The organism is Chryseobacterium flavum, from assembly GCF_003385595.1.
Classification (GTDB): Bacteria; Bacteroidota; Bacteroidia; order Flavobacteriales; family Weeksellaceae; genus Chryseobacterium; species Chryseobacterium flavum.
In genome coordinates, this window is record NZ_QNUE01000013.1 from 57,672 (window position 1) to 115,342 (window position 57,671).

The 57,671-nt window shown below is 35.3% G+C and carries 53 protein-coding genes and 1 other RNA gene (2 of these 54 cut by a window edge); 21 read left to right on the top strand and 33 right to left on the bottom strand.

The features are described from left to right. The 14 genes from DRF59_RS15440 to DRF59_RS15505 all read right to left on the bottom strand — a co-directional run. Window positions 1–30 carry the 5' end (the start) of a nucleotide sugar dehydrogenase gene (locus DRF59_RS15440; protein WP_115962279.1) on the bottom strand. The gene continues 1,137 nt to the left of window position 1, outside the view, so only the first 30 of its 1,167 coding nucleotides appear in the window; the start codon lies at window positions 28–30; its stop codon lies beyond the left edge, outside the window. Window positions 31–46: 16 nt separating this feature from the next. Beyond that, window positions 47–1,342, bottom strand: a complete 1,296-nt coding sequence (locus DRF59_RS15445; protein ID WP_115962101.1) for a nucleotide sugar dehydrogenase — start codon at window positions 1,340–1,342, stop codon at window positions 47–49. A gap of 1 nt (window position 1,343) precedes the next feature. Further along, a complete protein-coding gene (locus DRF59_RS15450) occupies window positions 1,344–3,686 on the bottom strand; it encodes a GumC family protein (RefSeq protein WP_115962104.1) in 2,343 nt (780 codons plus the stop codon). 8 nt (window positions 3,687–3,694) lie between these two features. Continuing rightward, window positions 3,695–4,483, bottom strand: coding sequence for a polysaccharide biosynthesis/export family protein (locus DRF59_RS15455; RefSeq protein ID WP_115962107.1), 789 nt, complete (start codon window positions 4,481–4,483; stop codon window positions 3,695–3,697). Between the two features lie 138 nt (window positions 4,484–4,621). Continuing rightward, window positions 4,622–5,431, bottom strand: a complete 810-nt coding sequence (locus DRF59_RS15460) for a polysaccharide biosynthesis/export family protein (protein ID WP_115962110.1) — start codon at window positions 5,429–5,431, stop codon at window positions 4,622–4,624. Window positions 5,432–5,520: 89 nt separating this feature from the next. Next, the gene (locus DRF59_RS15465) at window positions 5,521–7,494 is read right to left on the bottom strand and encodes a polysaccharide biosynthesis protein (RefSeq protein ID WP_115962113.1); all 1,974 of its coding nucleotides are present in this window, start codon (window positions 7,492–7,494) and stop codon (window positions 5,521–5,523) included. 376 nt (window positions 7,495–7,870) lie between these two features. Continuing rightward, window positions 7,871–8,338, bottom strand: coding sequence for a regulatory protein RecX (locus tag DRF59_RS15470; RefSeq protein WP_185144925.1), 468 nt, complete (start codon window positions 8,336–8,338; stop codon window positions 7,871–7,873). 62 nt (window positions 8,339–8,400) lie between these two features. Then, a complete protein-coding gene (gene glyA, locus DRF59_RS15475; RefSeq protein ID WP_115962116.1) occupies window positions 8,401–9,666 on the bottom strand; it encodes a serine hydroxymethyltransferase in 1,266 nt (421 codons plus the stop codon). 354 nt (window positions 9,667–10,020) lie between these two features. After that, window positions 10,021–10,926, bottom strand: coding sequence for an NAD(P)/FAD-dependent oxidoreductase (locus DRF59_RS15480; protein WP_115962119.1), 906 nt, complete (start codon window positions 10,924–10,926; stop codon window positions 10,021–10,023). Between the two features lie 133 nt (window positions 10,927–11,059). Further along, window positions 11,060–12,586: a glycosyltransferase family 39 protein gene (locus DRF59_RS15485; RefSeq protein WP_115962122.1), complete on the bottom strand. Its 1,527-nt coding sequence runs from the start codon at window positions 12,584–12,586 to the stop codon at window positions 11,060–11,062. 126 nt (window positions 12,587–12,712) lie between these two features. Then, window positions 12,713–13,924, bottom strand: coding sequence for an efflux RND transporter periplasmic adaptor subunit (locus DRF59_RS15490; RefSeq protein WP_185144926.1), 1,212 nt, complete (start codon window positions 13,922–13,924; stop codon window positions 12,713–12,715). A gap of 63 nt (window positions 13,925–13,987) precedes the next feature. After that, entirely contained in the window at window positions 13,988–15,259 is a 1,272-nt protein-coding gene (locus DRF59_RS15495) for an ABC transporter permease (protein ID WP_115962128.1), read from the bottom strand. A gap of 65 nt (window positions 15,260–15,324) precedes the next feature. After that, window positions 15,325–16,554 (bottom strand): ABC transporter permease, encoded by a 1,230-nt coding sequence (locus tag DRF59_RS15500; RefSeq protein WP_115962131.1) that lies wholly within the window; start codon window positions 16,552–16,554, stop codon window positions 15,325–15,327. 103 nt (window positions 16,555–16,657) lie between these two features. Beyond that, entirely contained in the window at window positions 16,658–17,347 is a 690-nt protein-coding gene (locus DRF59_RS15505; protein WP_115962134.1) for an ABC transporter ATP-binding protein, read from the bottom strand. A gap of 424 nt (window positions 17,348–17,771) precedes the next feature. Here DRF59_RS15505 and DRF59_RS15510 point away from each other — a divergent pair, with 424 nt between their 5' ends. The 5 genes from DRF59_RS15510 (at window position 17,772) to DRF59_RS15530 (ending at window position 22,278) form a co-directional block, all read left to right on the top strand. Continuing rightward, window positions 17,772–18,746, top strand: a complete 975-nt coding sequence (locus tag DRF59_RS15510) for a ribonucleotide-diphosphate reductase subunit beta (protein WP_047095854.1) — start codon at window positions 17,772–17,774, stop codon at window positions 18,744–18,746. A gap of 95 nt (window positions 18,747–18,841) precedes the next feature. Beyond that, window positions 18,842–19,132 (top strand): hypothetical protein, encoded by a 291-nt coding sequence (locus DRF59_RS15515; protein WP_115962137.1) that lies wholly within the window; start codon window positions 18,842–18,844, stop codon window positions 19,130–19,132. A 54-nt stretch (window positions 19,133–19,186) separates the two neighbouring features. Beyond that, window positions 19,187–20,845, top strand: coding sequence for a ribonucleoside-diphosphate reductase subunit alpha (locus tag DRF59_RS15520; RefSeq protein WP_115962140.1), 1,659 nt, complete (start codon window positions 19,187–19,189; stop codon window positions 20,843–20,845). A gap of 159 nt (window positions 20,846–21,004) precedes the next feature. Next, window positions 21,005–21,895: a DUF72 domain-containing protein gene (locus tag DRF59_RS15525; protein ID WP_115962143.1), complete on the top strand. Its 891-nt coding sequence runs from the start codon at window positions 21,005–21,007 to the stop codon at window positions 21,893–21,895. 152 nt (window positions 21,896–22,047) lie between these two features. Further along, on the top strand, window positions 22,048–22,278 hold the full coding sequence (locus DRF59_RS15530) for a hypothetical protein (RefSeq protein WP_115962146.1): 231 nt from the start codon (window positions 22,048–22,050) through the stop codon (window positions 22,276–22,278). Between the two features lie 43 nt (window positions 22,279–22,321). Here DRF59_RS15530 and DRF59_RS15535 read toward each other — a convergent pair whose 3' ends face one another. The 6 genes from DRF59_RS15535 to DRF59_RS15560 all read right to left on the bottom strand — a co-directional run bounded on the left by DRF59_RS15535 (window position 22,322) and on the right by DRF59_RS15560 (window position 28,829). Next, complete coding sequence (locus DRF59_RS15535) at window positions 22,322–22,843, bottom strand: hypothetical protein (protein ID WP_167456686.1); 522 nt, start codon at window positions 22,841–22,843, stop codon at window positions 22,322–22,324. A gap of 113 nt (window positions 22,844–22,956) precedes the next feature. Further along, window positions 22,957–23,601, bottom strand: coding sequence for an HD domain-containing protein (locus tag DRF59_RS15540; protein WP_115962152.1), 645 nt, complete (start codon window positions 23,599–23,601; stop codon window positions 22,957–22,959). After that, complete coding sequence (locus tag DRF59_RS15545) at window positions 23,598–24,443, bottom strand: alpha/beta hydrolase family protein (protein ID WP_115962155.1); 846 nt, start codon at window positions 24,441–24,443, stop codon at window positions 23,598–23,600. The genes DRF59_RS15540 and DRF59_RS15545 overlap by 4 nt, the downstream gene beginning before the upstream one ends. 87 nt (window positions 24,444–24,530) lie before the next feature. Beyond that, on the bottom strand, window positions 24,531–25,421 hold the full coding sequence (locus DRF59_RS15550) for a ribokinase (RefSeq protein WP_115962158.1): 891 nt from the start codon (window positions 25,419–25,421) through the stop codon (window positions 24,531–24,533). A 66-nt stretch (window positions 25,422–25,487) separates the two neighbouring features. Beyond that, on the bottom strand, window positions 25,488–26,123 hold the full coding sequence (locus DRF59_RS15555; protein WP_115962161.1) for a DUF4241 domain-containing protein: 636 nt from the start codon (window positions 26,121–26,123) through the stop codon (window positions 25,488–25,490). A gap of 90 nt (window positions 26,124–26,213) precedes the next feature. Beyond that, complete coding sequence (locus tag DRF59_RS15560; RefSeq protein ID WP_115962164.1) at window positions 26,214–28,829, bottom strand: valine--tRNA ligase; 2,616 nt, start codon at window positions 28,827–28,829, stop codon at window positions 26,214–26,216. 128 nt (window positions 28,830–28,957) lie between these two features. Here DRF59_RS15560 and DRF59_RS15565 point away from each other — a divergent pair, with 128 nt between their 5' ends. Both DRF59_RS15565 and DRF59_RS15570 read left to right on the top strand, forming a co-directional pair. Then, window positions 28,958–29,422, top strand: coding sequence for a DUF1573 domain-containing protein (locus DRF59_RS15565; RefSeq protein ID WP_115962167.1), 465 nt, complete (start codon window positions 28,958–28,960; stop codon window positions 29,420–29,422). Between the two features lie 130 nt (window positions 29,423–29,552). Continuing rightward, complete coding sequence (locus DRF59_RS15570; RefSeq protein WP_115962170.1) at window positions 29,553–30,422, top strand: polyphosphate kinase 2 family protein; 870 nt, start codon at window positions 29,553–29,555, stop codon at window positions 30,420–30,422. A 58-nt stretch (window positions 30,423–30,480) separates the two neighbouring features. On the opposite strand, the gene rnpB is transcribed toward DRF59_RS15570, so the two are convergent. Beyond that, window positions 30,481–30,804, bottom strand: an RNA gene (gene rnpB, locus DRF59_RS15575) — RNase P RNA component class A. Window positions 30,805–30,970: 166 nt separating this feature from the next. Here rnpB and DRF59_RS15580 point away from each other — a divergent pair. Genes DRF59_RS15580 through DRF59_RS15590 form a run of 3 tightly spaced genes read left to right on the top strand, consistent with a single transcriptional unit; the run spans window position 30,971 to window position 33,814 of the window. Continuing rightward, entirely contained in the window at window positions 30,971–31,462 is a 492-nt protein-coding gene (locus DRF59_RS15580; protein WP_027374652.1) for an RNA polymerase sigma factor, read from the top strand. Continuing rightward, complete coding sequence (locus tag DRF59_RS15585; RefSeq protein WP_115962173.1) at window positions 31,455–32,129, top strand: beta-carotene 15,15'-monooxygenase; 675 nt, start codon at window positions 31,455–31,457, stop codon at window positions 32,127–32,129. Before DRF59_RS15580 ends, DRF59_RS15585 begins: the two co-directional genes overlap by 8 nt. 59 nt (window positions 32,130–32,188) lie before the next feature. Beyond that, on the top strand, window positions 32,189–33,814 hold the full coding sequence (locus DRF59_RS15590; RefSeq protein ID WP_115962176.1) for an AMP-binding protein: 1,626 nt from the start codon (window positions 32,189–32,191) through the stop codon (window positions 33,812–33,814). A gap of 58 nt (window positions 33,815–33,872) precedes the next feature. Here DRF59_RS15590 and rpoN read toward each other — a convergent pair whose 3' ends face one another. The 3 genes from rpoN to DRF59_RS15605 all read right to left on the bottom strand — a co-directional run bounded on the left by rpoN (window position 33,873) and on the right by DRF59_RS15605 (window position 39,357). Further along, window positions 33,873–35,336 carry an RNA polymerase factor sigma-54 gene (rpoN, locus tag DRF59_RS15595; RefSeq protein WP_115962179.1) on the bottom strand — a complete coding sequence of 488 codons (1,464 nt, stop codon included), beginning with the start codon at window positions 35,334–35,336 and terminating at the stop codon, window positions 33,873–33,875. A gap of 159 nt (window positions 35,337–35,495) precedes the next feature. Then, window positions 35,496–36,944: an asparagine--tRNA ligase gene (asnS, locus tag DRF59_RS15600; RefSeq protein ID WP_115962182.1), complete on the bottom strand. Its 1,449-nt coding sequence runs from the start codon at window positions 36,942–36,944 to the stop codon at window positions 35,496–35,498. Between the two features lie 694 nt (window positions 36,945–37,638). Next, window positions 37,639–39,357 (bottom strand): AraC family transcriptional regulator, encoded by a 1,719-nt coding sequence (locus DRF59_RS15605; protein WP_157967462.1) that lies wholly within the window; start codon window positions 39,355–39,357, stop codon window positions 37,639–37,641. A gap of 546 nt (window positions 39,358–39,903) precedes the next feature. Between DRF59_RS15605 and DRF59_RS15615 the strand changes: the two genes are divergently transcribed. The 4 genes from DRF59_RS15615 (at window position 39,904) to DRF59_RS15630 (ending at window position 44,433) form a co-directional block, all read left to right on the top strand. Next, the gene (locus tag DRF59_RS15615; protein ID WP_115962188.1) at window positions 39,904–40,710 is read left to right on the top strand and encodes a helix-turn-helix transcriptional regulator; all 807 of its coding nucleotides are present in this window, start codon (window positions 39,904–39,906) and stop codon (window positions 40,708–40,710) included. Between the two features lie 118 nt (window positions 40,711–40,828). Continuing rightward, window positions 40,829–41,668, top strand: coding sequence for an SDR family NAD(P)-dependent oxidoreductase (locus DRF59_RS15620; protein ID WP_115962191.1), 840 nt, complete (start codon window positions 40,829–40,831; stop codon window positions 41,666–41,668). A gap of 101 nt (window positions 41,669–41,769) precedes the next feature. Continuing rightward, the gene (locus tag DRF59_RS15625) at window positions 41,770–42,684 is read left to right on the top strand and encodes a helix-turn-helix domain-containing protein (RefSeq protein ID WP_115962194.1); all 915 of its coding nucleotides are present in this window, start codon (window positions 41,770–41,772) and stop codon (window positions 42,682–42,684) included. A 96-nt stretch (window positions 42,685–42,780) separates the two neighbouring features. Continuing rightward, complete coding sequence (locus tag DRF59_RS15630; RefSeq protein WP_115962198.1) at window positions 42,781–44,433, top strand: serine hydrolase domain-containing protein; 1,653 nt, start codon at window positions 42,781–42,783, stop codon at window positions 44,431–44,433. Between the two features lie 40 nt (window positions 44,434–44,473). Here the strand turns inward: DRF59_RS15630 and rimM are convergent, their stop codons facing one another. The 5 genes from rimM to DRF59_RS15655 all read right to left on the bottom strand — a co-directional run bounded on the left by rimM (window position 44,474) and on the right by DRF59_RS15655 (window position 47,733). Continuing rightward, window positions 44,474–45,016, bottom strand: a complete 543-nt coding sequence (gene rimM / locus DRF59_RS15635; RefSeq protein ID WP_115962201.1) for a ribosome maturation factor RimM — start codon at window positions 45,014–45,016, stop codon at window positions 44,474–44,476. Window positions 45,017–45,030: 14 nt separating this feature from the next. Beyond that, on the bottom strand, window positions 45,031–45,594 hold the full coding sequence (locus DRF59_RS15640; protein ID WP_115962204.1) for a 30S ribosomal protein S16: 564 nt from the start codon (window positions 45,592–45,594) through the stop codon (window positions 45,031–45,033). 355 nt (window positions 45,595–45,949) lie between these two features. Next, a complete protein-coding gene (locus tag DRF59_RS15645; RefSeq protein WP_115962207.1) occupies window positions 45,950–46,462 on the bottom strand; it encodes a nitroreductase family protein in 513 nt (170 codons plus the stop codon). A 96-nt stretch (window positions 46,463–46,558) separates the two neighbouring features. Continuing rightward, on the bottom strand, window positions 46,559–47,008 hold the full coding sequence (locus DRF59_RS15650; protein ID WP_115962210.1) for a hypothetical protein: 450 nt from the start codon (window positions 47,006–47,008) through the stop codon (window positions 46,559–46,561). A 194-nt stretch (window positions 47,009–47,202) separates the two neighbouring features. Next, window positions 47,203–47,733 (bottom strand): SRPBCC family protein, encoded by a 531-nt coding sequence (locus DRF59_RS15655; RefSeq protein ID WP_115962213.1) that lies wholly within the window; start codon window positions 47,731–47,733, stop codon window positions 47,203–47,205. A gap of 208 nt (window positions 47,734–47,941) precedes the next feature. Here DRF59_RS15655 and DRF59_RS15660 point away from each other — a divergent pair, with 208 nt between their 5' ends. The 6 genes from DRF59_RS15660 (at window position 47,942) to DRF59_RS15685 (ending at window position 54,954) form a co-directional block, all read left to right on the top strand. Further along, window positions 47,942–49,960 (top strand): M3 family metallopeptidase, encoded by a 2,019-nt coding sequence (locus tag DRF59_RS15660; RefSeq protein WP_115962216.1) that lies wholly within the window; start codon window positions 47,942–47,944, stop codon window positions 49,958–49,960. Window positions 49,961–49,975: 15 nt separating this feature from the next. Further along, on the top strand, window positions 49,976–50,389 hold the full coding sequence (locus DRF59_RS15665) for a hypothetical protein (RefSeq protein ID WP_115962219.1): 414 nt from the start codon (window positions 49,976–49,978) through the stop codon (window positions 50,387–50,389). Window positions 50,390–50,686: 297 nt separating this feature from the next. Then, a complete protein-coding gene (locus DRF59_RS15670) occupies window positions 50,687–51,418 on the top strand; it encodes a class I SAM-dependent methyltransferase (protein ID WP_115962285.1) in 732 nt (243 codons plus the stop codon). Between the two features lie 81 nt (window positions 51,419–51,499). Next, a complete protein-coding gene (locus DRF59_RS15675; protein ID WP_115962222.1) occupies window positions 51,500–52,780 on the top strand; it encodes a serine hydrolase domain-containing protein in 1,281 nt (426 codons plus the stop codon). A 159-nt stretch (window positions 52,781–52,939) separates the two neighbouring features. Beyond that, window positions 52,940–53,977 carry a serine hydrolase domain-containing protein gene (locus tag DRF59_RS15680; protein WP_185144927.1) on the top strand — a complete coding sequence of 346 codons (1,038 nt, stop codon included), beginning with the start codon at window positions 52,940–52,942 and terminating at the stop codon, window positions 53,975–53,977. A gap of 365 nt (window positions 53,978–54,342) precedes the next feature. Next, window positions 54,343–54,954, top strand: coding sequence for a hypothetical protein (locus tag DRF59_RS15685; RefSeq protein WP_115962225.1), 612 nt, complete (start codon window positions 54,343–54,345; stop codon window positions 54,952–54,954). 15 nt (window positions 54,955–54,969) lie between these two features. Here DRF59_RS15685 and DRF59_RS15690 read toward each other — a convergent pair whose 3' ends face one another. The 4 genes from DRF59_RS15690 to DRF59_RS21200 all read right to left on the bottom strand — a co-directional run bounded on the left by DRF59_RS15690 (window position 54,970) and on the right by DRF59_RS21200 (window position 57,223). Further along, window positions 54,970–55,983, bottom strand: coding sequence for an NAD-dependent epimerase/dehydratase family protein (locus DRF59_RS15690; protein WP_115962228.1), 1,014 nt, complete (start codon window positions 55,981–55,983; stop codon window positions 54,970–54,972). Window positions 55,984–56,042: 59 nt separating this feature from the next. Beyond that, complete coding sequence (locus DRF59_RS15695) at window positions 56,043–56,618, bottom strand: Crp/Fnr family transcriptional regulator (protein WP_115962231.1); 576 nt, start codon at window positions 56,616–56,618, stop codon at window positions 56,043–56,045. A gap of 81 nt (window positions 56,619–56,699) precedes the next feature. Beyond that, window positions 56,700–57,077, bottom strand: coding sequence for a hypothetical protein (locus DRF59_RS15700; RefSeq protein WP_123873701.1), 378 nt, complete (start codon window positions 57,075–57,077; stop codon window positions 56,700–56,702). 11 nt (window positions 57,078–57,088) lie between these two features. Then, a complete protein-coding gene (locus tag DRF59_RS21200) occupies window positions 57,089–57,223 on the bottom strand; it encodes a hypothetical protein (protein ID WP_262510638.1) in 135 nt (44 codons plus the stop codon). A gap of 99 nt (window positions 57,224–57,322) precedes the next feature. On the opposite strand from DRF59_RS21200, the gene DRF59_RS15705 reads away from it, so the two are divergent. Continuing rightward, window positions 57,323–57,671 carry the 5' portion of a TetR/AcrR family transcriptional regulator gene (locus DRF59_RS15705; protein ID WP_115962237.1) on the top strand. Its footprint extends 281 nt past the window's final position, so 349 of the gene's 630 nt are visible here — the first part of the coding sequence; its start codon is at window positions 57,323–57,325; its stop codon lies beyond the right edge, outside the window.

The window sequence follows — 57,671 nt, forward strand, 5'->3', positions numbered from 1 at the left end:
ATAACCTGTTCCTACTACAGTTATTTTCATTTGTTTGTTCATCAGTTTATAATCGATTATCATACTGCTTTAATATTCCTTTTACGTCATACACTACGCCCTTATCTTTTAAGTATTGAGATAAATCCAAATCCGTAAATTCCTGATGGGCTACAGTCAAAATTACAGCATCAAACTTTTCCTTGATTTCATGTAATGAATTTATAGAATGAATTCCATACTCATGCTCTACTTCCGTTGGATTTGCCCATGGATCATAAATTGTGACATCTAAAGAATATTCCTCTAGCCCGGCAATAACATCTGCAGCTTTTGTATTCCTCACGTCCGGACAGTTTTCTTTAAAAGTTATACCAAGATTTAATACTTTAGCTCCGTTGATATTTATACCTTTTTTTATCATTGTTTTCACAACCTGTGAAGCAACAAATGATCCCATGGAGTCGTTCAGTCTTCTGGCCGTAAGTATTAATTCCGAATAGTAACCTACATCTTGTGCTTTCTGAGCCAGATAGAATGGATCTACTCCTATGCAATGTCCACCTACTAATCCTGGTTTAAACTTTAAAAAATTCCATTTTGTCCCTGCTGCTTCAAGAACAGCATGGGTATCGATATCCAATAAGTTAAATATTTTAGCTAATTCATTAACGAAAGCAATATTAATATCTCTTTGAGAATTCTCAATTACCTTTGAAGCTTCCGCTACCTTAATGGTGGGAGCTAAATGTGTTCCTGCTGTTATTACAGATTTATATAGATCATCTACTTTTTTTCCTATTTCAAATGTAGAACCCGAAGTTACTTTTAAGATCTTTTCTACAGTTCGTTCTCTATCTCCAGGATTGATTCGTTCAGGTGAATAACCGGCAAAAAAATCTTCATTAAACTTCAGTCCGGAAATTTTTTCCAGTACAGGAATACATTCCTCCTCTGTAACTCCCGGATATACTGTTGATTCATAAATAACAATATCACCCTTTTTCAATACTTTCCCAGCTGTTTCCGAAGCTTTATATAAAGGTGTTAAATCCGGGCGATTATGTTTGTCCACAGGAGTAGGAACTGTAACAATATAAATATTTGCTTGTCTAATATCATCCAAATTTGAAGAACAGTACAAACCATTTGATAAGTTTAAAAACGGGTTTTCTTTTACCAAAACAGATTGAAGTATACTGTTTTCAACTTCAAGTGTTGAATCTTGTCCTTTATTCAGTTCTTCAATTCTATTTTGATTAATATCAAAACCAACTACAGGATATTTTGTGGCAAATAAACGAGCCAAAGGCAGCCCTACATACCCCAATCCAATTACTCCAATTTTATTTCGTATATCCATATTATTTTCTCAAAAGCTTTTGCCACCAGTTTTTATTTTTTTCACTAGTATATCCATAGCCATAACCATAATTATAGCCATAACCATAGCCTCCGACATTTTTAGAAACATCATTGATAACAAAGGAAACATTTGATAATTTTGATTCTTTAACCAGTTTGTTTGCAAAATCTATCAACACATTCCTTGATACTCCGGATCTTACAACATATAATGTAGCGTCTGCCGTATCAGCAATATTGAGAGTATCTGAAACCAACATCAGTGGCGCAGAATCTATAACAATATAAGCGTAATTAGAAGACAGTTTACTGATAAGTTCCTGATATCTGCCATTAGATAAAAGTTCCTGAGGATTTGGAGGAATAGTTCCTGCATAAATGACATCACAGTTAGGGTTAGTATCAGAGGTGTGGATAAGTTCATTCACATTTGTTGACTCATCATATAAATACTCAGTAAGACCCTTACTTTTAATAGGTTCATTATCATATCTCTGAATCTGCGGATTCCGGATATCTGAACCAATTAGTAAGGACCTTCCATTTTTATTTCCTAATGTCAAAGCCAGATTCACGGATACTAATGTCTTTCCTTCTCCCTTTACAGATGAAGTTACCATAACAACTTTGGCTGAGTCTTTTGAAGGAAGTATAAATTTTAAATTAGAAACCAAGACCCTGAAAGCTTCAGCAAGTTCAGAGAAATCGTTCTTCTGCACCAAATGATTTTGATCATCTTTCAGTGATGGAATATCAGCTAATACCCCTAATGATGTACGATCTGTAACATCATTACGGCTATAAATTTTATCATCCCACATAAAGAAAAGATAAAATATTGCAAAAGGTATTAATAATCCAAGCACAACAGCTCCAACAAGAATAATAATCTTCTTGGGTGAAACGGGTTTATTGTCAGTATAAGCAGGGTTTACGATTTTAGCCTTGGGAACATTTACTGATAAATTAATAGCATTTTCTTCTCTTTTTTGCAATAGGAAAAGGAAAAGCTGTTCCTTTAGATTTTGTTGACGTTCAATTCCTCTGTAAATCTTTGATTGACCGGGAACCTTTTCTATCATTCCTGTGTTAGTAGAAATCTGACTATTTATTTGTGCTATAGAAGCTTGGATAGTAGCTTTCTGCTGTCGAATGTTATCTCTTACAATTTCTTTTAATGATGTAATCTCCTTATTCATTTCAATAACAGCAGGGTTTTCATTAGTAGCCTGTTTTAAGGTTTTATTCCTACTGATAACAAGAGTATTATATTGTGAAATAGCCTGTTCTAGTGAGGGGTTAAGGCCCAAATTGGAAGGCATAAGTTGATTATCTCCTTTTGATGCTTCTGTCTGAAGAGAATTTAAAAGATCCAGCTGAGTTTGTTGTTGAAGCAATACTTTTGTATTATCATTTGTATTTTGGAGAGCCAATTGTGCTTGTGTCTGCAAATCTACAATACGATTACGATTCTGAAAATCTTCTTTTTGGTTCTCAACTCCAGAAAGATCACGAGTAATCACTTCCAGTCTTTTATCTATGAATTCTTGTGTATTTTGGGCCTGTAAATTTTTATCTTTAAGCCCATCTAAATTATATTGTTTTGTTACTTCGTTAAGGATAGCCTCTGATTTATCCGGAACAGTTCCTTCTATACTGATATCCATAAGCATAGCTTTCTGGTCCGGAAGATTAACCTGAATTTTTCTTTCCAAGTTTCTAACTTTTTCCAAGGGATTCCAAAAAACAATCTTATATTTTGAATTAAAGGAGAGTCCTGGCACTTTCTGTAATATAACCGTTCCAAAACTTAATTTTAAAGTTCTGTCAAAACTTCCTTCGATTAATTTTTTTTCACTATCCTCTAAAACAAAATTATTACCATTCACTTCCTTTACCATATACTCGGATGAAACAAATCTTTTTTCATCGTTATAGGAAATCACCTTGGCAACAATTGGAATTTTTGCATATAATTCTGAATCTTTGATTTCTCCTGAATTATAATACTGTACATTTAGATTAAGATTCTGCACCACCTTCATAAGAATTGGCCTAGAATGGACTACTGCCATTTCACTCTTTAACTCGTCCGCATTTCCTAAGCCTAATCCTAAATTATCCAGATCAGCTAATGCTCCCGTAATATCTGCTTGTTTTTTATCAAATTTAAGTGTAGTTGTTGATTGATATTGGGGCACAGAATACCTGAGATATATAAAGGCTCCTATTAAAAAAAGTAAAACAGATCCAACAAACCATGGCCATTTCGCCAGATATTTTCCTAAAATCTTTCTTAGATCTAATTTTTCTTCATTTTCCTGAAATTCTATCTGTTGCATGTCTTAAATTATCGGGTTAAGGAAATAATAAGAGTGGCAACTCCCAATGCAGATGCAATAATCTGGAAAGTTAGAGCCCGGTTAGGGTTGGAATTAGCCTGAACCTGCTTATTTTTATCTGGTTCTACATAAAGTACATCATTCTGTTTCATATAATAATACGGGGAATTCACAATATCTGATCTTGACAGATCTAAATTAACAACCTGATCCTCACCATTTTCTGCAGTACGGATAAGTTTTACCTTTGTACGATCTCCAAAATCAGTCATGTCTCCTGCCAAACTCAATGCTTGAAAAATATTAAGCTTTTGCGTCGTACTTTCTTTTTGCCCGGGAGCTTTTACTTCTCCTAAAACACTCACATTAAAATTCTTTAGAGTCGTCGTCACCAAGGGATCTTTAAGATATCTTTTCAGGCGGGATTCAAGATCTTCTTTCAATTGAACTTGTGTCATTCCCTTAACATATACATTACCCAACACCGGAAAATTGATATATCCTTCTTCATTCACCATATATTCACTAGGCTGTACATATTGATTAACCCCATTAGGGGCTTCACTACCCACACGGTTTGCTGTATTCAAATTAAAGGGTTTTACTGCTGCTTCATCCAATGCTGAAACAAGAATTAATAAAATGTCACCTTCCTGAATATGTAATCCCTGAAATTTAGCTTTCGCTACTTCTTCTTCCATATTATGCTGTGACATATATACCATATTCTGCTTAGGCTTACAGGATAAGAGAACAATGGATAGCAGTAAAAGATACGTAATAATAGTTTTGTTCATGATTTTAATTAAATATCTAATGTAAATACATTTTCTATCAGTAAATGATAGAATTGAATTAATGTATTACACTATTTGTGTTTATTGTCCGGCTTTAACAACCCTTTATCTGGATAATTTTAATTTAGTTAAATATTTTTAATTCTTTATCAAAGCCAAAATCCCTACTGTGATTGAAGCTATTACTGAAGCAACTGATATATACAATCCGGTATTAGGATCTACTCTGGATGCTTTTTCCCTCACTGCATTAGGCTGCACGTAAACAACATCATTCTGCTTCAGGTAATAGTATGGCGAGTTGATAAAATTAGCACTGGTAAGATCTATTCTTTCTTTACTGATCTGCCCGTCTATATTCCGGACTACCAATACATTATTTCTTACACCATAAGCAGTAAGGTCACCGGCTAATCCTAAAGCCCCCAAAAGCGTTGTACTTCCATCAGGAACAATATAAGTTCCGGGCTTGGCAACTTCACCCAATACAGACACTTTAAAGTTAATAAGCTTAATATCTACTATTGGATCTTTTACATATTCTTTAAGTAAACCTGTTAATTTAGCTCTCAGCGTTTCGATATTTTCATTTTTAGTACTGATCTGTCCGATTTGGGGAAAAATAATATCTCCGTTTGTATCTACTGTGTACGTTGGTCCTCCCGCAGGGACAGATTGTGGAAGATTATTAGTGCTTGGTAATGAATATTGAGCTGCAATATTACTGTTTGAAGAATAATTCTGATTAAAAAGCTTTACTACTTCCATATCTTTTGCAGAAACAGAAATAATCAGCTGATCTCCGGGCTGAAAATCCACCCTGCTGTTTTTAATTGAATTCTCCAGAGCTATGCTGTCAATATCTTTCATATAATTAATTTCCTGTCTTGGTGTGCAGGAAAATAAAACAATACTCGTAGCCCCGTAAATGAAATGCTTCAAACTCATTTTTGATATTTTTTCACAAAAATAGGATAATTATTTTAAGGGAAAATTGATTTTTAATCATACTAAATAAAACTTTCCACCCGAATTTTTTAAAGGATCGGATGATCCTCAATAATTTCCTTATCTAAAGCCACCCCTCTATCCAACACTTCAAATTCAGAATTATTACTGATAAATTCAGGAACAATAGTTTTAAGTATTCTAACAACCTGTAACTTATCTCTTTTTACTGCAGCCAGAACAATTTGCTTACTTAGCGTATCTATCTGGTCAAATTCAGCAGAAGGATCCTTTGATATCAGAATTTTTTCATGATGGGTCGGGATTGTTACTGTATTATTACTCAGAAGCTCTTCATATAACTTTTCTCCCGGCCTTAGTCCAATAAATGTAATTTTAATATCTTCATCAGGAGTATAACCTGACAGTTTGATCATTCTTCTTGCCAGATCCAGGATCTTAACAGGTTCTCCCATATCAAATACATAGATCTCACCTCCATTTCCCATAGTACCGGCCTGAAGAACCAGTTCACAAGCTTCAGGAATGGTCATGAAATACCGGATAATATCAGGATGGGTAATGGTTACCGGACCACCCTTTTCAATTTGTTTCCTGAAATGAGGAATTACCGAACCATTTGATCCCAGTACATTTCCAAAACGCGTGGTAATAAACTTCGTAGTGTTTCCGGGAATATTTTGCAAAGATTGAACAAACAGTTCAGCAGCTCTTTTAGAAGCTCCCATAACATTTGTTGGGTTTACAGCTTTATCAGTAGAAACCATAACAAACCTGTTAACTTTATGTTTTTTAGATAATAAAGCAAGATTTTTGGTTCCCAGAATATTCACAAAAATAGCCTCGTGGGGATTCTCTTCTATTAATGGCACATGTTTATAGGCAGCTGCATGATAAACCATCGAAAACTGATGTTCTTCAAAAACTTTTTCAAGCCTGTAATTATTGGAAATATCTGCCAGTATAAATTTAAATCTTTGTTCCGGAAATTTCTCCAAAAGTTCAAGCTCAAGCTCATACAAAGGGGATTCTGCCTGATCAAGCACTACAATCAGAGAAGGATTAAATTGGGCTACCTGTCTTACAATTTCACTACCAATAGATCCTGCTCCTCCGGTTACCAATACATTTTTTTCGAAATGTCTTTTCTTTACCTCCTCACTTTCTATTTTAATAGGCTTACGGTTCAATAAATCTTCGATCTGAAGCTGACTAATCCCTCCCACAAGATCACTATCTCTCATTTTACTAAGAGTAGGAGCCTTCAAAACCCTTAATCCTTTATCAAGAGCGAGCGTCATCCACTCTTCAATCTCCTGTTTTGTCATGATCTCTTTGATAAGAAGGACAGCATCAAATTTTTTTACCAGACTTTCATTTATAAAGAACTGATTTTTATTATAGATTTTATATCCTAATAACAATGCCCGGTTCGAATCAGATCTTCCGGTAAGGAATCCTTCCAGACGGTAAGGATAATTAGGGTTATGCATAATTGCTCTTGCAAGAGCTACAGATGCTTCACCTACACCCACAACCGCTACCCTCACTTTAGATGAGCCCTGAATATCTACAAGGATGCTAAAAAACTGTTTCGTAACCATTCTGAAAAAGAACATAATGGAAACAGAAATAAGGAAATACAAAAACAGGTTAGGATAAAGAAACAAAGACTTACCTAACGCAATTTCGGTAATATAGTTTACTATTAAAAGCGAAACAAGAGTACTTCCGGATGCCAGGATGATTTTGAAAAAATCAAAAAAAGTTGAATGTCTGATAATTCCGGCATACGTTTTAAAAACATACATAAACAGAACATTGGTTACGATCAGAATTAATCTTTTCTGCATGGCATATTCTGGAAAATTAACTTCAACAGATAAATTTTGCAAGAATAACCGGGAAAGGAAAATGGAAAATAAAATAATTAAAATGTCTATGATAATAACCAACCATCTTGGTATATATCTTAATTTCGTAATCTTTACAATATTGTCTCCATTGTAAAGTGCATTAAAAGCATCGCGCAACTTTTTCATTCAGCATTAAGTGATTTATTTGCGTGGCAAAGGTAATGGATAATATTCATATTTTAACTGGTGTTTAATTTCTTTTTTTATAGATATTATTCCATATAAGGGAAATATATCAATTACCATAGTTATAACAATCGCGTATAATAATCAACATTTTTTACGTAATTTATACGATACAATCATTTTTTTCACATATAAGTCCCAAAAAGAGAAATATTTGTAAGCAATGCATTTTTCATGCCATTTTACTAATTCGTGCAATTAAATTTTAATTTTTTTTTAATGGAATAATGTAAGATATTACAAATAAAAGTATTATAATTTTAAAAATAAAATTTAACCATTATTCAATCTTAAACAATAATTGACTCATGAAAATTCATTTATAATTTTCTATGGTATCCAATATAAATTCATACTCAAATCCCCTGCTCATTAAATATTTTATTGTTTTCGACTTTTTCTGATATTCCTGAAGCCCTTTTTGCCGGGAAATATAATCATCATAAATCCTTGCAATCGTTTTTCTATAATCATCTTCATCAATTTCATCCAAACATATAGTAATCATTTTTTCAGAAATCTGCTTTTGCTTCAGGTTCATTCTGATTTTATTTTTACCCCAATGCTTAATATAAAATTTACCCCTGATGTAACTTCTTGTGAACCGCTCTTCATTCAAAAAATTTTCTTTCAGGAGGTATAGAATAATTTCTTCCCTTGCTTCATCAATAAGCAGGAACTCTTTCATCTTCTGCTCCACCTCAGCGTGACAGCGGTCCTGATAAACACAGTAATTGACCAGTTTCTGCTTAATTTCTTCGAAAGTATAAGATTTCTTTTCCATTTGATTTGAATAAAAAAAGAATGAGCAATCTGCCCATTCTTTATATAATATTGGAGTACCTGTTAGTAATTGAACAGAGCTTTACCTTCCATTAATTCGTTAACTTTCTTTCTTACAGATCCAAGAACTTCTTCATTTTTGATATTATCTACCACTTCAGAAATTAATCCTGCAATAGTATCCATATCATTTTCTTTTAATCCTCTTGTTGTAATAGCTGCAGTTCCCAATCTGATACCAGATGTAGTAAATGGTGATTTATCATCAAAAGGAACCATATTTTTGTTACAGGTAATGTCAGCAAGTACCAGTGCTTTTTCTGTTTCTTTACCATTCACACCTTTATTTCTAAGGTCTACCAGCATCAGGTGATTATCCGTACCTCCACTTACAATATCAAATCCTCTGTTGATCATCGCTTTTGATAATGCCTGAGCATTTGCTTTAACCTGTTTTGCATAAGTTTCGAACTGAACATCCAAAGCTTCACCGAAGGCAACGGCTTTACCAGCGATTACATGCTCTAGTGGTCCTCCCTGAATTCCCGGAAACACTGCACCATCCAATACCTGGCTCATCATTTTGATTTCTCCTTTCGGAGTTTTATGACCGTATGTATTTTCAAAATCTTTCCCCATCATGATCATTCCTCCTCTTGGTCCTCTTAAAGTTTTGTGCGTAGTGGTAGTTACTACATGACAATGTTCAAATGGAGAATTTAATAATCCTTTTGCTACTAAACCAGCCGGGTGAGCAATATCTGCCCAAAGTGTAGCTCCAACTTCATCTGCAACTTCTCTGAATTTAGCATAATCCAAATCTCTTGAATAAGCAGAGAAACCGGCAATAAGCATTTTTGGCTTTTCTCTCAACGCTACTTCTCTCATCTGGTCATAGTCAATAAGACCAGTTTCCTGCTGAACACCATAAGAAACTACATTATATTGAATACCGGAAAAATTTACTGCAGAACCATGAGTAAGGTGTCCTCCCATGGAAAGGTCCATACCCATAATTTTATCACCAGGCTTCAAAACGGCAAGATAAATGGCTGCATTCGCCTGAGAACCTGAATGCGGCTGAACGTTTACATAATCTACTCCAAAAAGCTCTTTAGCCCTGTTAATCGCTAAAGTTTCAACCTCATCTACTACTTCACATCCTCCGTAATATCTTTTTCCGGGATATCCTTCAGCATATTTATTTGTCAGTACACTTCCCATTGCTTTCATCACATTTTCAGAAACAAAATTTTCTGAAGCAATCAGCTCTAATCCGTGAGTTTGTCTTTGTCTTTCCTTTTCAATCAGGTCGAAAATAATATCCATTTTACTTTTAGTTTTGAAATTTTTCACCCCAAATGTACGGAATTTCCATTGAGATTTCTCTATTGAAAAAATGATTTTTAAACACTCAAAAATGAAAATATGTCTCCTTTATATATTGAAGTCGCCTGAACTTTCGGATTGATTATTTTAAACATAAAGACACACAAGTTTAAACACTTAAGTTCCTAGCACATATATTTATGCATAAGTACACCTAATTTTTATAAAAAACTTTAATTTTCATCTTACGTGAACTTTTCTCCGGAATCATTCTAAAGCTTACTTAAAGTGGACTAAAGTATTTTTAAATGAAAATTTGTGACTTTTGTGGTTTATAAAGTTAAATGGGAGGTATTAAAATTCTTCATCTGAAAGTTCCTTATTCACTATGGCTCCTGCAAAATTTCCTTGTGCAACCGCATTGGCTACAGACCGCATCATGGTTACATTATCTCCACAGGCAAATACTCCGGGAATATTTGTTTTCTGCATCATATCCACTTTAATAAATCCCTGCTCTGTCAGTTCACATCCCAGATCAGCAGATACATTTATATTTTGTTCAAAAGGAATTTTAGCATACAAAGCCTGTAAAGGAATTTCTTTCCCGTTCTTGAAAATGATTTTTTGAATGAAACCGTTATCATGTTCTATTTTTTCAATTTCATCTTCATTAAGCTTAATCTTATTCTGATTCAGTTTTTCAATTTGTCCATCAGTAAAGGAAGCCTTTCCATTCGTAAACAAGGTAAGGTTTTTTGTCAGATTTAAAATCAGTTTTGAAAATTCGTAAGCCATATCTCCGTTGGAAAGAATTCCTGTGGCTTCATTTTTTACTTCATAACCATGACAGTATGGGCAATGTATAACAGAGATTCCCCAGCATTCTGCAAATCCGGGGATATCAGGCATTATATCCTTCACTCCGGAAGCAATAATAAGTTTTTTAGAATTGAATTTTTTACCAGATGAAGTTTCAATTTTAAAACCTTCAGCAGCCTTTTGTGTTTTCACTACGGTTCCATTATAAAAATGAACTGTATTATATTTTTCAACATCTTTTTTTGCCAGTTGTGAAATTTCTGATGGTGTTTTCCCATCATGAGTAATAAAGTTATGAGAATGCGGAGTCTGTCTGTTGCAAGGTTTTCCATTGTCAATAATTAAAACATTTCTTAAAGATCTTCCCAGAGACATTCCTGCAGATAATCCGGAATAGCTCCCGCCTATTATGATAACATCAAAGTTTTTATTTTCCATAGTTCAGTTGATAAGTAATCGTTGATGTAGCAAAGGTAAAAGAAATTTTTAAAATGCAACAATGTTGCAATAATATTTTTATTTATTTATTTTCTCTGTAAAAAAAATTATCATTCCCATCCTATTGAAAAACCTATTTCCATCTATTTTTAACTTCAGTAATTTCATCCTGAATTCTTTTATTCACATTTATTTTTGCCCTCTGAAGGCTAAAAATTGCTGTTCCTTTTTCCCTCGCATACGGATTAGTAACGGAATCCTTTAATTTTGCAACTTCAAAAAAAGCCCCTGACTCTTTAAGTTCTTTTCCTGCTTCAGAGGCATCTTTGATCCTGATGACATTTTTATATTTCTTACTTAAATCTATCCAATTGATGTAATCAGCATTAAACGAAACCGCTTTTATTCCTTTCTTTGAATAATAGTTAATTGCTCCGGTCTGTCCGTAATTGTCACATAGGACCATTGTATTTCCGGTTTTTGACAGTTCGGAATATTCTTTATCTACTTTTTGTGCCAATTCTTTCCAGCCCTGCATATCGGCAAAATCCTGCGGCAGGGGATGATCTTTTCCATCTTCCCAGCGAAGCAGTCCGAACTTTTTATATTGATCCTGATGAGACACAATATATTCAGGACTTTTGTTCGGAAAGGCCGTATTGTATAAAGGAAGAAATAAAAGTACGGGAATGAGAATACTGATCGGTTTCAAAAATCTCCCCCAGCCTTTCCCAAATAAATATCCAAGAAAAACAGAACCAAAAGCAATATAAAGAGGATACAACCCTATAGCATAATAGTCTTTTGCTTTAAAGAATAAAAACAGAGTGATTGTGATGATACAACTCCAGAAGAAAAACCTGAATTTCTCAAAAGGCCTATACAGGAGCAACGCTCCCAAACCCGCAATAATAACAAAAATAACGCCTAAGAAAAAGAGGACCTGAGATTTCAAAAAGTCCATCCGGTCTACATGTACAAGCTGTTTTTCAGAAAGCTCTTTCATATGATGAATGATCGGAAAATGATTCTGATACTGCCATAAAAGATTGGGAAAAACAATAATTAAAACTAAAAGCGCTGCCCAATATACATGGGACTGCATAAAAATTTTCCTTTGCGCAGTTAACAGAAATGCCGGAATAAGCCCTAATACTGCAAAAGCGATATTATATTTGTTCAATATTCCAATTCCAAAAATAACAGCCCCTATATACAGCCATTTCACTTTCTCCGAATTAAAATACTTAATCAGACTATAATAAAGAAATAACCATAGAAAAATTTCCAGGGATGTCGGCTGGAATAACATATTTATACGGAGAAGCACTGAAAATAGCATCCCCAGAGATGCAAGCACTTTGGCAAAAAGAGTTCCATTGAGCTCTTCAACGACTTCCCAGGTCAATGCAATTGTCAAAGCTCCAAAAAGGGCCGGAAAAAATTTAACCCAGAATACGGAGTTGCCCAACATTTTAATTATCCAGGCTATCCAGGAATTGACAGGCGGAACAGAAAGATATCCCCATGCAAGATGATTCGCCTGGTCAAGATGCAGATATTCATCCCTGTGAAGTTCATACTCAGGACTTATCAGGGAGTATTGGAGAAAAAACTTTGCAATGATAAAAAGAAACAGAACCCAATAGTCTTTTTTCATGAAATACAGTTTGGAATTAAAATTAAGACATTTTAAACTGCTGTTACATATTTATCTTTTATAAAACAAAAATCCCGGAGAAAAAGAATTCCTCCGGGAGTACGTTTAAAATTTATAGTGTGTTTATTATTTTTTATCAGCCTTTTCTTTCAGCTCTTCCTTGTCTTTATCGGACGGGTTCCAAACTTTTACTTCAGAATCTTTTGTAATATTTGATCCCGGAAGAATCTGAACATTGATCCCATCGCTGGCTCCAAGCTTTACATATACTTTCTTAAATTTCCCGTCTTTTTGCTTAACTTCAACAAAAGGAATATCTTTTCCTTGTTTCTTTTCATATTGTACCAAAGATTCATCCAGCAGTAAAGCATTCTTTTGAGAACTCAGTACAATTTCTCCGTTTGCAGAGAAACCCGCTCTTATATATTCATTATTAGGATTGGTTACATTACCTTCTACCGGAAATTTAATGGTCCCTGCATTATCCTTTCCTTTAGGAGCAATCATGGTCAGTTTTCCCGGGAAAGTTTTATTCTGTAATGCCCCGATCACAATATTCATATCCATACCTTCACTTAATTTACCGGCCTGAGCTTCATCAATTTCTCCTTTAAAGATCAGAACATTCAAATCTGCAACCGAACATATCGTTGTTCCCGCATTGAAGTTATTGGCTTCAATCACCTGGCTTCCTGCTTTTACAGGAACTTCAAGCACTGTTCCTGAAGCCTTGGAACGGATCTCTGTTGTTGCTAAACCTTGTCCTTTAAGCTCAGGAGTAGCTCCTGTTTTAGCGATCTGCAATCTTTTCTGAGCCGTATTCAATTGCTGCTGGGCATTTTTCAAAGTCTGCTGTTGAGAGAACAGCTGCTGCTGAGAATTAAGAAACTCCTGTTTGGATGCCACACCCTGCTTATAAAGCTTTTCCTGCATTTCAAATTGCTTCTGCATATTTCCTACATTCATCTGAGCGTTGCTGATCTGAATCTGCGCATTCTGAACCTCCTGCTGAGCAGCATTTACCTCGGAGATGCTTGGAACAATCTTTACTGTGGCAATCAGCTGCCCTACCTCTACCTTATCTCCTTCTTTTACTAATATTTTATCTATAATCCCGGCAATATTGGGTTTGATTTCAATTTCCTCTTTTGGAACAATCTTACCTGTTGCCATTACCTTATCATCCATATTCTGAACTGTAGGCTTGCGGGTAAGGAAAGCTTCCCCTTCCTTAGAGTTAGATTTTATAAGATAGCCAATCCCCGAGAACAATGCCACTGCAAATAAAAGCCCCAACACTATATAAATGGCTTTTTTCCAAGTGAATTTCTTTTTCATATGTATAGTTTATTTTTTTATTTTTATTAGCTCATCAGCTTCTGCAGATTGCTTTTTAATTAATTACTCTGTTCTTAATGCTTCAATAGGTTTAATCTTCACCGCTCTCTGTGCAGGAATCATCCCGATTACCAGTCCCAGAATCACCATTACAGCCATCGCCGCAAACACATTTCCATAGTTGACCGTCGGATTATAGAATGGAAATGAATCCTGGCCCTGGGTGACTGCATTGAGAATCATCAATACAAAAATACCGGACATAAAGCCTATTAATCCTGAGGAAAGAGTAATAACAACACTTTCCAGCAAAATCTGGTTTCTCACTTCGGCAGGTTTTGCTCCCAGCGCTCTTCTGATCCCGATCTCTTTGGTTCTTTCCTTTACCGTAATCAAAAGAATGTTGGAAATGGCAATTACTCCTGCAAGAATAGTCAGTGTCCCTACGATAATGGTCAGTAACTGCATCCCTGTAAGAAAACCTGTAAGTTTTTTAAATTCTTTCCCAAGATTGAAACTTCCGAAAGCATTAGTATCTTCAGGGGATACTTTATTTTTTGTTTTTAAAGCCTGCTTAACATCTTCTTCTACTGAATTAACGTTAGCATTAGGCTTACTTACAATGGCAAACATGTCGATCTGGTCTCCTGCATTATACATTTTCGTATAAGTGGAAAGTGGAATGAAAGCAGTTTGGTCATTCTCAAATCCGCCTCCTTTTTTTACACGAAAAACCCCGATTACATTAAAAAACAACCCTTTAATATTAATAGATTTTCCTATCGGATTTTCTTTTTTCTTGGAATCAAAGAAGTTTTTATAAATCTCTTCTCCTATAACCACTACATTTTTATTCCCTGAGACATCTGCATCATTAATGTAACGCCCGAAGATCAGTTTTTTTTCTGAAATTTTATTTCCTACAGAGTAATCTCCGGTAAGCGAATAAGTTCCGTTCTTTCCGTTTCTTGACATGGCTTCCCCCGGTGTTCCGGTAAAGCTTCCTCTTGCATTCTGTGGCGATATATAATCTATAGCAGTTACTTTCCTTTTCAGCATTTCCATATCAGCCAAGTTCAGGTGAACTTCTCTTCCTTTAGGAAACCCTTCATAGGGTATGGACGTTTTCTGTGCCCACAGGAAGATTGAATTGGTTGCAAAACCGGAAAATAATTTATCAAAACCATTCTCCATTCCTTTTGCTGCTCCAAGAAGGCTTACGTACAAAAACATTCCCCATCCAACGCCGATCATGGTAAGAAACGTTCGGAGTTTATTATTCCTCAATGAATAATAAATCTCCTGCCAAGTATCTTTTTTAAATATGATATTCACCTTTCTGAATTATTAGTTAAAAATATGGGTTATGAATCTGTTGATCTGTCTTTTTTGTTTACATATTATTCTGTTCTCAATGCTTCTATCGGTTTGATCTTCGAAGCTCGGTATGCTGGAACAAACCCTGCAATCAGTCCTGAGAAAATCAGAGCAATGAATGCCATAATAATGGATCCCCAGCCTACACTTGGATTTTTAATAAAAAATTCTTCAAGACTGTTACCGATAAGGTTTAAGGTCAGAACACCTATCCCCACCCCAACAAGTCCGGATACCACTGTGATCACAACACTTTCCTGAACAATCAGACCTACAATTCCACTTGGTTTTGCACCAATAGCCTTTCGTACACCGATTTCCTTGGTTCTTTCTTTTACGATATACACCATGATATTGCTGATCCCGATAATTCCGGCAAGCAATGTTCCTAATCCGATAAATCCAACAATAGCTGTAAGTACCGCCATAAACATGAATGTGTCATTCATATTTTTGGCATTGTTCCAGACACGGACACCATTTTCATCATCAGGAGATACATTTTTTCTTGACTTCAATTTATCTTTAAGCTCATCTCCGTATTTAATGGCTTCCTGAGGGGTCAGTTTATCACTATAAGAGATATAAGCGATATTCACTGTATCAGACCCTTTTTTCATCTGCTGTAAAGTAGTAATGGGTACTGTGATATGTCTTTCATCCCAATCTCCTCCATCATCAGAAAACACTCCTACCACTTTAAACATTGTTCCGTTGATATCCAGTTCTTTTCCTACAGGACTTCCGTTCTTGATCAGGTCTCTCTGAACCATCCTCCCAATAACAGCAACATTTTGTTTTCCTTCCAGATCTCTCGGAGTAATATATCTTCCGTCAATCATCTTCCGGTTTTCAATGATCTGTTCTCCCGGTTCTGCTCCATGTATCTGGTAGGTTCCGCTTTCTTTGCCATATTTCACCATTAAGCTGGCATTATATCTCGGACTGGAAGCTCCTACATTCTTCTTATCAGCATTAATAAGAAAGTCATAGTCATCATTATTTAGCGTAACAGTACGATCTGACTGTAATCCTTTATAAGCCAGTGTCGTTTTTCCTGTAGTAATGGTAATCAGATTTTTGGCATCACCTGAAAACCCTTCAGAGAAAGCATTCTGGAGTCCTTTTCCAATTCCGAAAAGTACAATGAAAATAAACAGTCCCAAGGCTACCGTAAACCCTGAAAGTACCGTCCGAAGTACATTGCTCCGGATAGAACTGAATATTTCCTGCCAACGATCTAGGTCAAACATATTTTTTATCTTTTTACTTTGTAAAAAAAGTCAATTAGCTACACTCTCAATTTTCTTCAAAATCAATTCACTTGCGAAGCAAAAATGACCATTCACTATTCACCTATAATACAATCTGCTTAATAAACTCATCACTTTCAATAATCCCGTCCTTCAATACTACATTTCTTTTGGTCTGTGCAGCCACATCAGGTTCGTGGGTTACAACAATGATTGTTTTTCCTTCATTGTTGATATCCTGAAGAAGTTTCATAATATCATGAGTAGTTTTGGAGTCCAATGCTCCGGTAGGTTCATCTGCCAGCACCACTTTTGGATCGGTGATCAAAGCTCTTGCAATTGCCACTCTTTGCTTTTGTCCTCCGGAAAGTTCACTCGGAAGGTGGTTAGCCCATTGTGCAAGCCCCACTTTTTCCAGATATTCCAATGCCTTCTGATTCCGTTCTTTTCTTGGCACATTCTGGTAATACAGGGGAAGTGCGACATTTTCCAAAGCTGTTTTATAATTGATTAGATTAAAAGACTGAAAAATAAATCCTAAAAACCTGCTTCTGTATTCCGCAGCCTTTACTTCAGATAAATGTTCGATAGGAACTCCATCCAACTCATAAGTACCTGAATCTTTTTCATCCAGAATACCAATAATATTAAGAAGCGTGGATTTTCCGGAACCGGAACTTCCCATAATAGAAACAAACTCTCCTTCAGAAATATTCAGATTAATTCCTTTGAGAACATGAAGTTTGCTTTTCCCTGTATCGTATGACTTATTTAAATCCTGAATTATTAACATTAAGTGATGTATGTTTTTATACCCAATAAGTAGATGATATTTTCAAATTGTTACAAGAAAGAAAATTTATTCAAATATTTTTTTGTTTAATTGATACAACACCTATTCATAACACATTACAACAAACTGTTTAACTGTAACTGCAACTTTCCTTTTATTTATCCCCAATATTCCCTCCTAGCCTATTATTTGTCGTGGTTTCATGTAAATGTGGAAAACTTTTACAGCTAAAAGTCAACCAATTAGTATTTACCCCTTTCAAAATCAGTTCTTTTTTTCGAACTTTGTCATTAGATTCTGATCAGAAACACAAACTTTTATGTGAATAACTTCCATTCACAACCAACAGAAAAACAAAAAGTTATATACATTCTGAACGTTATCCACATAGATCTGAATTATTTAATTATAAAGATATTTTAATATGGGAATTTTTGATAAAAGAGTAAGCTATAAGCCATTTGAATACCCGGAGGTCCTGCAATTTGTAGAGGCAATCAATAAATCATTCTGGGTACATTCGGAAGTGGACTTTACTGCAGATGTTCAGGATTTTCATTCGCAGTTGGAACCACATGAAAAGCATGCTGTGAAAAATGCGCTTTTAGCCATTGCACAGATCGAGGTGTCTGTAAAGACATTCTGGGGAAATTTATACAACCATCTTCCGAAACCTGAATTCAATGGATTAGGGTCTACTTTTGCAGAATGCGAATTCCGTCATTCTGAAGCATATTCCCGTTTATTAGAAGTTTTAGGATATAACGATGAATTCCTTAATGTAATCGAAATTCCTGCTGTAAAAGGCAGAATTGAATTTCTGGGAAATGCCTTAAAACATGCTAATTCAGCAACTCCAAAAGAATATGTTTCTGCATTATTATTATTCAGTATTCTTGTAGAAAACGTTTCTCTTTTCTCTCAGTTTGCCATCATCCTTTCTTTCACAAGATTTAAAGGATTCATGAAAAATGTATCCAACATCATTGCCTGGACTTCTGTGGATGAACAGATCCATGCCAATGCAGGAATTTACCTGATTAATAAAATTCGTGAGGAACAGCCTGATTTGTTAACAGACAGTGATATAGAAGATATTTATACACTTGTTGATGAATCCATCGAAAGAGAAGGTGATATCCTGAGCTGGATCTTTGAATTGGGAGAAATTGATAATGTTTCGAAAGAAGACTTATTAAACTTTATGAAATATCGTGTGGATGACAGTTTGAAGAAAATCAACATGAAAACAAGATACAATATTACGCCTGAACAATACAGGCCAATGGTATGGTTTGAAGAAGAAGTTTTTGCCAATTCACTGGATGATTTCTTTGCCAAAAGACCTGTTGATTATACAAAACACGATAAGAGTATTACAGCAAACGATTTATTCTAGAAGTTCAAAAATTCCCGGCCAGCCAAATATAAGGCAAATCCGGTATGTAACAGAATAAGAATAACAGTTAGTCTCCATAAACACAAATATAAAAGATGATCAATGTAATTGTAAGTTATACTGTCCCGCCTGAATTTGTACAATCCAACAAGGCTAATATTCAGAAATTTCTGAATGATTTTAAAAACCTGGATCAGTCTGATTTTGAATATAAGGTTTTTGTAAAAGAAGATGGTGTTACTTTTGTACATTATTCAAACTACATTAATGAAGAGGTTCAGAATGAGGTTTTGAATGTTCCGTCTTTTAAAGAATTTCAGAGATTAAGAGATGAAAGCGGACTGAACGGTTCCCACAAAGTAGAATTTTTACAATCAATAATATAAAAAACAAAATTCCGGAGTGATTATCCCATTCCGGAATTCGAAAATATAACATCTATGGAAGAGCAAAATTCAAATATATGGTGGCTCAACGAAGAGTCTGAGCAGATGTTGAACAGAGGATATCTGTTAAAAGGTGAAACGGTAGATGGAGCTATCGACAGAATCACCACTGCTGCTGCGAAAAGATTATACAAGCCGGAGCTTCAGCCGGCGTTTAAGGAAATGATCACAAAAGGATGGATCAGCTTCTCCTCTCCTGTATGGGCAAATATGGGAACACAAAGAGGTCTTCCTATCTCTTGTTTCAATGTTCATATTCCGGACAGTATTGAAGGGATCACTCACAAAATGGGAGAGGTAATTATGCAGACCAAGATTGGTGGTGGTACTTCAGGATATTTCGGAGAACTCAGAAACAGGGGAACTGCAGTAACTGACAACGGAAAATCTTCAGGAGCTGTTTCATTCATGAAATTATTTGATACTGCAATGGATGTCGTTTCACAGGGAGGAGTAAGAAGAGGAGCTTTTGCTGCTTACCTTGATATTGACCATGGAGATATTGAAGAATTTTTATCCATTAAAGATATTGGTAGCCCGATTCAGAATCTGTTTACAGGAGTATGTGTACCGGATTACTGGATGCAGGATATGATTGACGGTGATATGGAAAAACGTAAAGTCTGGGCAAGAGTATTGGAAAGCCGCCAGCAAAAAGGGCTTCCTTACATTTTCTTCACAGATAATGTTAACCGTAATAAACCACAGGTATACAAAGATCTGGGTATGACAGTTAATGCAAGTAACCTTTGCTCTGAAATTATGCTTCCTTCCACAATGGAAGAGTCTTTCATCTGCTGTTTGTCTTCAATGAACCTTGAACTTTATGATGAATGGAAAGATACCGATGCCGTAAAACTGGCAATCTATTTCCTTGATGCTGTTTTATCAGAATTCATCGATAAAACTGAAGGTAACTATTACCTGCAGGGGGCAAGAAATTTTGCAATGCGTCACAGAGCCCTTGGATTAGGAGTATTAGGATATCATTCTTACTTACAGAAAAATATGATCCCGTTTGAAAGCTTTGAGGCGACCCAGTTCAATGCAAGAGCTTTCAGACATATCAAAGAACAGGCTGAGCAGGCTTCAAAAGAACTTGCCAACATCTATGGAGAGCCAGAAGTACTTAAAGGATATGGACTGAGAAATACCACTACAATGGCTATTGCTCCTACTACTTCAAGTTCTGCAATTTTAGGCCAGACTTCTCCGGGAATTGAGCCTTTTGCTTCCAACTATTATAAAGCAGGTCTGGCTAAAGGAAACTTTATGCGTAAGAATAAATATCTGGCTAAACTGCTGGAAGAAAAAGGACTGGATAATGAAGAGACCTGGAGAACGATCATGCTGAACCACGGTTCTGTACAACATCTTAATGAGCTTACTCCTGAAGAAAAGGCAGTGTTCAAAACCTTTAAAGAAATTTCTCCTATGGAAATTATTTCTCAGGCAGCACAAAGACAGCAATATATTGATCAGGCACAGTCTCTGAACCTTCAGATTCCTTCCACAATGCCTGTAAAAGATGTCAACTATCTTTATATTGAAGCATGGAAGAAAGGGGTAAAAACACTTTATTATCAAAGAAGCTCATCTGTATCAAAAGAAATGATGGTGAACTTTGTAACATGCTCAAGCTGCGAAGCATAGCCCAAATAATAAACATACTATAGTAACAAAAGCACACCATATGGTGTGCTTTTGTGGCAAAATACAGGCATTACATCCAACGGTATATATACTATTGAAATTCTTTTTTAATATATCGCTGGGAAAAAATGCTTAATTTTAAACATTAAATCGCTCAATATGAAATTCGGACAAGTAGAAGATCCTTCAAAAATAGATTTTACACTTCCAAAGGATCACTCCAGAACCAGGGAAATTCTGAATCGTAATAAGAAAGGATTGGAAAACATTTCTATCGGCTGCGCGAAATGGAATAAAACTGATCTTAAAGGCTTTTATCCCAAGGGAACAAAAGATGAACTCACCTATTATGCCACACAGTTTAATTCTATTGAACTGAATGCCACATTCTACGGAATGCCCACTCCTGACCAGGTGAAAACCTGGAAAGAAAAAACACCGGAAAATTTCAAATTTTTCCCTAAAATCACCAATACCGTTTCTCATTTCAGAAGGCTTATTGATGTTACTGATCCGGTGACACATTTTGCTTCTGCAATTATCAATTTTGATGAAAAACTGGGAATGGCATTTCTTCAGCTTCATGATAACTTTAAACCAAAAGATTATGACAGGCTAGAAAAGTTTGTAAAGGAATGGCCTCAGGAAGTTCCCCTGGCAATTGAACTTCGAAATACAGAATGGTTTACCAATGATGATATCCTGAATACAACCTGTGAACTTTTTGAAGCATATAATATCACCAACATAATTGTCGATACTGCGGGAAGAAGAGACATGCTCCATATGAGGCTTACGACTCCGAATGCATTTATCCGTTATGTAGGAGCTAACGCAGAAAGTGATTATGAAAGGTTAGATGACTGGCTGGAACATTTAACACAATGGAAAAAAGAAGGTTTGCAAAACCTTTACTTCTTTGTTCACCAGAATATTGAAAAAGCTTCTCCACTATTATCAGCGTATTTCATAAAAAAAATGAATCAGGAATGGAAAACAGATATTCATATTCCTCAAATGGCTACAGAAAGCACGGGTTCTTTATTTTAAATCTATCCGCAGTTTGCAGCTTTATAAACATATGCGAAATTTAACACCTGTTTTTTATTTCCCAAATATATGAAATAAATATTTTATCCTAACTGAAAATTTTATACATTAGCAAAAGTATATCTCACACAATAGTGTATACTTTTGTAATCATGGAAAATGAAATCTGCAGAATCAGTATTGCCACCGGCTGGCTTGATGATGAATATATATTTTATGAAAATGGTACCATAAAAAGAAAGTATGATAATGACAGCCAGCATTTAAATCTTAGTGAATGGCTCAAACCAGCCCAAATAAGCAAGCAGAATAAAGATAAATTAATTAAAAAATGTCCTGAGGAACTGAAAGAATATATTATGCAAATCCTGGACTATCCTTAACAAAATAAAAAAGTAACCGGTATCGTTGAACCGGTTACTTTTATTATGATTTATTTTTTCTCAGGATCAATACCAGATTGAGAAATAAAAGCAGAAAATCCAATGTGATCCAGATGCCAAGCTTTGTATTTTCGTAATTATAGGCATCCACCTGTTTTTTTGCAGCATCGGAAAGCTTTACACTCTGGTTGATATAATTTTGTACTTCTACAATCTGATCAATATTTTTATTTGGAACAGCATGCTGGGAAAAATACACCAGATTCTTTTTACCCAGATAACCTATAATCCAGTATTCGTCTGACTTATCCATTTTCAGGTATTCAATTCTATAATATTCCGGGCGGATCTTTCCAATATGCTTAGGCTCCAGCGTTGTAGTATTCTCCATTTTATTAACATTAATAAGATAGAAGTCCAGAGGCTGCGGAAGTTTATTGATTACCTGAAGTCCTACAGAGTTATCTACAAATGCTACTGCACTCTTTTTAATAAACCAATATGCAAAGATTGAAATAGAGAAAACAAGTGTCAGGATACGAAACAGTTTAGCCCATTTTGCCATCCTTCCCGATTTTATCTTGGAAAGAACCAAAGAAAGCACACAAGCCCAAAAGATAACAAAAATGATAAATACCATGCTGCAAAGATACTGATTTCAGATTTTTCAGGAGCGTCTTAATCCACATTCCATTCTTTATAGAACTGATCAAGAAAACCAAGCATATAATTATGTCTTTCTTCTGCTAATTTTTTTCCACTTTCTGTATTCATCAGATCTTTGAGAAGTAATAATTTTTCATAAAAATGATTAATGGTAGTACCATTTGATTTTTTATACTGTTCTTTTGACATATTCAGATCCGGCTTGCTCTGAGGATCATACATGAGATTATTTTTAAATCCCCCGAAGTTAAAAGTTCTGGCAATACCAATTGCTCCAATAGCATCTATACGGTCCGCATCCTGCACAATCATAAGCTCTACAGGTGGATTTTGAGGAGCGCTATCCCTGTTTTTAAATGATATGTTCTCAATAATAAAAAGAACTCTTTCTATCGTCTCATCAGAAACATTGCGTTTTTCCAGGAACTCCCGGGCAATTTTTGGAGCTATTGTTTCATCTCCATTGTGAAATTTGGGATCAGCTATATCGTGAAGAAGTGCGGACAGCTCTACTACTTCTTTATTACAGGCTTCAGTTTCTGCTATCTTTCTGGCCAGCTTCCAGACTCTTTCAATATGAAACCAGTCATGCCCCGCTTCTGCCCCTTTCAATTTTTCCTTTACAAATTCTACTGTGCTGTCAATTGTACTTTTCATCTGTCTATCAGTTCGTTTAAAATTATGTTCCAGAGTTTTTTATTATAGCTCCTAAAAAAATTAACATGACCAATTTCCTTCTTGTCGGATTCAGAAGTCCGTATAAGCCTGTATGTTGGTTTGAGATTAGGATACGTGTCATTTAATAAACTGAGCACCCCTTTTTCGGTAAGCCACACATCATCTTCAGCCCGGATTACAAATACCTTCTGTTTTAAATTTTTGGAATAATCATCAATTTTCTCCAACAACCGGTTGGTTGATTTCCTGTTTAAAATTAAGGTTCTCCAGTCATATGCGCAATTTTTTGGAAGACTTTCTCCAAGTCCGAACCAATTTGCCGGGAAATACCCAAATAATGAGGTTGTTAATGGCTGAACAATTCCAAACCCCAGATAAGCTTCAATTTTTGTCCTCGTTCTAAGATGCCCGACAAAAGCATTCTGAGTACCTACAAAAATCAATTCTTCAAACATTTCAGAATCTTTATTCATTCCTAAAATTAGTGCTCCTACAGAATGTCCCAGGCAATATTTCTTATAGTCAGGGAATTTCCTCCTGATATATCGGGTCAGTTCTTTATAATCTTTTGAGCCCCATAATCTCATGGATCCATGAAATCCTCTCATATTTTGAGGTTTGGATAAACCTATACCGCGATAATCATAAGTAATAACCGTAAATCCGTGGTCTGAAAAATATTGGGCAAACGAAAAATACACCTGCTGTTTTACACCTGTTGCAGAATTAATAAGCAATAGTTTTCCATTGCTTTTTTCGGGCATGAAAAGATGAGCAGCAAGAGGAACATGGTCTTCTGTGGTAAGTATTAGTTTTTCCATAGTAAAAAGAAAAAATCCACTATAAAAGTGGACATTTTCTTTATATTTTTATATTAAGTTTCGAATATTTGATATGCCTTAAATAATTTAAAAATTAAAGTCAGATATTCTTGGCAATCCTGTTTGCGATCCTTTACCTCCGGAAACTCTTGATGAAACCTCATTTCCAAATTTCACACAGTCTTCAATAGAATTCCCATGACAAAGAGCTACGGCAAAGCCTGAAGTAAAGGCATCTCCCATTCCCATTTTATAAACTGTACTGTCTTTATCATTCCTGTAATATTTCATTTCAGTACCATCAAAATAAATAGTGGAATTTGTATCATCCCTTACAAAAACTTTATTAAAATATTTCTTAAGGATCTCTTCTCTTTTTTCTTCACCAAAAATAACATGTAACTCACTGCTTTTTGCAACAATGAAATCCACATTTTCAATAATATCATTACTGATCTTCATCGCAGGCGAAGCATAAAGGCCTACTTTCTTACCGTATCTCTTGGCTTTTTTTACCGTATATTCCACCACATCCATAGAAACCTCAAGCTGAACAAGCACAAGGTCTGAAGTAGTAAAATAACGGTCAGCTTCATCTACATGTTCTTTATTCAGATACTTATTTGCTGCAGGAACTACTACAATAGCGGCATTTCCATCGCAGGTGGTCACATAAGCTGTTCCTGTAGATTCTTTATCTGTTTCATGAACAAAACCTACGTTTACATTTTCACTCACAAGATTCCTCATGATCTGCTGCCCCAGCGGATCCATTCCCACGCAACCGATGAAGTAAACACTTGCTCCCAGCCGCGCTGTTCCCACTGCCTGATTCGCCCCTTTGCCACCAAAATAACTATCTGAATTAACAGCCAGTACTGTTTCATTTGGCAAAGGAAGTTTTTCGGTTTCTAAGACCAGATCTATTGATGAGCTGCCTACAACAATAATCTTAGGTTGTTCTGAGGAGAAATTCATTGTGTTTAAATTTTATTTACAATTTATATCTTGTGAAATTACTGATTCAAAAATAGCCAATTTTAATTAACTTATCTCAATAAATTCAGTAATTATCTTCACCGGCAATTGATCTTTATCATAAGCAATGTAACTGGCATAAAACCCTTCTCCATAACCGGTTTCAAAAGCGAATATAGTTCCTGGGAGTTCACCTGACGGCTTTAAAAAAGCATACTGATCTATTGCTCCGTTTTCATCAAAGAAATATTCATGGAAAAATTCTTCATAGATTCCCATAAAGTCCACTCCTTTGTTACGATATAATTTTTGTTCTAATTCATTAAGACTGTTTTGGGTATCTGCATCCATAAAACAGCCCATTCCGCTCTCTACAGGATAACCGAAGACCTCTCCTTCTGCCAGATCTTTGATATTCTGACCAGCTGTAGTAGCCAATTTCCATTCATCAATTTCAGAAGTACTGAATATGATTTCCGTATAAGCCACACAGTTACTTTCTCTTTCTTTATGTATTATTACCGGAAATTTTCCTTTTGGAAACTCTGTAGAAAAAGGCATCATATCATTCGTAATCAAAGGATCACAGGCTACAAGCTTACCACTGGAAAGATAAATTTTCCCAACTTCAAAACTTTCTAATAGTGGGCTTTCCACAAAGTCTTTTGAAAATAACTTTTGTATGTTTTCAATGTGTGTCATTTTTCATCTTTTTAAACCATCAGGCTGGATACAACTTCTCTGTCTGTACCCAGCCCGATATTAAGACAACGAATTGTCTATATTTTAAATTTACAAACTTTTCAGCTTCTCTTCCAAAATCGCAATTTTGTCAAGTGCATCTTTTTGCTTCTTACGTTCCGTCTCTACTACTTCAGGTTTGGCATTGGCAACAAACTTCTCATTGGATAATTTCTTTTCAACTGAAACAAGGAAACCTTTTAAATATTTTAATTCTTCTTCGGTCTTGGCCTTCTCTTCCCCTAAGTCCAGATTCTCACTTAAAGGAATAGAGATTTCAGTAGCTCCAACAAGGAAAGTAAAACTAGGCTTATCTGTTTTTTGTCCGAAATGAATACTTTCAATATTAGCCAATTTCTTTATAACTGCTTCATTGGCAAACTCAGATGCATTTGTATAGACTTCTACGGTTTCTCTAGGTGAAATTCCTTTTGTCTGACGGTAATTTCTAACCCCTGAAATCAATTCTGCAGCTGTTTCAAAATTTTTAATAATAGTATCATCAAACACACCGGCCTCTTTCTGCTGAGCAATGACTAAAGCCTGATCCAAACTTCTTTCCGAAATAGTTTGCCATAATTCTTCTGTTAAGAAAGGCATAAAAGGATGAAGTAACTTCATTAATTCTTCAAAGAAATATATTGTTTTATGATAAACTTCTTTAGAAATTCCTTCTCCATAATTTGGCTTGATAGCCTCAAGATACCACCCGCAAAAATCATCCCAAATTAGTTTATAGATCAGATGAAGGGCATCAGAAATTCTGAATTTTTCAAATTGATCATTAATTTCAGCTATTGTTTTATTCAATTTGTTTTCGAACCATTCTATCGTTTGAATTTCTGTCGAATTAGGCGTTTTATCTTCGTGATTCCACATATTGATCAGACGGAATGCATTCCAGATCTTTGTCATGAAGTTTCTTCCCTGAAGCATCAGTTCTTCGTCAAAAAGAAGATCATTCCCTGCTGCAGAACTCAACAGAATTCCTACACGTACGCCGTCAGCCCCATATTTATCCATAAGTTCAAGAGGATCAGGAGAGTTCCCCAGAGACTTGGACATTTTTCTTCTTTGCTTGTCTCTTACAATTCCTGTAAAATAAACATTCCTGAAAGGAACTTCTTTTCGATATTCCAGTCCTGCCATAATCATTCTTGCTACCCAGAAGAAAATAATATCGGGTGCGGTAACCAGATCAGAGGTTGGATAATAATACTGGATTTCTTTATTTTCAGGATCATTCAGGCCATCAAATACGGACATTGGCCATAGCCAGGATGAAAACCAGGTATCTAAGGCATCATTATCCTGCTTAAGGTTTTCTTGTGTTAATTCATTATTTCCCGTTTTTTGTTTTGCCAGTTCCAGAGCTTCTTCTTTCGTTTCAGCAACAACAAAATCTTCATCACCTGTACCATAGTAATAAGCAGGGATTTGCTGCCCCCACCACAGCTGACGGGAAATATTCCAATCACGGATGTTCTCCATCCAGTGCTTGTAAGTATTTTTAAACTTCTCAGGATAGAACTTTACCTCATCATTCATAACCACATCCAGAGCCGGCTGGGCAATTTCAGACATTTTCAGGAACCATTGTACTGAAACTTTAGGTTCAATAACAGCACCTGTCCTTTCTGAAGTTCCAACTTTATTTACATAGTCTTCCGCTTTCAGCAAAAGGTCTTTTTCCTCTAATTCTTTTGCGATCTGCTTTCGTACTTCAAATCTGTTTTTCCCGGCATAATGCAGACCATGCTCATTAAGATTTCCATCATCATCCAGAGCATCAATCATTTTTAACTGATGTTTCTGACCGATTTCATAATCGTTTGTATCATGCGCCGGAGTAATTTTCAGTGCTCCTGTTCCAAATTCTATATCAACATACTCATCTTCAATGATCGGAACGACTCTGTTAACAATCGGGACAATCACGTTTTTACCTTTTAAGTGAGCATATCTTTCATCATCAGGATTAATACATACGGCAGTATCCCCGAAAATGGTTTCAGGACGTGTGGTAGCAACTGAAAGAAATTCTTCAGATCCTTCAATCTTATATTTAAGGAAGTATAGCTTCCCGTTCTGTTCTTTGAATATTACCTCTTCATCTGAAATATTGGTTTTTGCCTCAGGATCCCAGTTAACCATTCGGTAACCTCTATAAATCAATCCTTTATTATACAGGTCTACAAAACTTTTGATTACCTGTTCTGACAATTTCTCTTCCATTGTGAAGCGGGTTCTGTCCCAGTCACATGAACATCCCAGTTTCTTCAGCTGCTCAAGAATGGTCCCTCCGTATTTATGAGTCCATTCCCAGGCATGTTCCAGAAACTGCTCACGGGTAATGTCTGATTTACTGACTCCCTCAGACTTCAGTTTAGCAACAACTTTAGCTTCAGTAGCAATTGAAGCATGATCTGTTCCCGGAATCCAGCAGGCATTAAACCCGCGCATTCTTGCACGACGGACCAGAACATCTTGAATGGTATTGTTCAGCATATGTCCCATGTGTAATATCCCCGTAACATTTGGTGGAGGTATTACCACAGTATATGGAGGTTTATCATTAGGCTCTGAATGGAAATATTTGTTTTCCAACCAGTAGTTATACCATTTTTGTTCTGTTTCCTGTGGATTGTACTTTTCTGAAATCTGCATAAATTCTATTTCTTTGGCTTGCAATTTGCAAAAATAGTCTAAAGAAAAAAATTTTTAAGCATGAATTAAAATAATTTTTAACTTTGTTTCACAAAATTTATCTAACAAACATATTAACATTCAAGAATATGAAGAAATTAATCGCAGGAATTGCATTATTCGGAACATTTGCTCTGGCATCTGCACAAACAATTACGTTTGATAAAACTACTTATGACTATGGTACTATTAAGCCTAATGCTGACGGTACAAGGTTCTTTACAGTAACAAACACAGGAGATAAGCCTTTGATCATATCAAATGTAAAGCCTTCTTGCGGATGTACAACTCCTGAATTCAGCCAGGATCCGATCATGCCGGGAAAATCTGCTAAGATCAAAGTGGGATACAACACTGCTCTTAATGGAGGATTCAACAAAATGATTGAAGTTTTCTCTAATGACCCTGCAAACAGCAGAAGTGTAATTTATATCAAAGGTACAGTAGATGCTAATGCACCTGAGCCAAAAGTATTGACTCCTGCTGAGCAGAAAGAAGCTGCAAAAGCAGAGAAAAAAGCTGCAAAAATCGCTAAAAAAGCTGCTGCAAAGTAAGCTTTACAAAAGAAATAAAAATACCGCCCCGGATGAGGCGGTATTTTTATTATATTTATAATAATCAGATTGTTCAGAAGTTCTGATCTGTCATATTTAAATTTAGCAAAACATTAATTTCACATATTATATGGACACCAATTTCTCAGATGACTTTCAGATAAACGGAAAATTCTCAATAAAAAAAGCCCCTACATCTTATGATGGAAAACTTACCAAAGAAGAAGGAGCTCAAATGCTGATTCAGGAAAAAGAAAAACTCCGGGAGCTGCAGGAAAAACTCTACGCAGATGGCAGCAAGTCTCTTCTGGTAGTACTACAGGCTATGGATGCTGCAGGAAAAGACAGCATGATCGAACATGTATTTGGTGGTGTGAATCCGCAAGGCTGTAATGTTACCAGCTTTAAGACCCCTAGTTCCAAAGAATATTCCCACGACTTTTTATGGAGACATTACCTGGCTTTACCCCAGAAAGGGATGATAGGAATCTTTAACCGATCTCATTACGAGAGTGTTTTGGTCTGTAAGGTCCATCCTGAATATAACCTTAGTGAAAAAACATGGTCTTCTGTAAAGGATTTTGACAATGCATTCTGGGAAAACCGCTATGAAAGCATCAGGAATTTTGAAAAACATCTTTCACAGAACGGAACAACAATCATTAAGATCTTTTTAAATGTTTCAAAAGATGAACAGAAAAAGAGACTTCTGGACAGAATTGATGAACAGGAAAAAAACTGGAAGTTTTCTGCCGGGGATCTGCCGGAAAGAGCCTTATTTGATCAATATATGAAGGCTTATGAAACAGCCATAAATGAAACATCAAAAGATTATGCGCCGTGGTATGTGCTTCCTGCTGATAACAAATGGTTTGCAAGGGTTGCCGCCATACAGATCATTATTGATACACTGGAAAAAATGAATCTTAAATATCCTTCACTTTCCGAAAAAGAAAAACAGGAATTAATTGATTCAAAAAAAATACTTGAAAATGAATAATAAAAAACCTCAATCAATTAGATTGAGGTTTTTCATTCCGGATTTGGAAATCAGGAAAATCACGAGAAAATCTATAAGCCGGATTCTGTACTTCCGAGGAAGTGCCTGTTATTTATCTACGTCTTACATTGCTGCAAGACTTGAGCTGATTACCCCTCGGTTTTCAGGACGAGCCACCCCTATTTTCATTACTGAAAAGAACCGATATACTTACCATTGCACCACAAAGAGTTTACCTGGTTTCACTACAGCCGAACTGTACCTGCTTTCTGTTGCACTTGTCCTACCCTCACGGGTGACGGATGTTATCCGCTTTGCTGCTCTACGGTGTCCGGACTTTCCTACCCCTGCCGAAACAGGAATCAACAGGCCGACCTTCTCGAGATAGCAAAGATACATAGAATTTCAGAAAGCCAAAAGAAGGAAAAAGGATATTAATCCGTTTATTTTTAAAAGCTCACGGGCAAATCCGTTGCTTTCTCTGCCTTATTCTATTATTTTCTTCATCAATTACCACATTATTGTTATCTTCGTGCCATTATATATCTATGAATTCCAGAGAAAAAGAATTTGCGCAGCTTATTAAAGATAATCAGGGCCTGATTATTAAAGTATCGCGCTTATACACCAATTCTCTTGAAGATGAAGAGGACCTTTTCCAGGAAATTGTATTACAACTATGGAGAAGCTATGATTCCTTCAAAGGAAATTCCAAAATTTCTACATGGATGTATCGTGTAGCCCTTAATACAGCAATAACCCTCTTCAGAAAAAAAAGCAAAAGTCTTCCTACAAACGAACTGGATATCAACCATAAGGATTTTGTAGAAGATGATGATGAAAAACAACAACAGATATCACTTTTATATACTGTAATCAAAACTCTTCCTAATATAGAAAGGGCCATTGTTATGATGTATCTTGACGATCTGCCTTACAAGGATATTGCAGAAAACCTTGGAATCACCGAAGTTAATGCACGTGTGAAAATGAACAGATTAAAGAAAACCCTTAAAGAACAGATGGAAAAATATGCCTGAATTTGATTTAGACAGCTTTAAGAAAACCTGGCAGGAACAACCTGTCCAGCCAAAATATGACAACAGTGAAATCCTTCAGATGCTGAATAAAAAATCACGTAACTATGTCAAATATATTTTCTGGATAAGTGTTGTGGAATTCTTATTCTTTTCTGTCCTTGGATTATTTTATTTCTTTCAGGAAGAAGAGTCAGAAAGTTTTCGTAAAGTGCTTGAAAGACTGGGAGCACAGGGATCTGCTGAGGTTGAAGATAACTTCAGCCACGCCTATTTGGCGATAAAAATATTAAGCTTACTGATCACGGCTTACTTTGTATTGAAATTTTACCAGAATTACCGTAAGATAAAAATTGAAGAAAATCTTAAAGGATTTATTACAAGAATTATTAAATTCAAAAAAACAGTAAATGCATTTATTCTGATCAGTATTGTATTGCTTCTACTCTTCACCTGTGTATTAATTGCTTTTATATTTTATACTCTAAATTCTCAGAACATCCAGCCTACCCAATCCAACCTTATCATCATCATTGTTGGAATTACGGTCAGCAGTCTTCTTGCAGTTTCTATGATCTGGCTGTATTACAGATTAGTATATGGCAGTATTATCAAAAAGCTTGACAAGAATTTAAAACAATTAAAAGAGATCGATTTACAGGAAAATTAATATATATTGGCGATAGATAAAGATATATTCGTTAAATTTATTTAACCAAATCTTATACTATGCCACTATCTTATGTCTACGGAACTTCTGAAATTCCGTTATTAGGACAAACTATCGGGAGAAATCTTAAAAGTACAGTAGAAAAATATCCTCATCAGGAAGCTTTGATTTGTGTTCATCAGAATTACAGAGCCACCTACCAGGAATTTTATAACCAGACCACTGCTGTGGCAAAAGCTTTATTGTTTTTAGGAGCAAAATCAGGAGACAGAGTCGGAATATGGTCTGCCAACCGGTATGAATGGGTTCTGTTACAATACGCTACAGCAAGGATAGGAACTATTCTGGTTAATATTAATCCGGCCTACAGAACACATGAGCTCACCTATGTCCTTAACCAATCTGAAATCCGTTTTCTTTTTTCCTCTTTAAATTTTAAAACCAGTAACTATAAGGAAATGGTAGAATATGCGAAAGAGGTTTGTCCTGCTCTTGAACATGAAATTTTCTTTGATGAAAACTGGGATGATTTTGTAAACAAAGGACAGGATATTTCAGATGAAGTTCTTCACAGCTTTGAAGAGCATGTTCAGTTTGATGATCCGGTCAACATCCAGTATACTTCCGGAACTACCGGTTTTCCGAAAGGGGTCACCCTTTCTCACCATAACATCTTGAATAATGGTTATTTTATTGGTATAAGATTAAAATATACAGAAAAAGACCGTGTCTGTATTCCGGTACCTTTCTATCACTGTTTTGGAATGGTCATAGGAAATATATGCTGTACAGCTCATGGCGCATGCATGGTTATTCCAAACGACAGCTTTGATCCTGATATTACATTAAAAACAGTATCAGATGAAAGGTGTACTTCCCTGTATGGAGTACCCACGATGTTTATTGCAGAATTGGCTGTTAAAGATTTTGACACCTATGATTTTTCAAGTCTCAGAACCGGTGTTATGGCAGGTTCAGTCTGTCCGCCGGAAATTATGAAAAAAGTAGAAACCTTAATGAATATCAAAGAAATGAGTATCTGTTACGGAATGACAGAAACTTCTCCTGTCTCTACCCAGACGTTAATCGGGACTTCTCTTGAAAAGCAGGTAAGTACCGTAGGCATAGTTCAGGACCATCTGGAAATAAAGATCATTGATGAGAGCGGAAAGATCCTTCAACGTGGAGAGCACGGTGAACTATGCACAAGAGGCTATTCCGTCATGCTGAAATACTGGAATGATCCTGAAAATACAAAAAAGGTGCTGGATGATGCCCGCTGGATGCATACCGGTGATATGGCAGTAATGGATAACGAAGGGTATATTACTATCTCCGGGAGAATTAAAGATCTGATTATCCGGGGAGGCGAAAATATATCTCCAAAAGAAATTGAAGATTTTCTATATACATATCCCCATATTCTGGATGTTCAGATCATTGGAGTTCCAAGTGAGAAGTTCGGAGAGGAGGTCATGGCATGGGTAAAAGTAAGAAAAGGGTTTACCATTACAGAAGAAGAGCTCGTGGAATATTGTAAAGGAAAAATCGCTCATTATAAAGTTCCGAAGTACTGGAAATTCGTGGATGAGTTTCCGATGACTATTTCCGGTAAAATACGAAAAGTGGAGATGCGGGAAATCTCAATGAGGGAACTGGGACTTGAGCATATAAAACAGGCATAAATACTACAGATTTAAGTTCTAATAAAAAAAGCATTTCAATCCGAAATGCTTTTCTGTTTTAAAGTTCTTTTCTTAGTCTTGCTACAGGAATATTGAGTTGTTCACGATATTTTGCAATCGTTCTTCTTGCAATATTATATCCCTGCTCTTTTAAGATCACCACCAAAGCATCATCAGTAAGTGGCTTTCTCTTATTTTCTTTGTTAATCACCTCTTGCAGATGGGTTTTAATTTCTTTTGTAGAGACCTCCTCACCGTCATCATTAGTAAGACTATCTGAGAATAAATCCTTAAGATATACGATGCCGTTAGGTGTATCTGCATATTTACTCTTCACCACCCTTGAGATTGTAGAAATATCAAATCCTGTGATATCCGCTACGTCTTTCAGGATCATTGGCTTCAATGATTTCTCATCTCCTGTAATAAAGTAATCCTTCTGAAACTTAACAATAGCGGTAATCGTCTGTAATAAGGTATTCTGACGCTGGTTTATAGCATCAATATACCATTTTGCAGCATCTAGTTTTTGCTTGATAAATAGTGCAGCTTGTTTATGCTCAGCCGAGTTTTTATCATGTGAATATGTGGATAAGATGTCTTTATATTCCTCAGATACTCTTAAAGTTGGAGCATTTTTACTGTTCAGCATAGGAATTACCTGCCCGTCTTTTACCTGAATAACAAAATCGGGAATAATTTCCTGGTTAATCGTAATCGTTTGTGTATCAAAGTTTCCACCGACCTTAGGGGATAATTTTGAAATTTCGTCCAAAGCATCTTTCAGATCATCCTCTTCAATATCATATTTCTGAATAATCTTATTATAATGTTTATTGGTCAATGCATCAAACTGATTTCTTAAAATATTGGCAGCCAAAGAAACAGCCTTATCTGAGCTTACTTTTTTTTCTATCTGAAGCAGCAGACATTCCTGTAATCCTCTTGCTCCTACACCAGGTGGATCAAGTTTCTGAACATAGTTTTCAAGGATATCTTCAACTTTTTCTCTGGTTGTATAAATTCCCTGTGAAAAAGCAAGATCATCAACAATAGATTTGATCTCTCTTCTCAAATATCCGTCCGTATCTAAATTTCCGATAAGATATTCTGCGATTTTTAAATCTTCGTTACTAATACTTACCAGATGAATCTGTTCCATCAGGTAATCATATAGTGACTGTCCTTCTGTTAAAAGGCTTTCATTATCAAATTCTTCATCATCAGGAGAATAGTTGCTGGACGCTGTTTTATAGCTTGGTTCATCATCATAAAGATATTCATTGACGTCAAAATCTGTTTCAATGCTTTCTGTGCCTTCATCCTGATAAGCATCTTCCAAAGACGAATAGTCATCTTCTTTAGAATCTTCCTTTGCAATTTCCAGTGCAGGATTTTCTTCCAGCTCTCGTTCCAACTCCTCTTCAAATTCAAGAGTGTGAAGCTGAATCAGCTTCATCAACTGGATCTGCTGAGGGGCCAGCTTTTGTCCTAATTTGAGTTGTAAGTGTTGTTTAAGCATACTATTATTTGCGTTTTAACATAACATATTCTACGAATTTAATAAATTTATTTGACAAAAATCACATTTAGCATGATTTTTGCATTATACATTTTAACATAATAAACTATTAAAGAATAAAAAAAGCCTTAACTTCTGATTAAGGCTTTTTTTATTATGCTAGAACTCAGCGCTTTTCGGTGTTCTTGGGAAAGGAATCACATCTCTGATGTTCGTCATTCCTGTTACGAAAAGAACAAGTCTTTCCAATCCTAAACCAAACCCTGCATGCGGTACAGAACCGAATTTTCTGGTATCAAGATACCACCAAAGTTCATGCTCATCTACATGCATATCCGCCATTTTCTGTTTTAAAACATCTAATCTTGCCTCTCTCTCTGATCCACCAATGATTTCACCGATACCCGGGAAAAGAACATCCATTGCGGCAACAGTTTTGTTATCATCATTCAGTTTCATATAGAATGCTTTAATCTCTTTAGGATAATCAAATAATACTACCGGGCTTTCAAAATGTTTTTCAACAAGATATCTTTCATGCTCAGACTGAAGATCTGTTCCCCATTTTTCAACCGGGTAAACAAATTTTCCTTTTTTATTTTCTTTAGAGTTCAGTAAGATTTCAATTGCTTCCGTATAGCTTACACGCTTGAAACGTTTTGCCACTACATTCTGTAACTTTTCAATAAGACCTTCTTTAGCTCTTTCTTTTTCAGGCTTGGCTTTCTGCTCCTCAGCAAAACGTTTGTCCAGGAAGTCAAGATCATCTTTACAGTTATCCAGTACATACTGAATGACATACTTCAGGAAATCTTCTGCCAGGTCTATGTTATCTTCAAGGTTATTGAAAGCTACTTCCGGTTCAATCATCCAGAATTCCGCGAGGTGTCTTGTTGTGTTTGAGTTTTCTGCACGGAAAGTAGGTCCAAATGTATAAATTCTTCCTAATCCCATAGCCGCTGTTTCCCCTTCAAGCTGCCCTGAAACAGTAAGGTTTGTTTTTCTGCCGAAGAAATCCTGTGCAAAATCTATCTCTCCTTCTTCAGTTCTCGGCATATTGTTCAGATCAAAGTTTGTAACTCCAAACATTTCTCCTGCGCCTTCTGCATCAGCACCTGTAATAACCGGTGTGTTGATATAGAAAAACTGGTTCTGGTTGAAAAACGAGTGGACTGCAAAGCTTACTGCGTGGCGTACTCTGAACACTGCTCCGAAAAGGTTCGTTCTGAATCTTAGGTGTGCCTGCTCACGGAGCTTCTCCAGACTGTGTTTTTTAGGCTGAAGAATAGTACTCTGAAGTTCTTCCGTAAAATTATCTCCCAGTATAATGATCTTCTTTGCAATAATTTCTACCGACTGCCCTGCTCCCTGACTTTCCACCACTTCACCTACTACTTTAAGAGAAGAAGCCGTACTTATACTTTTGATAAGTTCTTCGTCAAAATTTTCGAAATCAACAACTATCTGCAAATTATTAATCGTAGAACCATCATTAAGCGCAATAAAGCGATTAGCACGGAATGATCTTACCCATCCGTAAACTGTAATGTCATGATGTAATACTTTCTTGTAATCCTTCAGGATTTCTTTGATCGTTTGCTTTTTCATTTGTTGATGATAAATTTTTTTATATAAAAATTAATGTCTGCAAAGTTACAAAAAAACAGCGCAACTTGATGATTGCGCTGTCTTTAAAAATCATTTAACAAACATTTAAACTTTCAGTTCAGAAAATTTACCTTTTTCTACTGCTCAATCTTTTTCATTGTAAGGATACATTTCCACTCAATATTATTTTGAACGTCAAGATAAATCCGCATATGACCGGAGTGAACTACTCTACATTATCACTTTTTAGGAAGAATAAATTTTAATTTACCCTAAGTTTTCATGGAATTAGTTTAATTTATTGAAAGGTTATTAGTTTTTAAGCAATAATTTCATGATCAACGGCAGGTTAGCAAATCCATCTGTCACACTTTTAAACACTTTGGATGAATGCTGCGAATTTTGTTTTAGTTACTTTAAATGATCATCACTCTTTTACATTATGAATTCTGACAATTACTTCATTCTTTACATATTGTTAATAATTTTGTTATACAATTCCTGACCTGATCATTAATCAGGAACTGATATTTTGTAATGTGCACATACAAAATAAAACGTTTGTGTTTTTACCTGAAGCAAAGATGCAGGAAGTAAAATAATACCACAAGTGAATGCTTTATAGATTCATAAATTTATATACCTAAAAACATGAATTTATAAATGACAATAAAATGAAAATCAACATATTAATCTAATCCGAAGACATATTTTCAATTTCTTTCAGATAGATAGAAAGCGGTGTGCCGGTTCGTTTTTTGAACGCTAAAGTGAAGGCCTGCTCATTATTATATCCTAATTCTTCGGCGATAAAAGGAATCTTATAAGACCTGAATTTTTTATCATTGGCCAATCTGTTGATGGCATAATCAATACGGAGATCATTAAGATAGGTGGCAAAGTTTTTTCCTTTGTAGGTATTGATAATTTCGGACAGATACTTTGAGTTTGTTTTTATTTTTTTGGCAAGACTTCCCAGCGTAATTCCCTTATTCAAAAACTGATCTTTGTTTTCAAATATTTCAAGCTCTTTTAAAATAGCCAGGGCAATATCTTCAGAAATAGTTTTGGATATTCTGTCCTCAGAATTTTCTGTATTTCCTGATTTAGAAACTTCAGGAAGAAGTTCTTTGGCTTCCCGTTCTGTGTTTTTTCCTACCTTGTTTTCATTAACAGACTGGATAAGATCCTGGGCAATCTTTTTATATTTTTTTTCAGATTTTTTATATTTAAAATAAACGTTGATAAATAACAGGTGTGATATCAATAGAAGACTCAGTACGATATAAAATAAACTTTTTCTTTTTGTAAGTTCATTGGTAATGTTCTCTTTCTCCTGCAGAAGTTCCGGAGTATCATACCTCCTCGGGAGCTCTCTGGAAATATACCTGAACTGGGTATCCAGAACCTGATCAACCTTTAAAAACCGATCTACATAGTACAGTTGCTTTTCTTTATTATTGTTTTCTTTATAATAATCAATAAGGTAAGTATATACATCCCTAAGCTCCGGATAGATGTAATTTGTTGTAAGAACCATAGAATCAATCTTCCGGAAATACTCTACTGCTTTCTCTTTTTCGTTGAGCCCGGCATAGGACTTTCCTAAATATAAAAAAGTGTAATTATGATTCCTTTTAGAACCATTATTGTTTGTAAAGAAATATTTTTCACATTCCAATAAGCCGTCAATTGCTTTCTGATAATTCTTTGAATGCAAATGATAATATCCTAACAACCCAAGGTTCTGATGATAGCGGTAGACATCCTTATTTTTTTTAGAATCCATTAAGCCTTCCTTTATGAGGGCATAGGCAGAATCCATCTTATTAATTTCTATGTATGCGTCAGCCAGGTTCAACTTGAGAGAGTTCTTCTCATCCTGATTCATATAATCGGTATCATACGCATAATGTCTTAAAACTTTGGCTGTCTCAGCATGTTTCCCGATATAATTATTAAGATGGGCAATACTGATATGAGCCATAGCAATCTGTCTCTTATTTCCTTTTTCCTTGGCATATTTCAATCCTAAGATATAATTGTTCAATGCAGACTGAAGATTATCATTTCTAAAATATACATTCCCTTTTAAGAGATAGATTCTGGCAGGATAGATATTTTCTTTGGAATTTAGGGTGATGTGCTGTAAGCTGTCAAGGTATTGTAATGCATTGGGTAGGTTTTCACAGAAATGAAGCATAACGTATCCTTCAGCAATCTGAGTGGTGTTCTTTTCAGATTTTGCCTTTTTAAGATAATTTTCTGCAATACTTTTACTGTTCACATTTCCGGCAGGACTGCTATAGAATTCTTTTTCCAATTCTTTATAAGTCCGTTTTTCCGAAGTATTTTTTTCAATATTATTGGTTTGTGCATGAAAAAACAGATTTCCAATAATAAAAAACAGCATTAAACATTTTATTTTCATCATTCATCCGAGCTATATTACAAAAATATTGTTTTTTCTTCAGTACAAATACCATTGCTTTTTCTTTTTCTACGTATTCATCAATATTTTCATTAAAATTAATTATGTTTAATACAAAAACAGGTTATAAGCTAAAATTATATGCTCTTCAAATATTTCCCCTCTATTTTTCCTTCCATATAATATACTCCTGCTCTGTTTCAAGTTTATGTCTGGATGATCTGAATTATTGGAAGGGTTAGAAATTAAAACGTTGAAAAAAAACTAATTTCCAGATATATGTAAATAATTTGGTATTTTTAAACAACAGTATTTTATTCAAAAATGAAGAACAATGTTCTTTTTTTGTTCCTTTCAGTATGTTCGGATATATGATGACCTATAATAAAATTACCTGTGAAGGTTCTCTTAGCTACTTTGAACACCAGATTAAAAACTCAAAATCTCTGAATGAATCAGGAAACCGTGAAGGGAAAATATTTTTTAATAAATGTATAAACAGATTGACCGGCTAAAACAAAATGTATCATGAATACTCTTCGTAAAGGCGAATATTTCGGGGAAACCAATCAAATGGTCAATTTAGATGGATTGACAATCACTGATACGGAATACACCTATCCTTATGTAGACTGGCATTATCATGAAAATGCTTACTTTACTTTTCTGCTTCAGGGTAATATGACGGAAGGAAACAGAAAAGAAACCTATGGCTGCTCTGCAGGAACATTGCTGTATCATCATTGGGAAGATCCTCATTATAATATTAAACCGGATGTTTTTACACGAGGCTTCCACATCGAAATTACTCAAGACTGGTTTGACCGGTTTGATATTCAGAAAAATAAAACAGAAGGCAGTTTTAATATAAAAAAACCCACCTTAAAATTCTTGATTTATCAGCTGTTCAAAGAAACTAAATTGAATAATTCCTCTTTTGAACTCACCGCCAATCAGCTGCTATTACATCTTTTTAGCCAATTGGCCCACGATAAGGGAAACAAGGAAAGAAGGCCTGTCTGGGTAGGTCAGATCAATGAAATACTGCATGAAAATGCTACTGAGAATCTTACACTTACCGGAATTGCTGAAACTTTGAACATTCATCCTGTTCATTTAAGCAGGGATTTCCATAAATATTTCCATTGCAATCTGGGGGAATACCTCCGGAAATTAAAGGTCAATAAATCAATTAAACTTCTTAATACCCCTTGTTCTTTGACAGATATTGCTTTGGAATGTGGTTTTGCGGATCAGAGTCATTTTATCAGATGCTTCAAAGAAAACATTGGAATCACCCCTCTGAAATACAGAAATCTTCTGAAAAAACATTAAAATCTTCTGAGTAAAAACATCATTCACGATTTGGATACATTATTCCCCGATTCGGCTACATTTCCTTCTTCACAACTTTTCACCTTTGTACCATTATTAAAAACAAAAAATATTAAAAATGGAAACAAAAAGAGTATGGTTCGTAACAGGAGCATCCAAAGGTCTAGGATTTGAGCTGGTAAAAAAATTATTATCCGAAGGATTCCGGGTTGCTGCAACAAGCCGCACCGTTGATTCCCTGATCTCTACGATCGGAGAAGCCTCAGAAAATTTTCTTCCACTGGGCGTCAATATCACAGATAACAATGACATCAAATCTGCTATTGCCAAAACAGTAGAATATTTCGGACAAATCGATGTAGTGGTGAACAATGCAGGCTATGGACAAATTGGTACTCTGGAGGAACTTACCGACGAAGAAGCCAGAGAAAATTACGCAGTGAATGTGTTCGGAACATTAAACGTAATCAGAAATGCAATGCCTTATCTTCGTAAGCAACGATCAGGAAATATCTTCAATATTTCATCAGTCGGCGGATATTCAGGAAATTTTCCGGGTTGGGGAATTTACTGTTCTACAAAATTTGCCGTTGCAGGATTTACGGAAGCGCTGGCTGAAGAAGTAAAAGATTTCGGGGTTCATGCCACCGTTGTTTATCCCGGATATTTCCGTACAGATTTTTTAAATAAAGATTCTGTAAAAACCCCTGTCAATCCTATCCAGGCATATGAAGCTGCAAGAAATTCAGAACAGGCTCACCTTAATGAAATCAATGGAAACCAGCCAAATGATCCGGTAAAAGCAGCTGATGTTCTGATCCAGATCAGCAAAGAAAAAAATCCTCCGGTACATTTATTATTGGGCGTAGGAACGGTGGAGTTTCTGAATAACAAGATTGATATTTTAAAGAAAGATGCCCAGAAATGGGAAAGTTTAACTGTTTCAACGGCGATCTAATTTTATCATAATACTCTTCGGCTCTGCCTATTCAGAACAGAGCCGAAGGTTTTCTGAAATACTGTATTAACCTTTTTACAAAAACAACTAAATTAGCTATTATGAAACAACCCGTTCGTTTTAATTCTATTTCAGAGTTTCATGCTTTCTGTGGTCTTGCGAATCCTGAACATCCGCTGATCAGCCTGATAGATTACAGTAAGGTCCGTTATGTTGTGGATAATGAAGAGCTGAGGTGGATCCAGAATTTTTATTCTATCGGCCTGAAAAAAAACGTCAGTCCGAAATTTAATTACGGCCAGCAACAATATGATTTTGACTCAGGTGTGTTGTGCTTTGTTTCACCACAACAATATTTAAGCCTTGAGATCAATCCGGATGTTGAAGTTGAACCAACTGGTTATTTATTATTAATTCATCCTGATTTTCTGTGGAATACTTCATTGACAAAGAAAATAAAGTCCTGTGATTTTTTCAGCTACCAGGTGAAAGAAGCACTTTTTCTTTCTGATAAAGAAGAAAAAGTCATTGTGGATATCCTTAAGAATATTGAACGGGAATATCTGGCCAATACGGATAAATTCACGCAGGAACTGATCATTGCACAAATCGAATTATTGTTGATTTATTCTGAACGCTTTTATGAACGGCAGTTTTTTACCAGAAAAAAATCAAGCCACGAATTGCTGTATAAGTTCGAAGATATTCTTTCCCAATATTTTAAAGACGAAAATCTTCTTGAAAACGGAGTTCCGTCAGTGAAATGTATTGCCGATCAGATGAATATTTCACCCAATTATTTAGGGACTCTGCTCCGTCTTCATACTCAGCAAAACACACAGCAACATATTCAGAATAAATTAATTGATCTCGCTAAAGAACGTTTAAGTACAACAAGTCTGTCTGTAAGTGAAATTGCTTATGAGCTGGGATTTGAGCACCCACAGTCTTTCAGTAAACTTTTTAAACAAAAAACCAATCAGTCACCGGGAGAATTCAGGAAGCTTTTCAATTAAAGATTACGTTCTGATATGGATTACAAATACCCATGTTAATTTCATTCTATTTTACCCTAAAGAAGTTTATTATTTTTGTTTACATACTTCTTTGAGATGAAACCATTTCTATTATTGATCTTTATTTTTATATTTTGCCTTTATCAGGGGCAAAGCAGCAATATCGTCAATCCTGAAAAAATTGAAAATCCCATCCAGAAAAAATATTCCGGGAAAATTGTTTTTCTCAATAAAAATATTCCCCTGGAAAACCTGAAAGATTCGGATATTATCACTTCTTCCGTATTCCAGGAAAACGGTAATTTAGGTATTCATGCATTTTTTGAAAATTCGCTTCTTAACTATCTTCACCAGCTTGCCCCTTCCAGAACAGCTGATGAACTACTTAAAAACGGAAATTACCAGTTTTCATTCTATGTTGACGAAAAACTGATCTATACAGAAAATCTCAATACAGGGGCAGGCACTTCAGTTAGCAAAAAATTCAGAACAACTTTGAGAATCCCTCTTCTCAGCAGTAAGAACGAAGACTCATGGGGAAGATTTTTATGGATGCGTTTTTATATGGCTCATGATGGAATTGATGCCCTGACTGCCGGAAATCACATCTTAAAAATTGAAATCCGTCCTTATCTGAAAGTTCCCAACATCAAAACAGGACCTGTCATTGCAGAAGGACAGATCCACCTCAGTGTTCCTTCCCAAAATATCCCTGAAAAACAGATTGCTTTTCAGCCTATCCTGTCTAACAGCGGCTGGAAGGTTTCCAAGGAAAAAATCAATACTGAAATCATCAGATCCCTGAACAGGAAAATTGCAGAAAACAGGTTTAAAGATCTTACCGGAATTGTTGTGATAAAAGACGGAAAGTTACTTCTGGAAGAATATTTTAATGGTTTCGGAAGAGATTCTTTACAGGATACAAGATCAGTAGGAAAATCATTTTCATCAGCTTTAACAGGGATTGCGATAAAAGAAGGGTATTTAAAGAGCGAAAACCAATATTTAAAAGAGTTTTATGATTTAAAACAATTTAAAAATTACTCTTCTCAAAAAGGTGATGTCACCATAAAAAGTCTAATGACAATGAGTTCCGGATTTGAAGGAAATGATGATGATCCGGAATCTCCCGGCAATGAAGAAAATATGTATTCTACAGATAACTGGGTAAAGTTCGCATTGGATCTGCCAATGAGTGAGAATGGAACAGGAAAAAAATGGAGCTATTTCACAGCCGGAATCGTGATAACCGGAGATATTCTGGATAAAACCGTTCCTGAAGGTCTGGAAAACTATGCAGACAAAAAACTATTTCATCCTCTTGGAATTACAGACTATAAATGGCAGTTTACTCCACAGCAAAAGCCTTCTCTGGCAGGAGGATTGCGTATGAAAGCACTTGATTTTGCAAAATTCGGACAGCTGTATAAGAATAATGGGGTCTGGAATGGAAAAACTATTCTGGATAAAGATTGGGTTAAGAAGTCACTCACCAATTATTTTTCAGATCAAAATGATTTTGAAGGATACGGATATTTATTCTGGCGAAAGGTTTACACTGTGGGAGACAAATCTTTTGAAGCATTCCAATCCAGCGGAAACGGAGGCAACAAAATCATTATGTTTACCCAAATCCCTGTTGTTATTGTCATTACAGCACGGGCATATAATAAACCTTATGCTCATCAGCAATCCGATAAAATAGTACAGGAATATCTTTTACCTTCCTTAAAAATAAGTAATGAATAGTGATAAAAATGAGAAAGAAAAAAATGATTGCTTACGTAAATTATTCGTCTTTTTTAGATGGAACAAGGAATACGTCCATCAGACCTTCCGGCAGCTGCATTTTTATAAATCGTTCTTCCCTGTTTACCTCCAGAATCCAGTCTTTGATCAGAGGAATAACAATTTCTCTTCCTTCAAAACCTAAGATAAAATAATTCTGTGCTGTCTGATCGTTTACCGAACGTATTACGCCACAGTCATTATCATTTTCATCCAGTATATTATATCCTATTATTTCATGATAATAGAATTGTTTTCCTGAAAGTTTAGGAAGTGTAGAAAGCGGCAGGTAAACACTTTTACCCAGAACCTGATCTACCATCGCTTCGGAAGAATTTTTGAAAGCGATATTCAGAGCATCTGATTTGCTCCATGATGATTTTTCAATAAAAAATGGAACCAATAATCCGTTGATTTCAACGAATATTGATTCCAGTTTATTGTAAAGCTCGGGTTGGTCAGTATCCAGTTTAAGGATGACATTTCCCGCAAGTCCGTGTCTGCGTGTAATTTTACCTAAAAAATAGCAATCTTCTTTACGCATAACGGGATTTGTTCTTAAGCTTCAGTGTTTTCTTCAGTTTCAGCAGCAGGAGCTTCTCCTTCTGTAGCTTCAGCAACTTCTTCAGCAGGTGCGTTTGCAGCTTCTTCAGCAGCTTTAGCATCAGCTTCAGCCTGTGCAGCAGCAGCAACTCTAGCTTCGTTTACTTTTACTTCAGCTTCTAAAGCAGCTTTCTTAGCATCAGCTTTAGCAGTAGCTAAACCTTCTACTTTACCTTGAACTTTAGCATCTTTAGCTTCTACCCAAGCATTGAATCTTTTTTCAGCCTCAGCTTCATCAAAAGCACCTTTAGCTACACCACCTTGTAAGTGTTTTTTGTAAAGAGCCCCTTTGTAAGAAAGAATTGCTCTGGCAGTATCAGTAGGCTGAGCACCGTTGTTTAACCACTTCACAGCAGAATCAACATTCAATTCGATAGTAGCCGGGTTAGTAATAGGGTTGTAAGTTCCTAGTTTTTCGATGAATCTACCATCTCTTCTTGCTCTAGAATCTGCAACCACGATGTGGAAAAAAGGTTTTCCTTTTTTACCGTGTCTTTGTAATCTGATTTTTACTGACATAATGTTTGAATTTTATGGGAACTCGTCCCAGTTAAATATTTAAGAGTGCAAAGATAATAAATTTTCTGATCTTTTGGATAAAAATATAATTATTTTTGAACCGCTATTAAAAAAGGAATATCTTATGTGCCTCTATCAGATTGTTTTCCCTTTGTTTATCGGTAATAATTGATCCATAATTCATTAAAAAAACATCAAATTGAAAAGTATCAATAGTAATGGGAATTCTTGAAAGAATTTCTGTCAAAGATTCAAATCCATATGGGAAACAACACAGGAGCAAAATGACTCTTAACGAATAACAAAATCAATAATAAAGTTACTTAAAGCTAATTATTACTTCAGATAAAGATGACTAATCAATTGCCCCCATATAGAAAAGCCCAAGACACTTCTGGTTTTCTCCTATCGTCAGAGACTCTTTCAGATGATCAACAATTTTAGGAGAGCTCCAGTAGCATCCGATATTGTTAGCGGTACAGGTAAGATACATATTTTGTACTGCCATTGAGGTTGCAGCTATTTCTTCCCACTCAGGAACCATCGCACTAAAATTGACAACAATTGAAACAACAACATCAGCTTTATTGATCTTAAAACCAATATCATTATATTTTTTTTCTAAAAATAGCTGTTCCGGTTGTGTGGATTTATAAATGGCCTGCATTTCAGAGGCCAGCTTCATTTTTTCTTCTCCTTTAAATATTTTGAAACGCCAGGGTCTGGTACGTTTATGATTAGGAGCAAATGTTGCAGAGTTTAAAATTTCATCAAGAATCTCCCGGGAAATCTCCCTGTCTGAATAATCTTTAGGGAAAATGCTTCTCCTTTTCTCTATAATTTCTTTTAATGTTTCGGCTTTATTCATACCTGCAAATTTACAATATGCAACCCAATCTTTGGCTTTACAGCATTAAGTATTTAGTCCGATTTTCATATGCCTTATAGTGACTGTAAAAACCCCTTACAGGACCTCCAGAATTTTCTGATGGATTTTATTCAGTGTGAATTCATCTCCTGATTTCATTCCCATCATTTTTCTTGCCATAGGACTTTCGGAGGAAATAGCATAAAACCTGTCTCCTTCAAAAAAGAATTCGCCCAGAGAAACTGAAATATAAAACCTTGCTTTATTGGTAATAACCAAAGATCCCAGCTGAATCCTTTCAGTTGTGGTATTCAATACTTTCGCCATGTTTCTTTTCATATCATTCAAGGCACCAAGCTGTCTTTGCATCTGATAAATCTCTTCCTGCATCTCTTCTCTCATACTGTCATATTTTGGAGTTTTCTTAATGTCACGGCTTGCCTCCTGAGTAAATTCGATAAAATTTTTAAGTTTCTCAATCTTCTCTGCAATAGTCATTTTTACAAAGTCCCTGATATCACTTTTTTCAAATACAGTCTTCTCCATAAATCGAATCTTTATATAAAGATAATATTTTTAGAATAATATTTCAATGACTCCACATAAAATACTCTTTCAAATATTTCATTGTTTTTATAAATTATTTCTAGATTTATTAAATAGGAAGGAAACTATAATTTAATCACGATCAGTAAAAAGAATTGCAAAAAAGCCTTGTCAAATTTACAAGGCCTTTTATTTTATTTTTCAGAAAGTTTTTTCAGATCACCCAACCCTTGTCCAAACATTTTGTCCATATTATTATCCATCATAGGTTTCATAATCTTCATCATAGTATTCAATTCATTATCAATCATCCATGTTACTTTAGTTCCGTTTCCTTCAGGAGTTAATATAAATGTTCCTTTTGCATTTCCCTCAAAAGGCTGTATAAAATGAAGCCTGGTAACCATTTTTTCATTGGGAACGATTTCAGTAATAGCCTGTTCACCTTCTCCTACATTCTTGTCCCCTTTCCAATGGTAAGAATCACCAACTTTATTCCCTTCCCCTGAGTATGTAATCACAATATTTTTATCTGTTTTGGAAAAAGGATCAAAAGTGTTATATCCTTTCAGTGAACCTACATATTGCCAGACCTTTTCTTTTGGTGCATTGATGACAATAGATTTTTCATAATGATAGTCTTTGCTGAAAGCCAGCATAGCAATTACTGCATATACAATAATCAGCAGGATAATGATCCCGATAATTTTTAAGAGTGTTTTCATAGTATATATTTTAAAGTTATTTATCAACTATAATGATTAAATCTGTCCTCAAAATTAAATATTCCAACATGTCTCCTGCTTTTCATATGACAAGATTATTTAAAGGTAAGTATTTTTGTCATAACTTTCCGGTAAGGCATTATTTTTGAGCATTTCAGCTGTGATTCCCGGTGAATCATTAAATTTACCCTATAATAAAAATCGAAAAATGAATATTTTAACAGAAAAATTTAACACTCCATATCATTCAGCTCCATTCAATGACATTAAAAATGAAAATTATCTTCCGGCATTTAAAGAGCTGATCCAACAATCCGAAGCAGAAATCAATGCTATTGTCAACAACCCTGAAGCGCCCACATTTGAAAATGTTATCGAAGCATTAGCCTATTTAGGGGAACAACTGGATGTGGTTTCTAATATTTTTTTCAATTTAAATTCGGCGGAAACCAGTGATGAAATCCAACAGATTGCCCAGGAAGTTTCACCGATCTTAACAGAATATTCTTCAAAAATATCTCAGAATGAAGCCCTTTTCAACAAAATCAAAAAGGTATATGAAGAAAAGGAAAAATATAATCTCAATGAAGAGCAGGAAATGCTTTTAAATGAGACCTACAAAGGCTTTGTAAGAAGCGGGGCTTTATTGAATGAGGAAGACAAAGAAAAATTAAAGAAAATCAGTATGGATCTTTCTTTAAAATCTTTACAGTTTGGGCAGAATGTACTGGCTTCTACCAATGCTTATTTTAAACATATTACCCAAAAAGAAGATCTTGCCGGAATTCCGGAGGCTATCATCGATCAATATGCTGAAGAAGCTAAAGAAAGAAACCTGGAAGGCTGGGTAGTGACTTTACAGTACCCAAGCTATATTCCGTTCATGACGTATGCGGAGAACCGTGAACTGAGAAAGGAACTGGCGCTTGCGAATGGTAAAAAATCTTTCGACGGCGGAGAGTTTGATAACCAGAATCTGATCAAAGAACTGCTTAATTTAAAACAGCAGAAAGCTGAACTTCTAGGATATAATAACTATGCTGATTTCGTCCTGGAAGAAAGAATGGCTAAATCCCCTGTAAAAGTTTTTGATTTTTTAAATGAGCTCTTAACCAAAGCAAAACCATATGCTGATAAAGAAATTGAAGAATTAAAATCTTTAGCTAAAGCCGACGGAATTGAAGATATGCAAAGCTACGACCACGCATTTTATGCTGAAAAGCTTCGTAAGCAGAAATTTGATCTTAATGATGAGGAATTAAAACCTTATTTCCCGTTAAACCAGGTACAGGATGCTGTATTCGGGTTGGCAGGAAAACTTTTCGGGCTCACTTTCGAAGAAAGAAGTGACATTCCGAAATACCATGAAGAGGTAAAAGTATATGAGGTAAAAGAGAATGGAACTTATAAATCTCTTTTATATGTTGATTATTTCCCGAGAAAAGGGAAAAGAGCCGGAGCATGGATGACCAGCTATAAAAATCAGTATAAGAAAAACGGAGAAAATTCACGTCCGCATATTTCAATCGTATGTAACTTCAGCAAGCCTACAAAAGATACCCCAAGCTTACTGACATTTCAGGAAGTAACGACTCTATTCCATGAATTCGGTCATGCACTTCATGGAATGATGGCGGATACACAATATCCTACCTTATCGGGAACGTCGGTAAAATGGGATTTTGTAGAACTTCCCTCTCAGTTCCTGGAAAATTTCTGCTATGAGCCTGAATTCTTAAAAACTTTTGCAAGACATTATAAAACCGGAGAAGTACTTCCTGATGAGAAAATTGAAAAAATTGAGCAGTCCAAAAATTTTATGGAAGGCTATCAGACCCTAAGACAGCTAGGCTTCGGGCTTCTGGATATGAACTATCATACAAAAACCGGAGAATTGGAAAATGAAAGTGTAAAAGAGTTTGAAGATAAATATACAAAAGTTACAAGCCTTTATCCTTCCAATTCTGAAACCGCCATGAGCCCAAGCTTTTCGCATATTTTTCAGGGAGGATATTCTGCAGGTTACTATTCTTACAAATGGGCTGAGGTTCTGGATGCCGATGCTTTCCAGTATTTCAAAGAAAACGGAATCTTCAATCCTGAGATTGCTGCTAAATATAAAGTATTGCTTTCATCAGGAGGGACCAAAGATCCAATGGAATTATACAAAGCGTTCAGAGGTAGTGAACCAAAAGTAGAGAGTTTACTGAAAAGAGCATTCGGATAGAATACAAATCAAATTATGACAGAAAAGATCAATAAGCTGGAAGCCATTTTTAATGATGCTTTGAAAACGGCTCTTAGCGGTATTACTCCCGAAAAGATTGATAACATTCTTGATAACAGAGATTCTGCAGAATTTTCTGATGTATGGATGAAAGCATATCAAACAATTGAAGAGAAGTTTACTGATGAGGAAACTGAAGACAGAATCAGTGATATCAGAAAGCAAATTTTTATATCTGTCTTCAAAACTACAGGTTCCTCTGACCTTCCGGCTTATATTTCCGATGATTTCGGATTGATTTGCTCTTACTCTATTCATCAGATTGAAAACGATTGGGTCAATAATTTGCTTTTCACTTATCTTAATCATCAGATTCCTCAAGGTGAACTGTTGAGAACAAAGAAAACAATAAAAGAACTGATTCAATAGATCAAAATACACTAAAAAAGAACAGCAAACGCTGTTCTTTTTTTATTGATAATGATCGGCTGGCTTCCTGCTGCTATTTGAGCAGTGATGTCTTTAATAATGCAAGAGCAGATAAACGAAATGAAGATTGAATTCAAGCAGTTTGTGAAGGCAGAAAATAAATCATTCACATCTTTACAATGTATTATATTGGTAAAGGATTTTTTTAATTTTGACTCCAATGTCTTTCAACTTTTCCAGTTAATAATCGTAAATTTATTGTTCGTTTCAGTTTTAAAGACTGTAAAATTTCCTGCCATGAAAGAAAATAAATACGACAATCCAGCATTTTTTGATCAGTATGAAAAAATGTTACGTTCTCAGATCGGATTGGAGGGAGCCGGAGAATGGCATACCTTAAAACATATGCTGCCTGATTTTCAAGGAAAGAATATCCTGGACCTTGGATGTGGTTTCGGATGGCATTGCCGTTACGCTATAGAAAACGGAGCCCAATCCGTGATTGGGGTTGATCTTTCAGAAAGGATGCTATCAAAAGCTAAGGAGATCAACAATTTGGAGGGAATTCACTATGAAAGAAAAGCTCTTGAAGATTTGGACTATCCTGCTGAGAAATTTGATGTGATACTCAGTTCGCTTACATTGCACTATGTAAAATCATTCGATACCTTAGTCCGTAATATTTACCAATGGCTTATTCCTGGCGGATCATTTATTTTCTCAGTAGAACATCCTGTTTTCACTGCAGAAGGAGGCCAGGATTGGATATATGATAAAAGCGGTGAAAAAATCAGCTGGCCGGTTGACCGTTATTTTGTCGAGGGAAAAAGAAATACTACTTTTTTGGGAGAAAATGTTATTAAATACCACCGGACTTTAACGTCATATTTAAATACTTTATTAAAACAGAGTTTCATAATCAAAGAAGTCATAGAACCTGAGCCTAGTCAGGAGATGCTGAAAGAAATTCCGGAAATGAAGGAAGAACTCCGCAGACCTATGATGTTATTGATCTCCGTTGAAAAATAATTGGAACAGGCACAGAAAGTAATTTTAAGAAAAAAGTATACATGATTAAAATGTATATTTGTTCATTACAAATAACAGATTATGAAGCTATTATCCTTTTTCTTCATTCTTGTATTTTCAATAAAGCTTTCTGCTCAGCAATATAGTAAAGAGCTTGATCATTACTTCACCGCCCTAACGGAGCTGAAAAATTTTAACGGGAATGTAAAGATTGCTAAAAACAATACGGTTCTGCTTGATAAAGCCTACAATATTCCCAATGAAGACAAGGCACTGCAGGTCGATAAAAACAGTAAATTTATCATTGCTTCGGTTTCAAAAATCTTTGTAAAATATGGAATCCTGAAACTGGTTGAACAGGGAAAGATCAAACTCTCAGATCATCTTAACCGATACATTCCTGATTTTCCAAACGGAGAAAAAATTTCAATTGAAAATCTGTTATTTCACCAGTCCGGACTTCCAAGAGAAATTAAAGATTATGAAAAGTATGAGCACCTTAGCCTGGAAAAAACAATAGAACTGGCCCGTCGGGAACCTCTGCAATTTGAACCCGGAACCCAGACCTTATATTCCAATGTGGGATATTTTATTCTGCACTATCTTATTGACAAATTGTCTGATAAAGGATACTGGCATTTTATCCAGGAAGAGATCATCAAAAAATATCAGCTAAAAAATACAGGTGAGTTTAATTCTTCCCGTTCATTGTCTGACTTTGCTTATGGATTTTCAGCTGAAAACGGTAAAATAGTTCCTGTTCCCCAAACCAGCATCAACAGGTTTGAAACGGGAAATTATTATTCGACTATTGATGATTTATACAGTTTCAGTCAACAGCTTATTTCCGGAAAGAATCTCAGAAAAGACCTTGTACTTAAAATGTTCGGAAAAGACAGCCAATTGATACAGGCAGGAGGCAGGCCAGGTTACAGAGCCTATTATCATCAGGATTTAAAATTGGGAATTACCTTTATTTTCATTTCAAATTTTACAGATATTCCTTTCCAGAAAGTGACCGAAGATATTATTAATCTTTTGAATGGCCAGCCTTATCGTATTCCTCAAAAGATAAGCAGAAAAGCAATTGAAGTTTCTGATGAAGTTCTCAAGCAATACACCGGAAAATTTGCTCTGGAAGCTGATCTGTCGCAGGTTTTCACAGTTATTCTGGAAGATCATTTTCTGTATATTCTTGATAAAGACGGTGGGAAAACTAAAATTTACCCGGAATCAAAAACTATTTTTTTTGATAATCCGGAATCTGAAGACGGTTATCATTTTTTAAGTAATCAAGGTGGTCAGTATCATTTAATGATCATTTCAACAGGTGTTAAATTTAATACCAAAAAAATACAATAATTTATACTCTATCTAGCATCATAACATAAAATATAAATTAATATATTGCATAACATAGTAATATAAATAAATCATATCTTTGTATAACAATATACATCAACATGAATATTAAAAAACTAATAACCGGTCCTGCTTTGTTTTTACTTTTCAGTATAACAGGTGATAAAAGGATTTGAAAAGAAAATAGACAGTATTATCCAGACAGAATTCGGGAATCATGACGAACCCGGCGGCGTTTTCATGATCACTAAAAACGGCAAAAGTATCTATAGGAAAGCATTTGGGAAAGCCAACCTGGAACTCAATGTCAACCTGACACCTGACTATGTTTTTCAGATCGGATCTATGACCAAACAATTCACAGCTATAGCTATTCTGATGCTTGAAGAGCAAGGCAAACTTAAAGTCAACGATCCTGTCTCCAGATATATTAAAGATTATCCTAACGGAGATCATATTACGATTCATCACCTTCTGACCCATACTTCAGGAATAAAAGATTTTACTAAAATGAAATCTCTCTCTTCCATCGCTCAAAAAGAAATGAAACCGGAAGAAATGGTGAATTTTTTTAAAAGCGAATCTGTGGATTTTGCACCGGGAGAAAAATTTGATTATAATAATTCCGGTTATGTGGTTCTGGGTTATATCATCGAATTGATCTCAGGAACTTCTTATGAAGATTTTATTAAGAAAAATATTTTTGATAAAGCAGGAATGTCTCATTCCTATTATGCATCTGACAGGAAAGTTATCCCGCAAAGAGCATATGGTTATCACAAAAAAGAACAGGGATTTGTAAATAAAACAGCTATCAGCTTCAGTGTTCCTTTTTCTTCCGGCTCATTGATGTCTACCGTGGATGATATGCTGAAGTGGCAACAGGCTCTGAATCAGAATATTTTACTCAGTTCCAAAGAAAGCCAAAAAGCTTTTCAGAAATATAAACTCAATAATGGTGAAGAGTTTACATATGGATATGGATGGCACCTGAAAGATACCAGCGGAACTCCTTACCGTGAACATGGCGGAAGTATATTTGGATTCAAGAGTATGGGGGTTTACGTTCCCGGCGAAGACCTTTATGTGCTAGGATTCAGTAATTGTGATTGTCATTCTCCGACTGAAGTTACCAGAAGTATTGCAAAGGCAGCTTTAAATGAATTCAAGACCTCAGCAAAGATGCCACAGAAATAAGCCCATGTTATTTTTAACACATTTGCGGAAGAACATGGGTCCGGAACTTTAAACACAAAAGCAATAACCGGGATCAAACAGAAAATATTGACCAGTAACACCAGCCCTGCGACCAGGCTTTTTTCCATATCATAAAATCAGTCTTGCAGAAATGACAGATGCAGAATAAAATCCAGCCCCTGAAATACAATAATCTCACCGCTTTTAAAGGACATCTATACTAAAAACCAGAATCTGAAAAAGACAAAACACAGTATGTGAGATATTTCATTAATATAATTTACAACATAATATTTTTTGATTGAAATATCCACATATTTTGTATCTTTAATTACCATATTCATAAAAGTATTTGGTAAAAAGTTATGACAGAAGAGCTTCATTTTATCAAAACCAACCCTAATATTGCTAAAATAAACTTATACAATAAACTCTGTCGTGAAGAGGAGAATATCCAAAGCTTTCTGCAAAATAATACGAGAGCAGACCTTGAAATCATCAAGCAAAAAATAAAGGATTCTGTAGAAGAGCTGAGTAAAGATGAACTTTTAAGTATCTTTTCCTGGTTCAGTAAAATGTATTCTGATCCTGAAGAAATCAAAACCCAGCTTTTTATTCACGGTATTGATCTCTTTTATGAAATTCCACCTACAGATAATGCCCAACATTTTCTACAGATTCTGTCAGAGTATGAAAAAAACTCTCAACAACATCTGAATTATATTGTCAATGCTCAACGTTTCAATCAGTTTGTGATCTATGGGATATTTCTGACTGAAATGCTCAATCGGGGATATGGTATTGAAAATATACTGTCGGATTATCTGAAATCTGAAAATCAGGCTTTATACCAACTTGCTGAAAATCATTTTAATGCAAAAGATTTCACAAATATCTCCCCTATTTCACTTCAGCAGCATTTTTGTGATCTTTATGACCTTACAAAATTCTACAAAGGATCCATTATTCAGCTTTAAAATAGTTTTCCGAACCTATTTTAAAAGATCCGGATGTTTCATCATATAGTCAAATGCTTCTTTTAATGCCTGTACCGGGCTTTTGGGGTTAAATCCTAATTCGTTCCTTGCTTTGGAAATGTCAAAATTTTGCTGTAACCCTGAAAACATAGAAATATCTTTTCTGGTTAAAACAGGAGCTTTACCACTCATTCTGGCAGTAAACTCCATAAGGCCTGCTATAGTAAACAATATTCCCTTGGGAACAGACTTCGGTATTTTCAGTTTAAGCTCAGGGTAAAGACTATTCGCTAAAATAGTTGTATCTGTAATACTCATACATTTTTCATTGGCCAGAATATAGCGTTCACCTGGCCGACCTTTTTGAGCTGCAAGATAACAACCTTCTGCCACATCCTTTACATCTACCCAGTTTAAAGTAATTTTAGTATCTACAGGAATTTCTTTCTTCAAGATCAGTTTCACTATTCCATACGATACATTCAGGGGTAATGAAGCTTCACTTCCAATCATCGCTGAAGGCATCACAGAAACCAGCTCTATTCCCAGCTTAGCAGCCAGTTCAAAAGCTAATTTTTCACCGTCATTCTTAGAGTTATAATACATATCTCTGCGATCCGGGTTGTAACCATTACTTTCTTTAGTGGGAAGTTTTGTGTAATCCAATGCTGCAATAGAACTTACATATACTATTCTCTTTACTCCCGCTTCTGCAGCAGCTTCTATAGTGTTACGGGTCCCATCCATATTAACATCATAGATCTCTTTTTTTGGATCTTTAGCCCATAATTTAAAGGACGCTCCTACAGCATAGAATGTCTCCACTCCCTGCAATGCTTTTACAAAAGAGGCCTTATCTGTTATATCAGCCTCTACCAGTTCACAGTTCAGACCTTTAAAAGGAGTTTTATTTTTAGCATTCCTTACTGTTGCTCTTACAGGAATTCCCTGTTTAAGTAAAAATCGTACAAGATTATTTCCCAAGTGTCCGTTTGCACCTGAAACCAGACTTAAATTATTCTTTGTCATCACATTCATTTTAATATGACAAATTTCACCTTTCTGTTTTCAGAATCACTTGACATTTGTTAGTTAATTATTTTTCTTCTTATTCTGCTTAGGCTTTCTGGTTTCATTCCCAAAAATGAGGCAATATATTGAATAGGAACATTCTGTATTATTTCCGGGTGGTTTTCCAGAAGTTTAAGATAACGCTGCTCTGCATTCAAAGCAGACAATTCCTTCGAACGGTTTTCATTATAAGTAATTGACTGGTGAAAAACCGAAATACTGAAATCTTTCATGGCCTTATTGCCTGCAATTAAGTTATCAAGATTTTCTTTACTGATCCGTAAAAGTTCACAATCTGTAATGCACTCTACGCAATCTTCAGACCTTGTCCTGTTTATAAAATGAGCATAGGAAGTGAAAAAACCAGGTGGGCAATTGAGGTGTGTTGTCACCTGATTGCCGGTCTGATCCGTATAAAACAGTCTCAGATATCCTGAAACAATATAATAAAGGTAACCAGGAACTTTTCCGGCTTCTTCAATGATAGCTCCTTTTGAAAATGTTACAGGTTCAAAGTATCTTTTTACATCCTCAATTTCATCGGGTGTAAAGTTATATTCTGAACACATATACTGTAAAAGCTTATCGTACATCGGGTAACATTTGATATCTGTTACAAAAATATCAAAAGAATCTCAGACAATCGAAAAATAAATCTGTAAGCAGCAGTTATTCTAAGAGTCAGTATCTGCAGATTTTTTGTTACCTGAAAAGAAGAATGTATTTCTGAAATAATAATAGGCAGTTCCACCGATAAAATAAGAAAATACATCAAAAATATCTCCGGTAAAGTTTTCTGATAATTCAGGGCAAATCACTTCAAATAAAAATGATATGTATATAACTGAAATAAGTACAAATTTTAAATCAGGCTTCCAGTTATACTTAAATCCCGGTATATTATTTATGATATATTCTATCAGATAACAGTACATAGGAATGGTAATAAGATCCGTTAAATGATCATTAATCAGTGGTATATATATATGGTTCCTTCTGAATATAATAATCATTACCCAGACCAGCAGGCCACCCAAAAACCAATGTGACATACTTTTTCCCATTACATATGTAATATTGCCATGATGAAACCAATAATCACCTGCAGCACTTTTGCCATAATATCCTGCACATCTTTTTCACTTTTATTATCTTTTTTTTCAGATGATTCGTAATCAAATATTTTTTTTTCTTCCATTTTGATTAGATTTACTGATACAAAGATATACAAAATTAGAACATTTGTTCTAATTTTGTATATGACATTTATTAGTGTGCTTTATTATATATTTGACTGATGAAAACCAAAGAAAAAATCTTATTTAAAGCCCTTGAACTGTTTAATGAAAAGGGATATAATACCATTACTACAAGACATATTGCTGCAGAAATCAATATAAGTCCGGGAAATTTACATTATCATTTCAAACATTCAGAAGATATTATTAAAATACTTTTTACGGAGCTGGTTGTTAAAATGGACGCGTTGCTGAATACGGTCAAAAAAGTGGAATTCAAAACATTGGATGACCTGTACCAGTTTACTTTTTCAACCTGTGAAATTTTTTACTCTTACCGGTTTATCTTTGTGAATTTTATAGACATTTTAAAAGAGATCCCTGAAATAAAATCCCAGTATGAATCCA

Excerpts from the sequence above, each read along its gene's own strand:
- DRF59_RS15445 (WP_115962101.1), bottom strand. The coding sequence starts at position 1,342 with ATGGATATACGAAATAAAATTGGAGTAATTGGATTGGGGTATGTAGGG.
- DRF59_RS15450 (WP_115962104.1), bottom strand. The coding sequence starts at position 3,686 with ATGCAACAGATAGAATTTCAGGAAAATGAAGAAAAATTAGATCTAAGA.
- DRF59_RS15455 (WP_115962107.1), bottom strand. The coding sequence starts at position 4,483 with ATGAACAAAACTATTATTACGTATCTTTTACTGCTATCCATTGTTCTC.
- DRF59_RS15460 (WP_115962110.1), bottom strand. The coding sequence starts at position 5,431 with ATGAGTTTGAAGCATTTCATTTACGGGGCTACGAGTATTGTTTTATTT.
- DRF59_RS15465 (WP_115962113.1), bottom strand. The coding sequence starts at position 7,494 with ATGAAAAAGTTGCGCGATGCTTTTAATGCACTTTACAATGGAGACAAT.
- DRF59_RS15470 (WP_185144925.1), bottom strand. The coding sequence starts at position 8,338 with ATGGAAAAGAAATCTTATACTTTCGAAGAAATTAAGCAGAAACTGGTC.
- glyA (WP_115962116.1), bottom strand. The coding sequence starts at position 9,666 with ATGGATATTATTTTCGACCTGATTGAAAAGGAAAGACAAAGACAAACT.
- DRF59_RS15480 (WP_115962119.1), bottom strand. The coding sequence starts at position 10,926 with ATGGAAAATAAAAACTTTGATGTTATCATAATAGGCGGGAGCTATTCC.
- DRF59_RS15485 (WP_115962122.1), bottom strand. The coding sequence starts at position 12,586 with ATGAAAAAAGACTATTGGGTTCTGTTTCTTTTTATCATTGCAAAGTTT.
- DRF59_RS15490 (WP_185144926.1), bottom strand. The coding sequence starts at position 13,924 with ATGAAAAAGAAATTCACTTGGAAAAAAGCCATTTATATAGTGTTGGGG.
- DRF59_RS15500 (WP_115962131.1), bottom strand. The coding sequence starts at position 16,554 with ATGTTTGACCTAGATCGTTGGCAGGAAATATTCAGTTCTATCCGGAGC.
- DRF59_RS15505 (WP_115962134.1), bottom strand. The coding sequence starts at position 17,347 with ATGTTAATAATTCAGGATTTAAATAAGTCATACGATACAGGGAAAAGC.
- DRF59_RS15510 (WP_047095854.1), top strand. The coding sequence starts at position 17,772 with ATGGGAATTTTTGATAAAAGAGTAAGCTATAAGCCATTTGAATACCCG.
- DRF59_RS15515 (WP_115962137.1), top strand. The coding sequence starts at position 18,842 with ATGATCAATGTAATTGTAAGTTATACTGTCCCGCCTGAATTTGTACAA.
- DRF59_RS15520 (WP_115962140.1), top strand. The coding sequence starts at position 19,187 with ATGGAAGAGCAAAATTCAAATATATGGTGGCTCAACGAAGAGTCTGAG.
- DRF59_RS15525 (WP_115962143.1), top strand. The coding sequence starts at position 21,005 with ATGAAATTCGGACAAGTAGAAGATCCTTCAAAAATAGATTTTACACTT.
- DRF59_RS15530 (WP_115962146.1), top strand. The coding sequence starts at position 22,048 with ATGGAAAATGAAATCTGCAGAATCAGTATTGCCACCGGCTGGCTTGAT.
- DRF59_RS15535 (WP_167456686.1), bottom strand. The coding sequence starts at position 22,843 with ATGGCAAAATGGGCTAAACTGTTTCGTATCCTGACACTTGTTTTCTCT.
- DRF59_RS15540 (WP_115962152.1), bottom strand. The coding sequence starts at position 23,601 with ATGAAAAGTACAATTGACAGCACAGTAGAATTTGTAAAGGAAAAATTG.
- DRF59_RS15545 (WP_115962155.1), bottom strand. The coding sequence starts at position 24,443 with ATGGAAAAACTAATACTTACCACAGAAGACCATGTTCCTCTTGCTGCT.
- DRF59_RS15550 (WP_115962158.1), bottom strand. The coding sequence starts at position 25,421 with ATGAATTTCTCCTCAGAACAACCTAAGATTATTGTTGTAGGCAGCTCA.
- DRF59_RS15555 (WP_115962161.1), bottom strand. The coding sequence starts at position 26,123 with ATGACACACATTGAAAACATACAAAAGTTATTTTCAAAAGACTTTGTG.
- DRF59_RS15560 (WP_115962164.1), bottom strand. The coding sequence starts at position 28,829 with ATGCAGATTTCAGAAAAGTACAATCCACAGGAAACAGAACAAAAATGG.
- DRF59_RS15565 (WP_115962167.1), top strand. The coding sequence starts at position 28,958 with ATGAAGAAATTAATCGCAGGAATTGCATTATTCGGAACATTTGCTCTG.
- DRF59_RS15570 (WP_115962170.1), top strand. The coding sequence starts at position 29,553 with ATGGACACCAATTTCTCAGATGACTTTCAGATAAACGGAAAATTCTCA.
- DRF59_RS15580 (WP_027374652.1), top strand. The coding sequence starts at position 30,971 with ATGAATTCCAGAGAAAAAGAATTTGCGCAGCTTATTAAAGATAATCAG.
- DRF59_RS15585 (WP_115962173.1), top strand. The coding sequence starts at position 31,455 with ATGCCTGAATTTGATTTAGACAGCTTTAAGAAAACCTGGCAGGAACAA.
- DRF59_RS15590 (WP_115962176.1), top strand. The coding sequence starts at position 32,189 with ATGCCACTATCTTATGTCTACGGAACTTCTGAAATTCCGTTATTAGGA.
- rpoN (WP_115962179.1), bottom strand. The coding sequence starts at position 35,336 with ATGCTTAAACAACACTTACAACTCAAATTAGGACAAAAGCTGGCCCCT.
- asnS (WP_115962182.1), bottom strand. The coding sequence starts at position 36,944 with ATGAAAAAGCAAACGATCAAAGAAATCCTGAAGGATTACAAGAAAGTA.
- DRF59_RS15605 (WP_157967462.1), bottom strand. The coding sequence starts at position 39,357 with ATGCTGTTTTTTATTATTGGAAATCTGTTTTTTCATGCACAAACCAAT.
- DRF59_RS15615 (WP_115962188.1), top strand. The coding sequence starts at position 39,904 with ATGAATACTCTTCGTAAAGGCGAATATTTCGGGGAAACCAATCAAATG.
- DRF59_RS15620 (WP_115962191.1), top strand. The coding sequence starts at position 40,829 with ATGGAAACAAAAAGAGTATGGTTCGTAACAGGAGCATCCAAAGGTCTA.
- DRF59_RS15625 (WP_115962194.1), top strand. The coding sequence starts at position 41,770 with ATGAAACAACCCGTTCGTTTTAATTCTATTTCAGAGTTTCATGCTTTC.
- DRF59_RS15630 (WP_115962198.1), top strand. The coding sequence starts at position 42,781 with ATGAAACCATTTCTATTATTGATCTTTATTTTTATATTTTGCCTTTAT.
- rimM (WP_115962201.1), bottom strand. The coding sequence starts at position 45,016 with ATGCGTAAAGAAGATTGCTATTTTTTAGGTAAAATTACACGCAGACAC.
- DRF59_RS15640 (WP_115962204.1), bottom strand. The coding sequence starts at position 45,594 with ATGTCAGTAAAAATCAGATTACAAAGACACGGTAAAAAAGGAAAACCT.
- DRF59_RS15645 (WP_115962207.1), bottom strand. The coding sequence starts at position 46,462 with ATGAATAAAGCCGAAACATTAAAAGAAATTATAGAGAAAAGGAGAAGC.
- DRF59_RS15650 (WP_115962210.1), bottom strand. The coding sequence starts at position 47,008 with ATGGAGAAGACTGTATTTGAAAAAAGTGATATCAGGGACTTTGTAAAA.
- DRF59_RS15655 (WP_115962213.1), bottom strand. The coding sequence starts at position 47,733 with ATGAAAACACTCTTAAAAATTATCGGGATCATTATCCTGCTGATTATT.
- DRF59_RS15660 (WP_115962216.1), top strand. The coding sequence starts at position 47,942 with ATGAATATTTTAACAGAAAAATTTAACACTCCATATCATTCAGCTCCA.
- DRF59_RS15665 (WP_115962219.1), top strand. The coding sequence starts at position 49,976 with ATGACAGAAAAGATCAATAAGCTGGAAGCCATTTTTAATGATGCTTTG.
- DRF59_RS15670 (WP_115962285.1), top strand. The coding sequence starts at position 50,687 with ATGAAAGAAAATAAATACGACAATCCAGCATTTTTTGATCAGTATGAA.
- DRF59_RS15675 (WP_115962222.1), top strand. The coding sequence starts at position 51,500 with ATGAAGCTATTATCCTTTTTCTTCATTCTTGTATTTTCAATAAAGCTT.
- DRF59_RS15685 (WP_115962225.1), top strand. The coding sequence starts at position 54,343 with ATGACAGAAGAGCTTCATTTTATCAAAACCAACCCTAATATTGCTAAA.
- DRF59_RS15690 (WP_115962228.1), bottom strand. The coding sequence starts at position 55,983 with ATGACAAAGAATAATTTAAGTCTGGTTTCAGGTGCAAACGGACACTTG.
- DRF59_RS15695 (WP_115962231.1), bottom strand. The coding sequence starts at position 56,618 with ATGTACGATAAGCTTTTACAGTATATGTGTTCAGAATATAACTTTACA.
- DRF59_RS15700 (WP_123873701.1), bottom strand. The coding sequence starts at position 57,077 with ATGTCACATTGGTTTTTGGGTGGCCTGCTGGTCTGGGTAATGATTATT.
- DRF59_RS21200 (WP_262510638.1), bottom strand. The coding sequence starts at position 57,223 with ATGGAAGAAAAAAAAATATTTGATTACGAATCATCTGAAAAAAAAGAT.